This window comes from Chitinophaga alhagiae, assembly GCF_003568665.1.
Classification (GTDB): domain Bacteria; phylum Bacteroidota; class Bacteroidia; order Chitinophagales; family Chitinophagaceae; genus Chitinophaga; species Chitinophaga alhagiae.
Window position 1 is genome coordinate 1 of sequence record NZ_QXMH01000004.1, and the last position, 42,931, is coordinate 42,931.

General features: G+C 55.2%; 32 protein-coding genes. 15 read left to right on the forward strand and 17 right to left on the reverse strand.

The genetic code is table 11. From position 1 onward, the window contains the following. Both D3A97_RS19275 and D3A97_RS19280 read right to left on the reverse strand, forming a co-directional pair. Positions 1 to 1,504, reverse strand: a 1,504-nt coding sequence (locus tag D3A97_RS19275; RefSeq protein WP_232826021.1) for a DUF6443 domain-containing protein, incomplete at its 3' end; no start/stop codon positions are given. Positions 1,505 to 1,766: 262 nt separating this feature from the next. Further along, a complete protein-coding gene (locus D3A97_RS19280; RefSeq protein WP_198674084.1) occupies positions 1,767 to 2,264 on the reverse strand; it encodes a DinB family protein in 498 nt (165 codons plus the stop codon). Positions 2,265 to 2,398: 134 nt separating this feature from the next. On the opposite strand from D3A97_RS19280, the gene D3A97_RS19285 reads away from it, so the two are divergent. Continuing rightward, on the forward strand, positions 2,399 to 3,166 hold the full coding sequence (locus D3A97_RS19285) for a glycoside hydrolase family 16 protein (protein ID WP_119080191.1): 768 nt from the start codon (positions 2,399 to 2,401) through the stop codon (positions 3,164 to 3,166). A 139-nt stretch (positions 3,167 to 3,305) separates the two neighbouring features. Here the strand turns inward: D3A97_RS19285 and D3A97_RS19290 are convergent, their stop codons facing one another. From D3A97_RS19290 to D3A97_RS19300, 3 genes are read right to left on the reverse strand one after another with little or no spacing between them, the layout of a single operon-like run. Further along, a complete protein-coding gene (locus D3A97_RS19290) occupies positions 3,306 to 4,673 on the reverse strand; it encodes a HAMP domain-containing sensor histidine kinase (protein WP_119080192.1) in 1,368 nt (455 codons plus the stop codon). Next, the gene (locus tag D3A97_RS19295; RefSeq protein ID WP_119080193.1) at positions 4,670 to 5,356 is read right to left on the reverse strand and encodes a response regulator; all 687 of its coding nucleotides are present in this window, start codon (positions 5,354 to 5,356) and stop codon (positions 4,670 to 4,672) included. Before D3A97_RS19295 ends, D3A97_RS19290 begins: the two co-directional genes overlap by 4 nt. Before the next feature lie 18 nt (positions 5,357 to 5,374). Then, positions 5,375 to 6,355 carry a cation diffusion facilitator family transporter gene (locus tag D3A97_RS19300; protein ID WP_119080194.1) on the reverse strand — a complete coding sequence of 327 codons (981 nt, stop codon included), beginning with the start codon at positions 6,353 to 6,355 and terminating at the stop codon, positions 5,375 to 5,377. A gap of 70 nt (positions 6,356 to 6,425) precedes the next feature. On the opposite strand from D3A97_RS19300, the gene D3A97_RS19305 reads away from it, so the two are divergent. Beyond that, positions 6,426 to 6,965: a HEAT-like fold family protein gene (locus D3A97_RS19305; RefSeq protein ID WP_119080195.1), complete on the forward strand. Its 540-nt coding sequence runs from the start codon at positions 6,426 to 6,428 to the stop codon at positions 6,963 to 6,965. 123 nt (positions 6,966 to 7,088) lie between these two features. Here the strand turns inward: D3A97_RS19305 and infC are convergent, their stop codons facing one another. Both infC and thrS read right to left on the reverse strand, forming a co-directional pair. Next, positions 7,089 to 7,847, reverse strand: coding sequence for a translation initiation factor IF-3 (gene infC / locus D3A97_RS19310; RefSeq protein WP_119080196.1), 759 nt, complete (start codon positions 7,845 to 7,847; stop codon positions 7,089 to 7,091). Between the two features lie 105 nt (positions 7,848 to 7,952). Then, on the reverse strand, positions 7,953 to 9,896 hold the full coding sequence (gene thrS, locus D3A97_RS19315) for a threonine--tRNA ligase (RefSeq protein WP_119080197.1): 1,944 nt from the start codon (positions 9,894 to 9,896) through the stop codon (positions 7,953 to 7,955). Positions 9,897 to 10,273: 377 nt separating this feature from the next. On the opposite strand from thrS, the gene D3A97_RS19325 reads away from it, so the two are divergent. Continuing rightward, positions 10,274 to 10,963: a uracil-DNA glycosylase family protein gene (locus D3A97_RS19325; RefSeq protein ID WP_119080199.1), complete on the forward strand. Its 690-nt coding sequence runs from the start codon at positions 10,274 to 10,276 to the stop codon at positions 10,961 to 10,963. Here the strand turns inward: D3A97_RS19325 and D3A97_RS19330 are convergent. Then, positions 10,953 to 13,322 carry a TonB-dependent receptor gene (locus D3A97_RS19330; protein WP_119080200.1) on the reverse strand — a complete coding sequence of 790 codons (2,370 nt, stop codon included), beginning with the start codon at positions 13,320 to 13,322 and terminating at the stop codon, positions 10,953 to 10,955. The two genes, D3A97_RS19325 and D3A97_RS19330, sit on opposite strands and share 11 nt — an antisense overlap. Before the next feature lie 115 nt (positions 13,323 to 13,437). Further along, a complete protein-coding gene (locus D3A97_RS19335; RefSeq protein WP_119080201.1) occupies positions 13,438 to 14,028 on the reverse strand; it encodes a DUF3347 domain-containing protein in 591 nt (196 codons plus the stop codon). Between the two features lie 71 nt (positions 14,029 to 14,099). On the opposite strand from D3A97_RS19335, the gene D3A97_RS19340 reads away from it, so the two are divergent. Continuing rightward, on the forward strand, positions 14,100 to 16,076 hold the full coding sequence (locus tag D3A97_RS19340; protein WP_119080202.1) for an ABC-F family ATP-binding cassette domain-containing protein: 1,977 nt from the start codon (positions 14,100 to 14,102) through the stop codon (positions 16,074 to 16,076). Positions 16,077 to 16,187: 111 nt separating this feature from the next. Here D3A97_RS19340 and D3A97_RS19345 read toward each other — a convergent pair whose 3' ends face one another. Continuing rightward, on the reverse strand, positions 16,188 to 16,400 hold the full coding sequence (locus D3A97_RS19345; RefSeq protein WP_157986639.1) for a hypothetical protein: 213 nt from the start codon (positions 16,398 to 16,400) through the stop codon (positions 16,188 to 16,190). Between the two features lie 11 nt (positions 16,401 to 16,411). After that, positions 16,412 to 16,861, reverse strand: coding sequence for a DUF6934 family protein (locus D3A97_RS25440; RefSeq protein WP_119080204.1), 450 nt, complete (start codon positions 16,859 to 16,861; stop codon positions 16,412 to 16,414). Between the two features lie 146 nt (positions 16,862 to 17,007). On the opposite strand from D3A97_RS25440, the gene D3A97_RS19355 reads away from it, so the two are divergent. Together D3A97_RS19355 and D3A97_RS19360 are read left to right on the forward strand one after the other, a co-directional pair. After that, a complete protein-coding gene (locus D3A97_RS19355; protein ID WP_119080205.1) occupies positions 17,008 to 18,036 on the forward strand; it encodes a sensor histidine kinase in 1,029 nt (342 codons plus the stop codon). Beyond that, positions 18,033 to 18,734 carry a LytR/AlgR family response regulator transcription factor gene (locus D3A97_RS19360; RefSeq protein ID WP_119080206.1) on the forward strand — a complete coding sequence of 234 codons (702 nt, stop codon included), beginning with the start codon at positions 18,033 to 18,035 and terminating at the stop codon, positions 18,732 to 18,734. The genes D3A97_RS19355 and D3A97_RS19360 overlap by 4 nt, the downstream gene beginning before the upstream one ends. Here D3A97_RS19360 and trhO read toward each other — a convergent pair. After that, positions 18,731 to 19,747 (reverse strand): oxygen-dependent tRNA uridine(34) hydroxylase TrhO, encoded by a 1,017-nt coding sequence (trhO, locus tag D3A97_RS19365; RefSeq protein WP_119080207.1) that lies wholly within the window; start codon positions 19,745 to 19,747, stop codon positions 18,731 to 18,733. The genes D3A97_RS19360 and trhO overlap by 4 nt on opposite strands. A gap of 653 nt (positions 19,748 to 20,400) precedes the next feature. Here trhO and D3A97_RS19375 point away from each other — a divergent pair. The 5 genes from D3A97_RS19375 (at position 20,401) to D3A97_RS19395 (ending at position 29,141) form a co-directional block, all read left to right on the forward strand. Then, positions 20,401 to 21,000, forward strand: coding sequence for an RNA polymerase sigma-70 factor (locus tag D3A97_RS19375; RefSeq protein WP_119080209.1), 600 nt, complete (start codon positions 20,401 to 20,403; stop codon positions 20,998 to 21,000). A 53-nt stretch (positions 21,001 to 21,053) separates the two neighbouring features. Beyond that, the gene (locus D3A97_RS19380; RefSeq protein ID WP_119080210.1) at positions 21,054 to 22,223 is read left to right on the forward strand and encodes a FecR family protein; all 1,170 of its coding nucleotides are present in this window, start codon (positions 21,054 to 21,056) and stop codon (positions 22,221 to 22,223) included. Positions 22,224 to 22,259: 36 nt separating this feature from the next. Continuing rightward, positions 22,260 to 25,631, forward strand: a complete 3,372-nt coding sequence (locus D3A97_RS19385; RefSeq protein ID WP_119080211.1) for a TonB-dependent receptor — start codon at positions 22,260 to 22,262, stop codon at positions 25,629 to 25,631. A 158-nt stretch (positions 25,632 to 25,789) separates the two neighbouring features. Continuing rightward, the gene (locus tag D3A97_RS19390) at positions 25,790 to 27,547 is read left to right on the forward strand and encodes a RagB/SusD family nutrient uptake outer membrane protein (RefSeq protein WP_119080212.1); all 1,758 of its coding nucleotides are present in this window, start codon (positions 25,790 to 25,792) and stop codon (positions 27,545 to 27,547) included. 127 nt (positions 27,548 to 27,674) lie between these two features. Next, a complete protein-coding gene (locus D3A97_RS19395) occupies positions 27,675 to 29,141 on the forward strand; it encodes a sulfatase (RefSeq protein ID WP_119080213.1) in 1,467 nt (488 codons plus the stop codon). A gap of 774 nt (positions 29,142 to 29,915) precedes the next feature. Here D3A97_RS19395 and D3A97_RS19400 read toward each other — a convergent pair. The 4 genes from D3A97_RS19400 to D3A97_RS19415 form a co-directional block, all read right to left on the reverse strand. Then, the gene (locus D3A97_RS19400) at positions 29,916 to 32,411 is read right to left on the reverse strand and encodes a DUF5686 and carboxypeptidase regulatory-like domain-containing protein (RefSeq protein ID WP_119080214.1); all 2,496 of its coding nucleotides are present in this window, start codon (positions 32,409 to 32,411) and stop codon (positions 29,916 to 29,918) included. A 183-nt stretch (positions 32,412 to 32,594) separates the two neighbouring features. Then, positions 32,595 to 32,954, reverse strand: coding sequence for a hypothetical protein (locus tag D3A97_RS19405; protein ID WP_119080215.1), 360 nt, complete (start codon positions 32,952 to 32,954; stop codon positions 32,595 to 32,597). A 123-nt stretch (positions 32,955 to 33,077) separates the two neighbouring features. Beyond that, positions 33,078 to 34,271, reverse strand: coding sequence for a trans-sulfuration enzyme family protein (locus tag D3A97_RS19410; RefSeq protein ID WP_119080216.1), 1,194 nt, complete (start codon positions 34,269 to 34,271; stop codon positions 33,078 to 33,080). 19 nt (positions 34,272 to 34,290) lie between these two features. Further along, positions 34,291 to 34,710 carry an OsmC family protein gene (locus D3A97_RS19415; protein WP_119080217.1) on the reverse strand — a complete coding sequence of 140 codons (420 nt, stop codon included), beginning with the start codon at positions 34,708 to 34,710 and terminating at the stop codon, positions 34,291 to 34,293. Positions 34,711 to 34,870: 160 nt separating this feature from the next. Here D3A97_RS19415 and metX point away from each other — a divergent pair, with 160 nt between their 5' ends. Beyond that, positions 34,871 to 35,893, forward strand: a complete 1,023-nt coding sequence (gene metX / locus D3A97_RS19420; RefSeq protein ID WP_232826023.1) for a homoserine O-acetyltransferase MetX — start codon at positions 34,871 to 34,873, stop codon at positions 35,891 to 35,893. A 213-nt stretch (positions 35,894 to 36,106) separates the two neighbouring features. Continuing rightward, complete coding sequence (locus tag D3A97_RS19425; RefSeq protein ID WP_232826024.1) at positions 36,107 to 38,950, forward strand: TonB-dependent receptor; 2,844 nt, start codon at positions 36,107 to 36,109, stop codon at positions 38,948 to 38,950. A 105-nt stretch (positions 38,951 to 39,055) separates the two neighbouring features. On the opposite strand, the gene ychF is transcribed toward D3A97_RS19425, so the two are convergent. Next, positions 39,056 to 40,159, reverse strand: coding sequence for a redox-regulated ATPase YchF (ychF, locus tag D3A97_RS19430; RefSeq protein ID WP_119080220.1), 1,104 nt, complete (start codon positions 40,157 to 40,159; stop codon positions 39,056 to 39,058). Positions 40,160 to 40,327: 168 nt separating this feature from the next. Here ychF and D3A97_RS19435 point away from each other — a divergent pair, with 168 nt between their 5' ends. Next, entirely contained in the window at positions 40,328 to 41,560 is a 1,233-nt protein-coding gene (locus tag D3A97_RS19435; RefSeq protein WP_119080221.1) for a nucleoside recognition domain-containing protein, read from the forward strand. Positions 41,561 to 41,570: 10 nt separating this feature from the next. Continuing rightward, the gene (locus D3A97_RS19440; protein ID WP_119080222.1) at positions 41,571 to 42,836 is read left to right on the forward strand and encodes a YeiH family protein; all 1,266 of its coding nucleotides are present in this window, start codon (positions 41,571 to 41,573) and stop codon (positions 42,834 to 42,836) included. Positions 42,837 to 42,931 lie beyond the last annotated feature (95 nt).

Consider the following 42,931-nt stretch of genomic DNA (forward strand, 5'->3'; position numbering starts at 1 on the left):
TGTCTGCCAGCACCTGCAGCACCCGGCCCTTGGCATCGTAGCGGGTAGTGGTCACCAGCCAGCGGTCATTGGCCCCGTTGCCTTCCAGCAGCCGCACCTTGGTGCCCGTGACCAGCCCTTTGGTCTGGCTGCTCAGGGCCAGTACGTCCGTATGCGGCTGAGTCTCCGTATTGTAGGGGATGCCGCTCAGCAGCCCCGGCTGGCCGGGCTTGGCCCCTTCGTAGCTATAGTCGTCATAATACGTGTAGGTCAGTGGTTCCAGCTTGTTTTGGTCAAGGGCCGGCAAGGGGTTGCTGGCATAGATCGTCTCCGTGGTTTGGGTGCCGTTGGGGTCCAGCAAGGTCTCCAGCTCATCGGTCTGGCTGTCAAAGCCAGGGTTAAAAACGATCTCCTGCCCGGCCTGGTAAATGTCCCGCCCGTCGTGGCTGTTGACCACCAGGCTGCTGGGGACTTTGATCTGGTGGACGATGGTTTGGGTGCCGCTGGCCGTGCCCAGGGCGGTAGCCAGGGCGGCCGCTGTCTGGCTGGTCTCGTACAGCGCCGTCATTACCGGCCGGTTCAGCTCATCATAAAACGTGGTCAGCCACTTGCCCGCAGTGCGAAGGTTGCCGTCTTGCGAGAACACCAGCCGGTCTCTTACATCATAGACCATCTCCACCGGTTCGGCACCGGGCACCTGTTTGAGCACCATCCGCCGACGGTGGTCATACACGTACCGGAAGCACAGCTCCCGCCGGTGAACGGTATTGGACAGGCTCCAGCTGGTGCCCGACAGGATATCCACCATCCTGGGCTGCAGCACGTACCGCAGGTTCCCCAGGTCGTCATACACATAATAGGTACACAGCCAGCCGGTATGCCCTTCGCTGCCCGCGGCAGCCGTCAGCTGCACTTTCTTCAGCACCACCCGCCCTTCCTTGTCCTTGAACTCCACCACCTCCTGGGCCATCTCATCCTGCGTAACGGTCTTGTACAACTGCCCGGCACTGTAATTGGTATCCCGGGCAACGGGATAGTCTCCCGCATTGGCGCCGATGTCCCAGATCTTCACCCCGTCTCCGGCCGTGTTCACCAGGTATTGCTGACTGACCCCTTTACCGCTGCCAGCCCAGCTGTTGCCGGGCGCCAGCGTTTTCTCCACGCGGTTCAAAGGGCTCTGTTCGAATTGCGTCTCACTGTAATAAACAGACTCCCCGGGGTATTGCGTGCCCGAAAATCCGGCCTGCTCCGTAAAGGGGCTGAGCCGCAGCTGCCCGGTGCCAGTCACCCCGTAAGGCAAATATTTATACTGTTCCCGCCCGAAGTTGTCATATACCACCGGCGCTACCAGGTCATTGCCCGTGCCCGGCAGAATGTGTTTGCTCACCGTTTGTAACGGCCGCCCCAGCCCGTCAAAGTACTGCGTGGTCTGCCGCACGTCCTGCACGTTCCCGTTGGATACCACCAATGCCGTGTCGGTGATCCCTTTGGAGGGTTCCCACGTGCGGATGTAGTTCACCTTCATTGTGGACGGATAAGCGGCTGGGGCTGTTGCGGGGGTTATAGTAGCGGCGGGAGGCGTATTCGATGCAGCATTGTTTGGCTGCTGCGCGTACAATGGTAAACTTCCGGATATGAGTCCTGAAAAAAGGGCGAGTACAGGAATGATCTTCTGCATAGGGAGCAAGGTATTAGGATTACTGGGAACAAACCGGGTTACAATTCAGGCATCACAACGTTCCAAATATTAAACAAGTATAACGCTTTATTCCCAGTATTCCAATCCGCTACTCCGGGTACTTCATGGCCTCATACCCCAGTAACCTCCGCCACAAGCCTATCTGCCCTATGCCGTAAGATTCCAGGTATATAAAAAAGCCGATGATCACCGAAAAAGGCTCGCTCGGCATTTCCGGAATAGGCGCTGGCGGCGGCGCATTCAGCTGTTCTTCCGTTAAGGCCGTCAGCTTGCTGCGGAGCACGGGGGTTATTTTGTCCCAGTCTTGCCGGTATTCGGCCAGCGGCGGATAGGTAACGCCGTCCTGTATGCCTTTGAAGTGCTGCAGAAAGGTCTCGAACTTCGGTTCCAGCTCCAGGCCGGCGGCTTTTGCCAGCATGCAGCGCAACTGTACCAGGTTGCCGGTCAGCCATGCCACATGATTGGCTTTTGTGCCCAGCCGGTTGTGGGCATCCTTATCTGAAATACCGTCTATTACGTTCGGAAAAAGACTGGTATGCAGGTCGTACAGCCGTATGAGGCTGCTAATTGAATTGTTCTTTTCCATGGTCATTTCTGTTTATAACAAATGTAACCAAAGGCATCAGGTTGCATGGGGTGTGGATACGGCAGGATGCGGGGCATTTGCGACAATTGTAAACCCTACCTGTTTTCCGGATAATTCCCCATCTTTACAAGATCATGAAATACCTCTTCCTCGCCGCAGCCGCGCTGCTTGCCTCGCAAAGCTGCCGCACTCCCAAATCCGCCACCGCTAGCCTCATCTGGGCAGACGAATTTAACACCACCGGCGCCCCCGACCCGCAGAAATGGGATTATGCCACCGGTACCGGCAACAACGGCTGGGGCAACGCTGAAGCGCAGTACTATACCAACAGGCCGGAGAATGTGGAAGTGTCTGGCGGCACGCTTAAAATAAAAGCCCGCAAAGAACAGCATAACGGTAGCGGGTACACGTCTGCCCGCCTGCTCACCAAAGGCAAATTCTCTTTCAGGTACGGTAAAATAGAAGTACGCGCCAAGCTGCCTGCGGGCGGCGGCACCTGGCCTGCTATCTGGATGCTGGGTAACAATATTTCGGAGGTAGGCTGGCCGGCCTGCGGTGAAATAGACATCATGGAACACAAGGGCAACGAGCCTGGCAAGATACACGGCACCCTCCACTACCCCGGCCATTCCGGCGCGCATGGCAGCACCAATACCACCATGATCAGCAATGCTTCCTCGGCGTTCCACATCTACACGGTAGACTGGACGGCCGCCGCGCTCAAATTTTACATTGACGGCAATTTGTTCTACACGTTTAACAACTCGGCAAACGTACCCTTCAACCAGGAATTTTATGTACTGCTGAACCTGGCCATGGGCGGCCACTTTGGCGGCAAGATAGACCCGGCGTTCAATTCGGCGGTTTTTGAGATAGACTATGTGAGAGTGTACAGGAACTAACAACATACTGGCCGGCGAATGCTCAAACCGAAGCAGTAACGGCCGGCAAGGAGAAAAAGCGAAAACCGGCCGCCACCCATGCGGTCAGTTACGCAGCAAAAAGCTAACCGCGGCGGTGCCGGAAGCACAGCGCACACCGTCACTCATGCGGCAGCCTCACCAGCATCACCGTCCCTTCCGTTGCAGGCTCAATGTACAGCTCCCCGGCGTGCAGCTGCACGATCTTTTTGCAGATAGACAGACCCAGGCCATGGCCGCGTGTTTGCTGCGCGTTGCTGCCCCGGTAGAAGGGCTCAAACACCTTGTCTGCCTCCGAGGGCGGAATACCCGCGCCGCTGTTGATAACGCGCACCAGGATGCTGCGGTCATCAAAATCTATGGTGATGCGGGCGGTATGATCTGGTGAGAATTTGCAGGCATTATCCGCCAGGTTGATGAACAGTACTTTCAGCAGGCTTTCGTTGCCGTTGCAGGTTACCAGCGTATCCTGCTCCGGCGCGCGGAGGAACTGGATGTCTATGCGGCCGCTGCCTTTACGTTTTTCGCGCACTTGCTCGGCGGTTTCCCACAGCAGTTCGTCTATGCGCACGGGTGTGAACACGAACTCCTGCCGGTTCAGCTCTGACTGTGCCAGTTGCAGCAGGCCGTTGGTCAGTTCGGACAGTCCTTCCGCGTCTTCCAGTACGGATTGCAGGATGGCCTGGTATTCTTCCCCGCTCCTGCTTTTGGCAAGCGTTACCTGTAGCTGGCTGATAATGGAGGCCAGCGGGGTGCGCAGCTCGTGGGAGGCGTTGCTGACAAAACTTTTCTGCAGGTCAAAAGAATGGCTGAGCCGCTGCAGCATGGTGTTGAAGTTGGCGCCCAGCTGGGCTATTTCATCTTTCCCCTTTACGGCTACCCGGGAGTTTTGCAGGTTGTTGGCATTGATCTGGTCTGCCTGCTCCACCAGCCGGTCTATAGGCTGCACCATTTTGCGCGCAAAAAAGTAGCCGATGCCTACCAGCAATATGACGGCCACGGCCAATTCCACCAACAGAATGCGGCGCAGGTTCTGCAGGTTCTGGAAACCGTATTTGTCGAAAGACGATACCAGCACTATCACAGACACGTTGTCTTCCTGGTAATGAACACCCACCGTTTCGCCGTTGGCGTCGTTATGATGGTATTGCCCGTGCTCCCGGATGTAGTTGAGCAGGTAACGCGGCGTGCGCACGGCCGTGTCCAGCATATTGGTATAAAGCAACTGGTAGCCGGTGCTGTATACCAGTATGCTTTCCTGGTAAAGGTCCTGGAAGGTGGTTTTATCCAGCTTGCGCAGCAGCCCTATCTGCACCTGGTCGTTCTCGATGATAACGGCGCCAATGGAGCGGGCGCGGTATTCGAGCCTGTCAAGGTATTCCGCGCGGCGGCTTTGGGCGGAGAAGTAATACGCCAGCACGGCAAAGGCTATCAGCAGAAAGGCGGCGGACAGCGTATAATAAAGGGCTATTTTGTATTTGATCTTCATTCTTCGGCCAGGTAGTATCCCATTCCCGTTTTGGTATGCAGCAGTTTCCGGTCAAAGTCCTTGTCTATCTTTTTCCGGAGAAAGTTGATGTACACTTCTATGACGTTGGTGCCGGTATCGAAATCTATGTTCCACACCCTTTCCGCAATGGTCACTTTGGAAATGACCTTGCCTTTGTGCAGGGCCAGCAGTTCCAGCAGCTGGAACTCCTTGGCGGTAAGCGGTATTTTTTTCCCGCCCCGCCATACTTCCTTGCGTTCCCGGTCTATTTCAAGATCGGCTATCACCAGCTTGAAGCGCTGGTCAGGCACTATATCCGCCCCTGCCCTTTTGAGGAACACGCGGATACGGGCCAGCAGCTCGCGGAAGTCGAAAGGTTTCACCAGGTAATCGTCCGCGCCCAGTTCAAAGGCCTGCATCTTGTCATCCATACCGCCCAGGGCCGTGAGCATGATCACGGGTACCTTGCTGTTGCGGCGGCGTATCACTTCGCAGATCTCGTAGCCGTTGTTATGCGGCAGGTTGAGGTCCAGTATCACCAGGTCAAAGTCCTGCCCGGCAGCCAGGCTCTTGCCCATGCGGCCATCATACGCCACTTCCACTTCAAAGCCGTTCTCTTCCAGGCCTTTTTTGACGGCGTTGGCTACTTTTACCTCGTCTTCTACGATCAGTATCCTTTGCATATTGCTAATCTAGGAAATTCATTCCGTATGCTTGCGGTTGGGCAGCACATTCTCCCTGCTCCAGGTGATCTTGCTGGTAAAGGGGTGGCTGCGCACCGGGCAATGCTCCACCTGGCAGTGCTGGCAGCTGGCGGGGATGCAGGGGTCTATATGAATGAAGAACTCCACCTCGTGCGCGCCCAGCTCCCGGTTCACCAGTTCTTCCATTTCCTTCACGGCATCGTGCGCCTCTTCCAGGGAAAGGTAATACGGCAGCGTAACGTGGCAGTCTATGTGATAGTTGTTGCCGTACTGCTGCACGCGCATATTATGCACATCTATCCATACGGGGCGGCGGTGCCGGTTGAGGATGCCGATCACCTGGTCTACCACTTTCATATCCGTTTCGTCCATCAGCCCTGAAATGGACTGCCGCATCAGCTGGTAGCCTTTCCGGAGTATCAGCAGGGCAACGATCATGGAGGCTACGGGGTCTATCCAGGTTTGGCCGGTAAAGTAAAGGATAACAAGGGCGATGATGAGCGCGGCGGAGCTGTACACGTCTGTGAGGATATGCTCCCCGTTGCCGGTAAGGGTGATAGACGGCAGGCGTTTGCCGGAGCGCGTCAGGAAAAGGCCCAGGAGGAGGTTCACAAAGGCCGTGGCGCCGATCACCCAGATGCCGGCGTCAATTTTATGCAGTTCGGGTTTGAGGATAAAGAACTGCACGGCCTTGAACAGGATGAGCACGCCGGCAATGAAGATCATGGCGCCTTCAAAGCCGATGGAAAAAAACTCCACCTTGCCGTGGCCGTAAGGATGGTTCTCGTCTTTCGGTTTGCCGGCCAGGTAAATGCTGTAACAGGCAAAGCCGCCGGCCACCACGTTGATGATAGACTCCAGCGCGTCAGACAGGATGGCCACGGAACCGGTAAGGAAGTATGCCATGAATTTGGCTACTGTCAATACCAGGCTAACGCCCAGCGAAAGCAGGATGATGCGCAGTTCTTTTCTGATCAAAACGGCAGGTTTTGTTGGATAGGACAAAGAAAAAGGAAATTTGTTAACTTGTCTCCCTGTATTTTTGCATATGCACCTCCGCCAGGAAATCCTGAAAGAACATTCCCGGGCCCAAACGCTCCGCATTGCCCAATGGGTGGGCAACAGCCCCGAACGCGCCGCCGCGCTCACTGATCTTTTTCTGCACGATGAATACCGCGTGGTACAGCGCGCCGCCTGGATACTAAGCCATGTGGCCGCCAGCCACCCCGCCCTGCTGCAACCTCACCTGCCGCAGATGGTGGCGCGCATGGGAGACCCGGGCATACCGGTGGCGGTTAAACGAAACGTGGTGAGGATGCTGCAGTTCATGCCTGTTCCGGAGGCCTTGCAGGGGCCGGTGATGGATTATTGTTTCCGTTTTTTGGAAGACCCCGCGGAAACCATTGCCGTACGGGCTTTCTCGATGACGGTGCTGGCCAACCTGGCGCAGCAGTACCCGGACATCCGGCACGAGATCATTTTGCTGATAGAAGAGCAGCTGCGGGAAGGGGCTTCGCCCGGGTTTAAAAGCCGCGCCAAGAAAACGCTGGCGCAACTGGAAAAGCTGGGGCGGAAGCGGAATGTTTGACAATAATATCTCGGCGTTCAAACAAGACCTCCGGAGAGCAGCCATACAGGCCGCTCATCAATAAAAAAAAGGCCCGGAGCATCCTCCGGGCCGTATAAAATCTATTTCTATAACACTTAAAAACTAGCTGTTGCCTGCCGGCTTGTCTTCCGCCGGTTTATCTGCCGGAGCCTGGGCCTGGGCCGGGGGCCTGTTGGCATACTTGATCTCGATGGGCCTTCTGGCAGGCGCCGGTGCCGGTGCGGCCGGTTGGTCACCGCCTTCGCGGGGCTCACGAGGCTCCTTGGGCGCTTTTTCCCCACCCGGTTTCTTTTTGGCGGATTTGGGCGCAAATATAGCGATCATGCGTTTGCCTTCCATCAGCGGCATCCCTTCCAGGGCGCCTACTTCTGCCAGGCGTTCCGCAAACTTCAGCAGTATCAGCTCTCCGCGCTCCTTGAACATGATGGCGCGGCCTTTGAACTGCACGTATGTTTTCACCTTGTTGCCTTCCTTCAGGAATTTTTCGGCATGTTTGGCTTTGAAGTCAAAATCGTGATCATCGGTGTTAGGCGTGAAGCGGATCTCCTTCACCTCGCTCTTGTGAGCGTTGGCCTTCATTTCCTTCTCTTTCTTCTTCTTCTCGTAAAGGAACTTGTTGTAATCGATGATGCGGCAAACAGGGGGGGCCGCATTGGGGGATATTTCTACCAGGTCAAGCCCTTGGTCTTCCGCCATGCGCAATGCTTCGTCCGTTCTGTAAACGCCCGGCTCCACATTATCGCCCACCAACCTGATTTCGGGAACACGGATCATCCTGTTGGTACGATGTTCCTGTTGTTGTTCTCTTCTGAAATTTGGGTTTCTACCCCGGTTAAAGTTTGGTCTTGGTCCTTGTTGCATTAAAATGTTGAATTGTTAGATAATAATGATGATACTGCCGGTGGACTTTTCAAAACCAACAATAGCATACTACTGGTTAAAATTTGTTTGATGAAAACAGGCTGATCATTCAAAAGGTTTGCGGTTCACTACTTCGTCCTCCACCACTTTGATGAACGCCGCCGTTTCCATGGTACCGAGGTCTCCTTTGGCCTGCCGGCGTACCGCCACTTTGCCCTCTGCCGCCTCTTTTTCTCCTACCACCAGCATGTACGGTATCTTTGCCAGTTCTGCCTCCCGGATCTTTTTACCGATCTTTTCGTTTCTATCATCAATTTCAGCGCGAATTTCCGCTTTTTTTAGCAATTCTGCCACTTTTTCTGAATATGGCAGGAACTTGTCACTGATGGGTAATATTTTCACCTGCGTAGGCGTGAGCCAAAGGGGGAATTTGCCCGCGCAGTGCTCTATCAGTACGGCTATGAACCGTTCCAGGGAGCCAAAGGGCGCCCGGTGGATCATTACCGGCCGGTGCGGCTTGTTGTCCGCCCCGATATATTCCAGTTCAAAACGCTCCGGCAGGTTGTAGTCCACCTGGATGGTACCCAGCTGCCACTTGCGGCCCAGGGCGTCTTTTACCATAAAATCAAGTTTCGGGCCGTAAAATGCGGCTTCGCCGTATTCTACCACGGTGCGCAGCCCTTTTTCGGCGGCAGATTCAATGATGGCCTGCTCCGCCAGGTTCCAGTTCTCGTCTGAACCGATGTATTTGCTCCGGTCTTCCTGGTCACGCAGGGAGATCTGGGCGGTGTAATCCGTAAAGTTAAGGCTGTTGAACACGTACAGCACCAGGTCTATCACCTTGCAGAACTCCTCCTTCACCTGGTCCGGCCGGCAGAACAGATGGGCGTCGTCTTGCGTAAAGCCGCGCACCCGGGTCAGCCCGTGCAGCTCGCCGTGCTGCTCATAGCGGTATACGGTGCCGAACTCGGCAAAACGTACCGGCAGGTCTTTGTAAGACTTGGGAGAAGCCTTGTATATCTCGCAGTGGTGGGGGCAGTTCATGGGTTTCAGCAGGAACTCCTCTCCCTCTTCTGGTGTATGGATGGGCTGAAAGCTGTCTTTCCCGTATTTCTCGTAGTGCCCGGAGGTGATGTACAGGTTTTTGTTGCCTATGTGCGGCGTAACCACCGGCAGGTAGCCGCTTTCCACCTGGGCTTTCTGCAAAAAGTTCTGCAGGCGCTCCCGCAGCATGGCGCCTTTGGGCAGCCACAGCGGCAGGCCCAGCCCTACCTTTTCGGAGAAGGCGAACAGTTCCAGTTCCTTGCCCAGCTTGCGGTGATCGCGCTTCTTGGCTTCTTCCAGCAGGGTCAGGTACTCGTCCAGCTCCTTCTGGGAGGGGAAAGTGATACCGTAGATGCGGGTCAGCATTTTGTTGTTCTCGTTCCCCAGCCAGTACGCGCCGGCAATATTGGTGAGCTTCACGGCCTTGATGAAGCTGGTGTTCGGGATGTGCGGGCCACGGCACAGGTCTGTGAAGTTGCCCTGGGTGTAAAAAGTGATGGAGCCGTCTTCCAGCTTCTGCAGGAGGTCCAGCTTATAAGGGTCGTTCTTTTCCGTAAAATACTGGATGGCATCGGCTTTGGACACGTCCTTGCGCACGTAGGCATTGTTCTGCCTGGCCAGTTCGTTCATTTTGGCTTCCAGCTGCCGCAGCTCTTCGTCCGAGATGGCGCGGCCGTCCAGGTCCACGTCATAGAAAAAGCCGCCGTTTTCCAGCGGGGGGCCGTAGCCGAACTTCACTCCCGGGTACAGGCTCTCCAGCGCCTCCGCCATGAGGTGGGCGGAAGAGTGCCACATGGTTGCCTTGCCGTCAGCGTCCGTCCAGGTGAGCAGTTGCAGGGTGCCGTCTTTCGTGATGGGGCGTGTAGCGTCTACCACCTGTCCGTTAATTTTGGCCGCCAAAACCTTGCGGGCCAGTCCTTCGCTGATGGATTTCGCAATGTCCAGTGCTGATACGCCTTGTTCGTACTGTCTTACCGCGCCGTCCGGGAATGTAATGTTGATCATAAATCCTTTTCTCAAATAAAATGCATGCGAAATTACGAAATCAATTATGAATTGCAGCACCAGCCTTATACAAATTATTGCGAATTACGATGAATCGACTGTAATGCAAACGCAGCGCGTATGCTGGCGCGTCAAAACCCCGTCCCGCGCCGCCGGTCAGGGCGGAAAACAAACCGGCCCCGCCTGCCTTCAGCGGCTGGCAGCGGAGGCTCTTTTCTCCCGGCTGGGCCGGCCCGCGCTACGGCTATTCCATTAACGGAAGCGTACAGCCCCATGTACTGGGCCAACCCGCGCTACGGCTATTCCGCCGGCGGAAGCGTACAGCCCTGTATAACAGCCTTCCGCCACGTCCACGCAGATTCCCCTATTTTTGCGCCATGAAAACAATGGCGGACAAGATCATCCACTTCAACACCCATCTTGCCTTCAAAGGCACGCTGCCACCCGGCATCCGGATCATGAACCCCTTCCGGGAGCAGCCGGGCGTGGTAGACATCATGACCACGTTCTACCGCAAGTTCTACAACGATACCCGCACCCGGAAACTCATACTGGGCATCAATCCCGGCCGTTTCGGCGCCGGTGTTACGGGCATTCCCTTCACAGATTCCATCCGCCTGGCCGACCCTTGCGGCATTGTGATCCCCGGCATCAGGACCTACGAGCCGTCTTCCGTGTTCGTATACGATGTAATTGCCGCCTATGGCGGGCCAAAGGCCTTTTACAAGGATTTCTTCATTGGCGCCATGTCTCCCCTCGGTTTTACCACCCTCAAGCCCGGCGGCAAGGAGGTCAACTACAATTACTATGACAGCAAGGCACTGACAGACGCGGTGATGGACTTTATGCTGGACTGCCTGCGCAAGCAGTTGGCCCTCGGGCTGGATACCCGCGTGGCCTACGTGCTCGGCACCGGCAAAAATGCCGCGTTCATCAGCAAGCTGAATGAGCAGTACGGCTTCTTTGAGCGTATTGAGCCGCTGGAACACCCTCGGTTCGTGATGCAATACCGGCTCAAGCAGAAAGAGGCGTACATCAGCAAATACCTGGAAGCCTTTAAAATTTAAAATTCCAGGTAACAGCAGGAATGATGGGGAAAAGAGACACCTGTTTGGCCTTTATTTCCAGGTCTCCGTTCAGCACCGCGCCGGTCTGGTCAAAGTAGATAAAATACGGGTTCAGGCGGCTGTAGGTGTTGTAAATGGAAAACGCCCAGCTGCCGGTGAACTTCTGGCCCGGTTTCTTTTTGCGGGGCGTATAGATGGCCGAAAGGTCCAGCCGGTGGTAAGGTTTCATGCGGTAGCCGTTCAGCTCACCGTACTCCTGCATCAGCACGCCCTCCACAAAGTAGAATTTCTCCGGCAGCGTGGTGGTATTGCCAGAGCCGAAAATGAACACCCCGGAAAAGCTCCAGCGGGGGCTCAGGTCGTACATGGCCACCACGGCCAGATCGTGCCGCCGGTCATATTTGGCCGGGAAGCGCTTACCGCCGTTCAGGTCCGGGAACTGCCGCCACGTCCACGCCAGCGTATACCCCACCCAGCCTGTGAATTTCCCCTTTATTTTACGGAGAAACAGCTCCAGCCCGTAAGCATAGCCCCTCCCGAACACAAATTCCTCTTCCGGGTCATTCAGTGAAGGGGTGTAGCCGGAACGGTACTCGATCTGGTTCTGCAGGTCCTTGTAATAGGCTTCTGCCGAGGCTTCCCAGGCATTCTCCTTAAAGTTGCGGTAATAACCCACCGCGTACTGCCAGGAGAATTGCGGTTTTACGTTGAGCGTGCTGGGCACCCAGATGTCTGTAGGCAGGGTACTGCCCGCATTGGTCACCAGGTGGATGAACTGGTTGTTCCGGGTAACGGAGGCTTTGACCGAGTGCTCGTTGTTCCAGGCGTAGCGGACTATGATACGCGGCTCAAAGCCTCCGTAGCTGCGTACTTCCTGGCCACGGCCATACGTAACGCTGTCTGTTTTGTTGCCGTCCCCGTCACGGATGTAACGGGTGTAGGGGCCTATCTGCCGGAAGCCGCTGTAGCGGAGGCCCAGGTTGACTTTCAGCTGCGGGCTGATCTCCCAGTCGTCTTGTATGTACAATGCCGCCTCATGGGCGTATTTGCGGAAACCGTTATCCGGCCGGAAGGTAGTGGTATCCTGGCTGCCGCTGACAGACGAGGGGGTGAACCGGTGATAGATGTAGTTGCCGCCAAACTTCAGGTGATGTTTGAAATTGATAAAATAATCGAAGTCCAGCTTGCCGTTATAGTCCCGGATACCGGAGTTGAGGTGGATGCGGAAGGTTTGCTGCACGGCGCTGAACTGGAACTTGTAGTCGTTGTAGATCAACGAGGTGTTGGCAAAGAGCTTTTTGCTGAACACGTGGTTCCAGCGCAGGGTGGCGGTATTGTTGCCCCAGGGGATATGGGTCTCAAAGCTCCTGCCGCTGTTGCGGTAGCGGAACACGTCCCGGCCCAGGTAACCGCTCAGGAACAGGCGGTCTTTATCCGAAAAGCGGTAGTTCACCTTGGCGTTGATATCGTGAAAGTGATAGCCGGAGCCGTAGAAGGCGCTTGTTTTTTTCACAAAGGGTTTGGCCAGCAGGTCTGCGTACGTTCTTCTGCCGGAGATGATAAAGCTGGCCTTGTCTTTCACCAGGGGGCCTTGTATGCTGAGGCGGGAAGCGATGGCGCCGATGCCTCCTTCCACCTGGAACACCTGGTTGTTGCCGTCTTTCATCACCACGTCCAGCACAGAGGAAAGCCGCCCGCCATAATTGGCCGGCATGCCGCCTTTGGTGAGGGTAATATCGCGGATGGCGTCTGCGTTGAAAATGGAAAAGAAACCGAAAAGATGACCGGTGTTGTATACCGGCGCTTCGTCCAGCAGTATGAGGTTCTGGTCAGGCGCGCCGCCCCGCACGTAAAAGCCCGCATTGCCCTCGCCCGCCGCCTGTACGCCCGGCATGAGCTGAATGGCCTTGAGGGGGTCTACCTCTCCCATCAGGGCCGGCAGTTTCTTCATTTGTTCAGCAGCCAGTTCCACTTTCCCCATTTCCGTATTCTTCACGTTCTCGTCTTTCCGTTTTTCGGTGACCACGATCTCGCGGGCCTGGAAAGACCTGGGCACCAGGGAGGCGCTGAGGCTCAGCGGGGCCTTGCCTACTTCAATGGTCTTTTCCTGCGCCTCGTAGCCGATAAATGAAAAAACGAGGGTGTATGTTCCGGGGGCCAGCGTAATGGCGTAAAAACCGTAGGTGTTGGACTGCACGCCGCTGCTGGTGCCCTTGATGCCGATGCTGGCGCCCATAAGCGATTCCCCGGACGTGCTGTCACGCACATAACCGCTAACGGCAAAGCGCTGCTGCGCAAGAAGCGGCTGTGAGAAAAAACAGGCTGACAATAACAGAAAGATATGGTAACCGACCTTCATCCCGAACTGATTTGCGAATGATCGACGCCGGGTATGGGGAAAAACAGGAAGGACGGCAACGCGGATCGCTCCACCTTGAAGGTTGCCCGGGAATGCCGCCATCCCGGCCGTGCCGCTAGAACTTGAGCGTATCCGTTACAGACCCGCAGTGCAGCATTTCATCACCAAAATAAGGGTTCAGTATCTCCGCCTTGTCACTCAGCCAGTACGCGCCCCTGTCATTAAAGGCCATGGGGCAATACTGCCTGAAAACGGTAGTGTTTTTGAGCCCTGTTACCTGCAGCAGATCGTACAGCTGGTCAGATACCATCTGGAAAGAAAGCCGGCGGCCTTCCAGCCCCGTTTTTTCCAGCAGCATGCCTTCCAGTTCGGCGGAAATGCCGCCTACCTGCCCCTGCAGCAGGCTGGTACGGGAAGAATCCAGCCCCATGCGGGCTACCGGCAGGCTGTCCAGGTGGTATTGCAGCGCCGCGCCGGCCATGTCCGCCCCCAGGGTGTCTGCTTTTACCAGGGCCGCCGAAAGCTGGTAATACGCGGTCATGGTCACGTTCATGGAATCGTAGAACTCCTGCGGGAAAACACCGCCAATGGCCGTTAACGGCTGGTCTTCCGGCGCTTTCTCCTCCCCGCTGCTGGTGGCTGCCTGGTTGCAGGCCGCAAAAACCACCGTGAGGGCCATTATTCCTAAAAATCCGCGTATTCCCATGCGTGTTCTTTTGCAACAAATATAGCACCAAAAAATATACTATCTTTGCGGGTTTAATAGCAATTTGACGTATGCTCATCGCCCTGCAGGACATTACATTTGAATTTGGCGCAAGAACCATCATTGAAGATTCTTCCTTGCATATCATCCCCGGAGACCGCATCGGGCTTATTGGCCTGAACGGTACCGGCAAGTCTACCCTGCTCCGCATCATCAACGGAGAATATACCATCTCAAAAGGCAGCATCAACAAGATACGCAACCTCAGCATCGGGTTCTTCAACCAGGACCTCCTGAGCTTCGAAACGGACGAGCCCATTCTCAACGTGGGCATGACGGCTTTTGAACAGGCCCTGAAAGTGGAGAAGGAACTGGAAGAACTGACCGCCAGGCTGGAACACTCGCAAGACGATGCCCTGCTGCATGAATACGCGGACAAATTGCATGAATTTGATACGCTGGACGGTTATAACATCCGCCACAAAACCGCTACCGTACTGGAAGGCCTCGGCTTCAGCACGGCAGACCTGGAACGCCCCTACAACGAATTTTCCGGCGGCTGGCGCATGCGCGTGCTGCTGGCCAAACTCATCCTGCAGCAGCCTGACGTGCTGATGCTGGACGAACCGACCAACCACCTTGACCTTCCGTCCATTGAATGGCTGGAAAAATACCTCTCCGGTTACAGCGGCGCGGTGATCATTGTGTCTCACGACCGCTTTTTCCTGGACAAGATGGTGAACAAGATCGTGGAAGTGTACCAGCAGCAGTTGCACCATTATGCCGGCAACTACAACGACTACGAAGAGGAAAAAGCCCTTCGCCGGGAGTTGCAGCAGCGCGCCTACGAAAACCAGCAAGACTACATCCGCCAGCAGGAACGGTTCATTGAGCGGTTCAAGGCCAAAGCCTCCAAAGCCGCACAGGCCCAGAGCATTGCCAAGCGGCTGGACAAGCTGGAGCGCGTGGAACAGGTAGACGGCGGGCCGTCAAAGATCAGGATGAACTTTTCCGTAGACAAAACACCCGGCAAGATCCTCTGCACACTGGATGATGTCAGCAAGTCTTTCGGCAACCTGCACATTCTCAAACATGCCAAGGCGGAGATCAACCGCGGCGATAAAATAGGCCTCATCGGCGCCAACGGCAAGGGCAAGTCTACCCTGCTGCGCGTTATTGCCGGCACGGAGCCCATCCAGGGCAGCCGCATCCCCGGCCACAACGTGGTGACCAGCTTTTACGCCCAGCACCAGCTGGAATCCCTCCACCTCGACAATGAGATACTGGAAGAGCTGAAAAGCTGCGGCAGCGGCAAAACCGAAATGGAACTGCGCTCGCTGCTGGGTTGCTTCCTGTTCCAGGGAGACGATGTGTTTAAAAAGGTCCGCATCCTGTCCGGCGGCGAAAAAGCCCGCGTGGCGCTGGCCAAGGTGATCATCAGCCAGGCCAACTTCCTGATGCTGGACGAACCTACCAACCACCTGGACATGAACTCCGTGGAAATGCTCATTGACGCCCTGGGCAAATACGAAGGCAGCCTGGTGCTCGTCTCACACGACCGTTACTTTGTCAGCAAAACCGCCAACAAGATCTGGGAGATCGTAGACGGGGAGATCAAGGAGTTCAAAGGCACCTATGCCGAATGGGAGGAATGGAAAAAACGCCAGGCCCTCGCCGCCCAGCCCACCAGGCCGGACAAAAAAGAAAAAGCATCCCCCGCTCCCGCCGCCAACGCCGCGCCGCAACCCGCTAAAGCCCCCGCCACGCCCGCCGCGCCCAAAGGAGCAATAGACAAAGACCTGCAGCGCGAACTGCAAAAACAGCAAAAGCAATTCCAGCGGCTGGAACAACAGATCGCCGCCCTCAAAGCCAAAACGCAACAACTGGAAGCAGACCTCGCCAACCCGGACGTTTATAGCGACAAACAAAAATTCGTCTCCGCCGAAACCGCGTACAAAACCGCTACCGCGGAACTGGAAAAAGCCAACAAAGAGTACGAGTCCGTATTTGAAAAAGTAATGGAACTGGAGGAAAAGATGCAGGGGTAAAAAAACCGCGGCATAGCGGCACTTTACCCCGGCACCTGCCAAAACCTGGATGCAACCTGCCAGTCATTTCTCCTCCCGGCCCGTAGAAAAAAACGGCCGCTTCCCCGCCCGTCAATTCTTTTCCTGACTGCCCGTTGCCGTGCATTCCTGCACTTCAGCCACCCGGAGCGGCCGCCTGTTCAAAAATTCAGGCGGTAACGGATGCTTTTCGAGAAAATCCCGGGCTTCCTTGCGTGCCTGCAATAAAAATGGGCAATTTTCCGTGCGCAATTCCGCGATATCGGCATCGTTCATAACATGCCGGCGCTTTTTTCTTAAATACATAATGATCGGTTTTATATAAGTTTTCTTTTAACTGCAAACCCATCGTAATTCACGTTCTTCTCAGCCGGCACCCATATACCGTGGATGTAGGCAAACACGTCAAACAACGGGGCTATCAGGTCCCAATGCCCGAATATCCCCATCTGGTATAACCTTGTTCTGGCCCTCGTGCTGCCCTTCGCGTATACCATCATGTCCGGGAACCTGCTGGTCACGTCTATCACTGTTGCCGCTACAGTAGCCAGCAGCTTTGCCTTGTCTCCATTATTACTGATACTCAATGTATCAATATGCTCACCGCTGCACTGATTCCCGAAAGCCAGGTTTAAATAGGTACCCCACCCCATGTTCTCTAAATTGTACCGCACAATTTTAGGGATAACGCCCCTCGGGCCAACACTGTCAAATGTGTACGTCAATGATGAAACACTGACGGAATACGGATATCTTTCCAAATACATAAGCTAACAAACAATTGAACACAAATAAACGTCTTCCTTTTCGGTATTTTTCACACCTGTGATTTTTTATTTTGCATTTCGTCCCGCATTCCCCGCCCTTCGTGTAATCTGAATGTGCCGCAAAATGCTTACATTTAAATTGCCGTATGAACGTTCTCCGAAAGATCATCCACTGGCGCCTTCACCACGTGCTGTTCTGGCTGGCATTTTTTGTGGTATGGCTCACATTGCGGATAGATGATTACCCGGATGTGCGGCCCACCGTCCTCGCCGGCCTGTTGAAAGTACTGTCTCTCGCCGCCGCCGTCTATTTTACCAACTACGCGCTCATCCCCCGTTACCTGTACACCAAACGGTACTTCGCTTTCCTGCTGGCGTTCACCGCCCTCGTGTTCATCACCGGCTTTATTGTGATCAAACTGCTGGACCTCATCCTGCAACCTTATGCTTCCAGCATCACCCACTGGCCCAATCAAACGCTCAACAGCCAGCTGTACGACGTGTACATCCCCCTCTTTTTTATGGTAGGCGCCGCGGCCGGCATCAAATTCTACATAGACCAGCTCCGCACCCTCAACCGCCTGCAGAACGCCCTGCGCGCCAGTGCGGAACAGGAGCTGCAATACCTGCGCTCCCAGATCAACCCGCATTCTCTCTTCAATTCTCTGAATACCATCTACTTCCTCATAGACAAGGAAAACCGCGAAGCGCGCGAAACACTGATGAAGTTCTCGGAACTGCTGCGGTACCAGCTGTATGAATGCAATACGGAAAAGATCAGTATTGAAAAGGAAGTGCTGTACCTCCGCAACTACGTGGCCATTCAGCGCCTGCGGCATGGGGAACAATACCAGATACAGTTTGACAGCGCGCCTGACGTGAAAGACTTCAGCATTGCCCCGCTCCTGCTGGTCCCCTTTATAGAGAACGCTTTTAAACATGTATCTTCCCACCTCTCCCCCAATTTCATCCATATCCGCATGCACATGAACGAAGGCCGGTTCCTGCTTTCGGTGCAAAACACCCGCGAGAACAAACCCGCCGGTACAAACGGCGGCATCGGGCTGGTGAATGTAAAAAGAAGGCTGGAACTGCTGTATCCCGGTAAACACCTGTTGCAGATACAAAATGGTGGAGAACTATATTCCGTTACACTCAACCTGCACGTAACATGACCATCCGCTGCCTCATAGTAGACGATGAACCACTGGCCCGCAAAGGCCTCCGGGAATACATAGCAGACATTCCCTTCCTGGAACTGGCGGGCGAATGCGATTCTCCCGTAAAAGCCCTGGCCACCCTGCAAACGCAGCCTGTAGACCTGCTGCTGCTGGACATACAAATGCCCCGCATGACGGGCCTGGAGCTGCTCCGCTCCCTGCCCCGGCCGCCGCTGGTCATATTCACTACCGCCCATCCTGACTACGCCGTGGAAAGTTTTGAGCTGAACGTGCTGGATTACCTGCTCAAACCGGTCTCTTTCGAAAGGTTCATGAAAGCCGTCATGAAAGCCCGCGCCTACCTGGACGCGCAGCAGAAGAAAGATGCCAACTACTTTTTTATTAAATGCGATAACCGGCTGGAAAAGATCAATTATGAAGACATACTTTTTGTGGAAGCGCTGCAGAATTATGTGGCCATCCACACGCCTGCCCGCAAGTTCACCACCTACCTCACCTTCAAAGGCGTGGAAGAATACCTGCCCCCGGAAAGGTTCGTGAAAGTACACAAGTCCTTTATTGTGGCCCTTGACAAGATCACCAGCATTGACGGGAACGAGCTGGTGATAGGGCAGCATCATGTTCCCGTGAGCAGGAACCTGAAAGATGAAGTGATGGAAAAGATATTGAACAAGCGGTACCTGAAACGTTAGGGCGTCCGCTTCCGCCGTTTGTTAAACAACATCAGCCCCTTGTCCACCCCTTTCCGCAGCTCCGCCTGTTTTTCCTCCGGCAGCGCCAGCACATCGGTACAGGCCTCGCTGCAGCACCCGTTGTATTTGGCCGCGCATTTTTCGCACTGGATGAAAAGAAGATGACAGCCTTCGTTGGCGCAATTGGTATGCGTATCGCAAGGCGCGCCGCATTGGTGGCACTGGCTGATGATGTCTTCACTGATGCGTTCGCCGAGGCGCTCGTCAAACACAAAGTTCTTGCCGCGGAATTTGTTGGGCAACCCCTGTTCCCGGGCCTTGTTGGTGTATTCTATAATACCGCCTTCCAGGTGGAACACGTTCCTGAAACCCTGGTGCAGCATGTAGGCAGATGCTTTTTCGCAACGGATGCCGCCTGTGCAGTACATGATGATGTTCTTCTCCTTATGCCCCTGCATCATTTGCACCGCCATGGGCAATTGCTCCCTGAACGTGGCGGAAGGTACCTCCAGCGCCTTGTCAAAGTGCCCCACTTCATACTCATAATGGTTGCGCATGTCTATGATCACCGTATCGGGGTCTTCCGTCAGTTTGTTGAATGCTGCCGCATCTACGTAGCGGCCGCGTTTTTCCATGTCAAACGCGGGGTCTGTAATGCCGTCTGCCACTATCTTGTCACGCACCTTGATCTTCAATACCCAGAAAGATTTGCCGTTGTCATCTACCGCAATATTGAGCCGGATGCCGTTCAGGAACGGAATGGTATACAACTGTTGCTTAAATGCCTCAAAGTGATGTTCGGGAACGCTGATCTGCGCATTGATACCTTCGTGCGCCACGTAAATGCGGCCAAAAACGCCCAGGGCGGAGAGAGAAATATACAGGCTGTCCCTGAATGCCTGCGGGTCTGCAATTTTGGCGTACTGGTAGAATGAAACCGTTACGCGTTGGAATGTTTCCGCTGCCAGCCGCTGCTTCAGCTCTGTGGCAGACAATCTGTTATGTAATACCATGTTTGAATTTTAAGGACGAACGCCGGTCGAACAAAATTCTGTTTATACTGCCTGCCAAATAGCCGTTTGGCAGAACGCCGCAAAGGTACGAAAAATCTTTTCCACATGGGCTACCCTTGTTTGCATGGCTGTTAATATATTGAAAACCACAACAGATTATTCAATTCATTCATTTATAATGATTTTTCATGCATGTATGCGTTAAAAAGTATGGCACGATATTCGAAAAAGGGAGGGTATTGCAAGAGAAGGACCCCGTGAGGACAGTACATTATTTAACCCTAAACAGAACCTATATGAATATTTACGCTTACTATTTTTTCGCAGTTGTATTAGGCCTTTGGGCGTACAGGCTCGCAGTGTATTTCTTTGGCGGGGAAAACAAGAACCCCAAAAGCTCGTCCGCCAGAAGCTACCGCAGAAGAATGGAACGTTCCTGACCAAAGATATCAAGGCAAGCAAACGGGGCTAATCAAAAAGCATGCACAATGCTTTTGGGTCAGCCCCGGATTTTTTGTTGCATATATAATTCTCTTTTTCTACCTTAGACCCAAGGTAACTACTCCACGATTATGTTTACGCCGCAAAAAAGGCGTTTATCAACCAATAAGGGCCTGCAAACCTAAACTATCAAGATTCACAGGACCAGTACGATGAAAACTGAACATTCTTACGATAGCTATACGGATAGTGAGCTGATCAGCCATGTAATACTAGACAATGAGCATGCGTTCAACGAGCTGTTTGCCCGTTACCGCAACCGGCTGCTGGCGTACCTGATGAAAGTATGCAAGAGCCCGGAAACAGCGGAGGAAATTGTGCTGGACATTTTCGTGAAAATATGGAACGGCCGCGCCAGCATGCGCCAGGTAGAGAACCTGGAAGCCTTTCTCTTCACAGTAGCCCGCAACAAGGCGCTTGATTTCCTGCGGCAGGTGAAAAAGAGCCGGCGTAAACAGGAAGCCCTCTGGCAGCACATGCAGGAGCATGCGGCAGACGCGGCGGATAAAGCGCTTCTCCTGGAAAACCTGGAGGCCAGCATCCGCCATGCGGCGGCAGGGCTTTCTCCCCAGCGCAAAATGGTGTTCCTCCTCAGCCGGGACCATCACCTTACCTATGAACAGATCGCTGAAAAACTGCAGCTCTCTTCCAATACCGTACGCAACCATCTTTCCGCGGCCCTGCAGGTGATCCGCTCCCATATTTCCCCCGGCCTGGATGTGATCGTGCTCTGCATGCTGCTCACCCGGTAAAAAAAATTTCCCCGCCCATTAGTACACCCTTCTTTTTTTAACGTCTCTCTGTTATGGAACAAAACGCATCACAGCGCCAGGACTATCTTTTTCAACGGTATTTGCAGGATACCATTACTGAAGAAGAGTATGCCGAGCTTTGGGAGCTGCTGCAGCACCGGGAACAGGAAGATGTTCTCACCGGCCGCCTGCAGGAGCTTTGGGAAGCAGCGCGCCATGCGCCGCCTTTACTCAGCCACGGGCAATGGGCGGAAAAGTTCCGGAAGGCCAAAGCCGCCAGGCCCGCCGCCGCCTGGCGCCGTTTATTGCCGCGCGTAGCCGCGGCGGTATTGGTACTCTGCGTGGCCACGGGCGCATATTTTGCCCTGCGGCAAAAGCCGGCCCAGGCCCCGGCCCTGGCTGCACAGCAGCCGCATAAAAAAGACCTGCCGCCGGGTGGCAACAAAGCCATTCTGACGCTGGGAGACGGTACTGAACTGGTGCTGGACAGCGCGGCCAACGGCCAGGTAGGCACGCAGGGCAATATCAGCATCGTAAAGCTGGACAGCGGCCGGCTGGCCTACCGCGCATCGGGCGGCCATACCGGGGAAGTGGTGTATAACACGCTCACCACGCCGCGGGGCGGCCAGTTCCAGCTGCTGCTGCCAGACGGTAGCCGCGCATGGCTCAACGCCGGCTCTTCCATCCGCTTCCCTAACGTATTTACAGGCAGGGAACGCAAGGTAGATGTAGTGGGCGAAGTATACTTCGAAGTAGCGGCAGACGCACAAAAGCCTTTTATTGTACAGGCCGCCGGCACACGCATAGACGTGCTCGGCACCAGCTTCAACGTACAAGCGTATGAAAACGGAAGCATGGCCACTACCCTGCTCACCGGCAGCGTAAGGGTCACCAGGAACGGCGCTTCCCTTACCCTCAAACCTTCCCAGCAGGCGCTGGCCACCGGCAGCGGAGAACTGCAGCTGGTGCGTAATGCCGACCTGGACCAGGTGATGGCCTGGAAAAACGGCGTGTTCTGGCTCAATGGCACGGACATGGCCTCGCTGGCCAGGCAGCTCTCCCTGTGGTATGATGTAGAAATTGTTATTAGGGGAAATATTTCACAACGTTTTACTGGTACTATTCCACGCAATGTAAAAGCGTCCAGGGTGTTTGACGTGCTGCAGGAAACAGGCAGCCTGCACTACACCATTGAAGACGGCCGCATTATTGTTTCACCGTAGATGATCCCTCATTCGTTACCAATTAAAGTATGATGTATGTTTGAAAATTCATTTTTCAAAAGCGCCGCCATGCTGCTAAGGTCCGCTGTGCTTAGCCTGCTGGCCGTATGCCTGCTGTCCGGCACCGTTTCTTACGGGCAAAAGGTCAGCATTTCACAGAAAAACATGCCGCTGGCGGAAGTGCTGAAAAAGATCAGGGAACAAACCGGGTACAACTTCGTTTTCCCCAGCAACGCGCTGGAAAAAGCAGTACCGGTTACCCTCGATGTAAAGAACGGGGACCTGGAGCAGGTGCTCCAAACGGTCTTCGCGGCGCAACCGCTTACCTATTCCATTACAGACAAGATCATCATTGTAAAACCCCGCAAAGCGCCGGCGGCAACCACTGCGCCGGCAGCGCAGCCCACCCAGGTAACCGGCCTGGTAACTGATGAAGACGGCACCCCGCTGGCCGGCGTTACCGTGCGCATCCAGGGCAGTCCGCAGGGTACTACCACCGCGCCCAACGGCACCTTTTCCCTGCGTGCGGAGCCCAACGCGGTGCTGGAATTTTCCTTCATCGGGTTTGAAACGCAGCAGGTAACGCTGCAGGGCAAAACGCATGTGGAGATAAAACTGAAAGAAAAAGCAGCCGGCCTCAATGAGCTGGTGGTAGTGGGGTACGGCACCGCCAAAAAGAAAGACCTTACCGGCTCCATCACCAGCGTTGACGCTGAAAAATACAATACACAGGCCGCCACCAACCTTACGGAATACTTCAGCGGCACAATAGCCGGCCTCAGCTCCAACCAGGGCACCTCGGCCCAGGGCGGCGGCTCGCTGGAGATCAGGGGTGTCAACTCCATGCAAGGCCAAACCTCTCCGCTCATTGTGCTGGACGGGGTGATCTATAACGGCAACCTGCGGGACATCAGCCCATCGGACGTAGCCACCATAGACGTGCTGAAAGATGCCAGCGCCGCGGCCGTATACGGTTCCCGCGCCGCCAATGGCGTTATCATCGTTACCACCAAAAAAGGCGCCACCGGCCTGCCGGTGATCAACTTCTCCGCCACGGTAGGTTATGCGGAAGCGGCCAACGATTACAAGCCGCTGGGCCCACAGGGCTATCTTCAGTTCCGTAAAGACCTGTTCGACATTGTAAAGCCGCAGCACCCTTATTATTACGCCAGCCCCTTCAACCTGCCAGACAGCGTGTCTCTTGACCAGTGGCGCGGCTTCAGCAACAACCCCAACGCTAACGATACCATGGAATGGCTGGGCCGCCTCAACCTCAACGCCACGGAAATACAGAACTACCTGGCCGGAAGAACTACCAACTGGTACGATGAGGTGATGCAGAAAGGCCTGCGCGAGAATTATGACATCAGCGTTTCTGGCGGCGCGCCCAAGATCAACTACTATTTTTCTACCGGCTATACCCGCAACAAAGGCATTATCAGGGGCGATGAAGTGAAGATCTTCCGCACCCGCCTCAACCTGGACGCGCGCGTGGCGGACTTTATCAGGATCGGCCTCAACTCCCAGTTCTCCGGGGCAGACAACAGCGCCGTTCCGGTGAACAACGACAACCTGGACGATTTCAGTCCCTACGGCAGCATGTACAACGCAGACGGCACCCTCAAGTTCAACCCGCAGGATGACGCCCTCTTCCGCAACCCCTTCCTGGACAACCGGTACAAAGACCAGTTCAATAAGACCAACGCCCTGTTTGCCACGCTCTACAGCGAAATAACGCTGCCCTTCGGGTTCAGCTACCGCATTTCGTTCCAGAACAGGCTGGCCAACACGCGCGATTACCAGTTCTGGCCTTCCAATACGCCCACCGGCGGCATCAGCCATACCAATGGCTATGGCACAAGGGAAGACGAGAATACCTATGAATGGATGGTAGACAACATTCTCCGCTGGAACAAAACATTCGGACGCCATTCCTTTAATGTTACGCTGCTGGCCAACGCTGAAAAACTGCAACGGTGGAACTCCCGGCAAACCAACGAGAACTTCCAGCCTAACAGCAACCTCTCCTGGCACGGCCTGCAGTTCGGGAGCAATCCCACCCTCACCAATAATGACATGGTACAGACCGGTGATGCGCTGATGGCCCGCCTCAATTATTCTCTCAAAGACAAATACCTGCTTACCGCATCGTGGCGCAGAGACGGTTTTTCCGCCTTCGGGCAGATGCACCCCCGTGCCGACTTCCCTGCTGTGGCGCTGGGCTGGCGTATTTCAGACGAGCCGTTCTTTAAGGCAAAATGGGTAGACCAGCTGAAACTGCGCGCCAGCTGGGGTGTAAACGGGAACCGTGCTGTAGGTACGTACGCCGCCCTCTCCAATCTTGACCGCAATGTGTATTCAGACGGCAGCCTGGTGCTCACCGGTGTTACCAACGCTTCTATGGCCAATCCCAACCTCAAATGGGAACAAACCGAATCCTGGAACGCCGGGGTTGACCTCACAGCGTTCAGCAACAGGGTGAACGTTACGCTCGATGTGTACCGCTCCTTCACCAACGACCTGCTGCTCAACCGCTCGCTGCCCATCATCACCGGTTATGCCAGCATGAACACCAACCTGGGCCAGCTCTCCAACAAAGGGCTGGAGCTGAACCTCAGCACGCACAACGTTGACAACAAACGCCTCTCCTGGCGCTCCACCTTCACCCTCACCGCCAACCGCAACAAGATAGAAAAGCTCTGGGGCGATTATGAGACCCGCATCATCAACGGTAAAGAAGTAACCCGCGAAGTACCGGACTATGCCAACGGCTGGTTCCCCGGCCAGTCTATAGACCGCATCTGGGCGTATGACATTGCGGGCATCTGGCAGCAGTCTGAGATCAACGCGGCCAAAAAGTACGGCCTGGCGCCGGGAGACTTCCGCGCCCGCGATGTGAACGGAGACAGCGCCTACCGCCAGTTTGACGACAAGGTATTTCTCGGCTACACCACCCCGCGTTACCAGCTCGGCTTCCGGAACGATTTTACCATTCTCAAAAACATAGAGGTAATGGTGTTCTTCCGCGCAGACCTGGGCCAGTACGGCGCAAGAGGTGACTTTAACCGCTCCGGCTCCAATGTGTATGACCGGAGCAACGCCTGGGACCTGCCCTACTGGAGCAAAACCAATCCCTCCAGCCGTTACCCGCGCCTGAACGTGAACACCATTGCGTACGAAGGGGGCATTGTGATGTACGAGTCTGCCGCCTTCCTGCGGTTGCAAGACCTGTCTGTGGCCTACAACTTCCCGAAGGCTTTGCTGGCGCCGGTGAAGCTGTCTGCCCTGAAAGTATTTGCCAGCGCGCGCAACCTGCTCACCGTCACCAAATGGACAGGCTGGGACCCGGAGTCACGCAACAACGCCATGCCGCGCATCTTCTCCGTGGGTTTAAATACAACGCTGTAAAGCATGCTTAACATTAAATGTGGAAAAATGAAACCGAGCATGATACATTTTATCACACAGGGCCATGTTAGTGCGAGATTTATCTCGGGCATGTTTAAATCTTATTTGCCTCGATGCATCTTCGATGTCATCTGGCCCGTAAAAATAAATATTAACAGATGAAACTCTTCAAACATATACTACTGCCGGTTATTTGCAGCGTGCTGCTGCTCTCGTGCTCCAAAGACTGGCTGAAGCCAAAGCCGCTGTCTTTCTTTGCGCCGGAAAACCTGCTCATAGATAAAAAGGGCTACGAGGCCTTTATGATCACGCTCCGCAAAAACCTGCGCAACTCCTTTTACGGAGAGCTGCATACCGTGGTATCTGAAGGCGTGTTCTCCGAACTGGGCGCCGCCGGGCCGCTGAACAACAACGGCATCCGCAACATGGACCTGCAGGTAACGCCCAGCGCGGACGGCAACTACTCTGTGCTGGACAACTATGAATGGAGCTACCGCCCCATCCGTGTAGCCAACACCGTTATTACACGCATAGACGCCATTACCTGGGCCAGCGAACAAGACCGTAACACCATACTGGCGGAGGCCTATTTTCACCGCTCCTACTGGTATTACCTGCTGGTGCATGAGTATGGCGATGTGCCTTTTATTGGCCAGGAGCTGACCACGCCCCGGCTGGATTTCAAAACGCACGCCCGCACCACCATTCTGCAAAAGCTCACGGAAAACATGGAGTTTGCCGTGCAGTGGCTGCCGGAAACCACCGTGCCCGGCGCGCCTTCCAAAGCCGCCGGCCTTCACCTGCTCACCAAGATCTACCTGGCCACCGGCAATTTTGAAAAGGCCGTTACCACCGCCACCGCCATCATAGACGGAAAACATAAACTGGTGCAGGCCCGTTTCGGCATAGACGCATCCAAGCCGTACCGCAACTACATCTGGGACCTGCACCGCCCGCCCAATATTCACACCGCCGCCAACACGGAGACCATACTGGGCACTATAGACCGCTTTGAGCTGCCGCAAGACGCCCGCACCAGCGGCACCTTTACCATGCGCAACTACACGCCCACCTGGTGGACGCGCGTGCTGGACAGCCGGGGCGCCAACGGCACGGTAGACAATGGCCTCCAGTATGACAGCCTGGGCCGCGGCAACGCCAACCTCCGCCCGTCCAACTACTACCAGTACGAGCTGTGGACAGACCCGAACGACCTCCGCCGCCTGGACGGGAACTGGATATTCAAGGAAGAGCTGAAATACAACAATCCCCGTTCCGTAGACGTAGGCAAACCCATAGACCCCAACCGGCTGCGGGCAAAGGCAGACACCTTCCAGCATTATTTTTCTTTCCCCTATTACATTGCCTACGTGCCGCAGGGCGGCGCCGGGCAGGTGCCCAACGGCGGCAACGGGGACTGGTACATTTACCGCCTGGCGGAAACCTACCTGCTGCGCGCGGAAGCCTATTACTGGCTCAAAAACTACGGCGCCGCCGCGGAAGACATCAACGCCATCCGCAGGCGGGTAAAAGCCCAGGAGATCACCGCGGCAGACGTTACCATCGAGTACATCCTGGACGAGCGCGCCAGGGAGCTGTATGCCGAAGAGTTCCGCAAATCCGAATTGACCAGGATTTCCTATATTATGGCCACAAACAACCTCAACGGGTACACGCTGGCAAACTTCAGCACCAAAAATTACTGGTATGACAGGGTGATGGCCAAAAACAACTTCTACCAAAGCCACCTGAAATGGGGCGAGAACGAATGCCGCATCAGCCCGCACCATGTATTGTGGCCGGTGCCGGCGGAAGTGATCAACACCAATACGCTCGGCGTCATCAACCAGAACATGGGTTACCCCGGCGCTGAAAAGAACCAGCCGCCGCTGACGGAGATCACGGAGAACGATTGAACATGCTGCGGGTAAAAATGCGGTAACAATGGCCCAATACACCATTGCGGCATCAACACCGGCGCAGCGAATGATCATATAAGCCCGCTGGCGCGTCAGCGGGCCCAACACAACAACAACAACACACATGCACCACCTCAGACTAACAGCCCTGCTGCTGCTCTCGCTCTGCCTCACCGCTGCGGCGCAGCAAAAGCCGAACGTACTGTTCATCTGCATAGACGACCTGCGGCCCGATTTCGGGTGTTATGGCAACAAGGAAGTACATTCTCCCAATATAGACGCATTTGCCGCCGGGGCGGTGGTGTTCAACCGGCAGTACGTGGCCGTGCCTACCTGCGGCGCGTCCAGGGCCGCCCTGCTCACCGGCCGCTACCCGCGCACAAAAGTGGCGCTCAGCAACGACGCCGCTGAAAAAACGATCACCGGCAAGCCCCGCGGCGAAAAGCCGGAAACCTTCATTGAGAACCTGCGCCGCAATGGCTACTATACCGTAGGCATCGGCAAGATCAGCCACTCCGCGGACGGGTATGTTTATCCCTACACCGCGCCCCGCGGCAACGAGCTGGAGCTGCCCAACAGCTGGGATGAAATGCTGATGGACGCCGGTAAATGGGAAACCGGCTGGAACGCCTTTTTTGCCTATGCGGACGGCTCCAACCGCCAGAGCAGGAAGGGCGAAGTAAAACCATATGAAGCAGGCCCCGGCGGGGATGATGCTTACCCTGACGGGCTTACGGCCGCGCTGGCCGTCAAAAAGCTGAAGGAGCTGGCCGGTAAAAAACAACCCTTCTTTCTCGGTGTAGGATTTTTCAAACCGCACCTTCCCTTCAACGCGCCGGAAAAATACTGGAAGCTGTATGACGAGTCCCGCATTTCGCTTACCCCTTCTCCCGGCATCCCCGCTAATGTAAGCACCGCCAGCCTGCACCCCAGCGCAGAGTTCAAGTCTTACAAGGCGGGAGACGAAAAACCTTCCCTGGAAGGCCCGGTATCTGACGCCTACGCCCGCAAGCTGCGCCATGCCTATTACGCCGCCATCAGCTACATAGACGCACAGGTAGGCAAGCTGCTGGCCGCGCTCAGGCAGAATGGGCTTGACAAAAACACCATTGTGGTGATCTGGGGAGACCATGGCTGGCATTTGGGAGATGACCTGGTATGGGGCAAACACACCATCTTTGAATGGTCTCTCCGCAGCGCCCTACTGGTAAAAACACCGGGCATGCAAGGCGGCTTTACCTGCGAGCGGGTAGTGAGCGCAACAGACATCTACCCCACTCTCATGGAGCTGTGCCGCGTGAACACACCGGTAGCAACAGACGGCGCCAGCTTTGCACGGCTGCTCACGGCTCCCAACGCGGCGCCTGACTGGCGGGACGTGGCCTACAGCTACTTCAGGCAGGGCATTACCGTACGCACGCCGCGCTACCGCCTCACCAAATATTTCCGTACGGAAGCGCCCACCGTAGAGTTATACGACCACCAGGCAGACCCGTACGAAAACCGGAACATAGCGGCGGAACAACCGGCGCTGGTGGCCGAGTTGATGAAGGAATGGGAAAAAGGGAACACCGGTGTGTTCGGGCAATAAAACCCGCAGAATAGCTGCATCCGGCACTCATCAAAAACGCAGGCCGCAGAATAGCTGCATTCGCCACCCACCAAAACGCAGGCTGCAAAATAGCTGCATCCGGCACTCACCAAAAACGCAGGCTGCAGAATAGCTGCATTCGCCACTCACCAAAACGCAGGCTGCAGAATAGCTGCATCCGGTACTCATCAAAAACGCAGGCCGCAGAATAGCTGCATTCGCCACCCACCAAAACGAAGGCTGCAGAATAGCTGCATCCGGCACTCACCAAAAACGCAGACCGCATAACAATGTAAAGCCCCGGCACAAAGACGCCGGGACTTTACATTGTTTACATTTGTATTATTATTTCAATATACCACCCCGCGGCTGGCAACTTGCCACCATTTGCCGAAAGTATCGTCAAAACCCCTTTTCAGCCCCTTTTCAACCCGTTCTCCCACCTTCACGACCCATTGACCCCAACCGTCACAAACGCCCAAAATGAGGCACATAAAGCAAGAAAACACAAAAAACCCGTTCACCCTGCTGACATCCTCCTGCCATCCTTCGGTGATTGTTCGGTGTTGTTCGGTGCCAGTACGGGTTTGAGGGTGTTTAACCGAAGGTTGACCGAAGGATCACCGAACAGTAGCCGTACGTTGACGTTTTGGGCACAGCGCACAAGTAAATACACAATATTGTAAATAAACTATCAACTTTTTATCAATCCCCCACCTGGATAACCATCAATGCTGAACGCACCCTCATCCGCTGCAAGCAGCGCATCTCCCGTCACTCAAACTTGAAGGCACGCCCCAATATCCCCCCAAAACCCACGCGTACGCCTACACGCGTATCCGCCTGGCTCTGGTAACCGGCCACCACATCCACCCGTATCACTTTGAAAATGTTTTCCAGGCCGGCAAATACTTCCACATAGTTATTGGCGCGGTTCACGTAGAACGCATTGGAACCTGCCACCAGGTTCCATTTGAGGCGGTTGAACAAGGGTATCTTGTTGGTCAGCAGGCCGTTGAAGTGGTGCTCCACATTGGCCGTAGCGTAAAAGCCCGCGGACGTGCTGTACTGGTAATATGGCGCCAGCTGGAAACTGTTCACGTACTTGATGTTGTAAAACGTCTGGTTGCCGTTGAAATGCTGCAGGTCAGGGATGCTGACGGACCGGTTGTTGAAGAAACCGCCGGCGGAAAGGTTGTACTGCAAGGCGCCCAGCAGCTTGAAATTCATATCGTCCCGCACGCTGAATTTCCATTTGTCAAAATCACCGTCTATAAAACCCTTGGTGTATTGCAGCGTGAAGGTGGGGTATTTGGAACCGATGGCCTGTTTGTAACGCGGGTATTCTATGAAGCGCTGGCCGGGCTGGTAACGCAGGGTGCCTGATACGGTCAGCACCTGCTCCCGTTCAAAGGGAATGGCGGCCAGCTCCTGCGGGTGGTTGGGCGTAAAGGTTTTGCGGCTGTCTTTGAACACCACAAAGTCTGTAGTGTTCTCTACCGGTAGGCGGTTCTCGTAATTCACTTCGGCGCTCAGGTACATGGCGTTCTGGAAGTTGCGGGAAAACTGCGCCCGGGTGAACCAGGCTTCGTACAGCTTCATATAGTTCTCTTTCAGCAACAAGGTGTACAGCGAGTTCATGATGGGGCCAATGGGGTTTTCCCGGTTGAACTGCAGCACTCTTTTGCCGCCTTCCAGCGTCCACACGTTGCGGGAGCCGAAGCCGTCTTCGCTGTTGCCGAAGAGGCGCAGGCCCGTGTAGGCGTTGAGGTGGGTGTTGCTGAAACCGTAGCGCACATTGTTGGTCCAGGTGAGCACGCGGCGGCGCGGCAGGCTGAAGCTGACGCTGGGCTCAATGGCCAGGGACACGCCTTCTACCGTATTGTAGCTGAGGCCGCTGAGCAGGGAGCGCATGTTGAAACGATGGACTTGTATGGCGGTGTCCCGCCTGAAGTACCAGGTATGGCCCCAGCTGTTCAGCAGCACGTCCTGCACAGACACTTGCTGCGGCTTTTTACGCAGGGAATCCAGGTGGTAACGGGAGCGGGCGGAATCCCGCCGCACCTGGGCAATGCTGTCTTTCACCTTGAAGTCACGCGCCTCGTCCGCCTCCAGCGGTACAGGGCGTATGCTGTCCCAATATTGCAACCCGCGCTGCGCCGCGTCTTTTTCATACTTCATGATCACCTTGTTGAAAAAGCCTTTCGGGAACACGGGGTGGAGGTTGTAGTTGGAATATACCTGCACGGAATTGCCCACCACGTCAAACCCGAACATCTTCAGGGCCAGGTATACCACCTGGTCTTTGGTGCGCCATACTTCCGGCGTAACGGGTACGTGGGTTTGCCGTATCACCAGCGTGTCCAGCAACTCCAGCTGGTACTCTTTGGTGAGCATCAGGTCTGTGCTGTGAATGCGCCAGTCGTCTTCCGTAATAAAAATATACCCGGCAAACAGCGGTTCGTATTTACGGCGGGGCATCACTTTTATTTTGTTCACCAGCTTGTTATCGTCCATAAAAGACCCTTCCAGCCGGTACCGGTAATAAAAGATGGCGTTTTCGGAAATGGGGGAAATAAAACCGCGGGGGCCCAATTGGGAGGTAATGGCTTCCACGTTATTATCATAAAAACTGATGGTGGCGGGAATGCTGAAACCCAGGCCGCCGCCGCTCTGGCGGCTGGAGATCACGTCCAGCTTGGTGTTGGGGGCTTCGTAAGACACACGGGTAACGGATTCTGACAGCCCGAAGATGCCCTTGCCCGTAGAGTCTACCCCTACATCTTCCGTATCTATTTTCTTGCCAAATACCTTTTTGGGCATCTTCCGCATTTTGGCCTGCAGTTTCATGTACGTGTCTACCGTGTATTTTTTGACCTGCTGCTGGTAAAAAGAACGTTTTTTGATAGCCTGGCGGATGATGGCATAGGCAGGGTCTTCCCCACCGGACCTGATGACCACTTCCCTGATCTGCATGCTGACCGGCTGCAGCACAAAGTCTGCCTGTACCTCCGCCCCTGCGGCCTGTACCGGCTTTTCCTCCTTTGTATAGCCCATGTACTGGCAAACAATGGTATAGCTGCCGGCGGCTACTTCCAGGTGGTACACACCGTCTGCGTTGGTGGTTACGCCGTTGGTGGTGCCCTTGATCATGACGGTGGCAAACGGCAGGCGCTCGCCCTTCTGGTTGGAAACGGTGCCCCTGATGAGGGTGGCGCGGGTTTGAACAGCAACAAACAAAAGCAGGGAAAGGAGTAGATATCTCATCATATATCAAAAATAACGGATGCCCCTACACGGTATGCGCGCCTGCCGGTGTTTTAAAGCAACTTTAACAAGTGCGGCGCTCCCTGCGGCCGCCATCTTTTGGCAGGCGCCGGCAAGCCATGATCTTCTTTCAAACGGCCTGTTTATCCGTTGCAGCGATTCCGGGAAATAACCGTTCAGTTTATTTCAGGCGCGCCGGGCGGGTTTCCGGTACCGCAACACAGCCGCTGAAAGGGCGCTGAGCGCCCCTACTATGCCGCCCAGCACCGCGGTGATCACTATCAGGAGGCCGGGTGACGGCGATTGAAGAATGAGGTTGGCCATGCGGGTAGCCAGGATGTGGCCGTTGCGTATGTCCATCACGGTGGCCAGCGCGCCCCACAGCAGGAAAACGGCCAGGAAGCCGCTGAGAAAGGCTTTGCCGGGCGGCTGCGGGTATAACAGGGCTATTACGAACGCGGCCAGGGCCACGCTCCACCAGTCCAGGAAAATGCCCAGGATGTAACCCAGCACGGCCGTCAGTAATAGGGAGAGGATAAAACGCATAGAACAGACAATATAATTTAAACAGTACACAATTTAAAGAATCCTGGAAATATGGGGCAGGTGATGTTAGGGGTGGCAAAACAATACCGGGCGCAACATCAGCGCGCTGCGCCCGGTATTCATTTATTTACTGGCGTCTAACGCCTGCTCAATATCCTGCAGAATGTCTCCCGCATGTTCCAGGCCCACGGAAATGCGGATGAGCCCGGGCGTGATGCCCACGTTGAGCCGCTCCTGCTCGCTGAGCTTGGCATGCGTGGTGGATGCGGGGTGAGAGGCAATGCTGCGGCTGTCTCCCAGGTTGGCGGTAAGGCTCAGCAGCTCCAGCTTGTCCAGGAAGCGGCGCCCTCTTTCCAGCCCGCCTTTCAGCTCAAAGCATACAATGCCGCCGCCGCCCGTCATTTGTTGTTGGGCAATGGCGTACTGCGGGTGGCTGGGCAGGTAGGGGTATTTCACCCATTCCAGGCTGGCGTTGCCTTCCAGCGCGGTGGCCAGCGCCAGGGCGCTGCCGGAGTGGCGCGCCATGCGCACGTGCAGGGTTTCCAGCGCGCGGCTCAGTACCCAGGCGTTGAAGGGAGACAGGGCCGGCCCGGTGCTGCGGCAAAAGGCGCGCACCTCGTCCACCAGTTCCCTGCGGCCCAGCACAATACCGCCCAGCACGCGCCCCTGCCCGTCTATCCACTTGGTGGCGGAATGCGTTACAAGGTCTGCGCCCAGGGCAATCGGCTTTTGCAGCGCGGGGGTGGCAAAGCAGTTGTCTACGTTCACGATCACGTTATGCCGCTTCGCTATTTTCACCAGCGCCTCCAGGTCTATCAGGTCAAGGCCCGGGTTGGAGGGCGTTTCCACGAAGATCATTTTTGTATTGGGCCGGATGAGCGCTTCCACGCTTTCCGGTTGGGTCAGGTCGAAGTACGTATGCTCAATGCCCCACTTCGGTAAAAATTTGGTGATCACGGTGTGGGTGGAGCCGAATACCGAGGCGGAAGACAGCAGGTGGTCTCCCGTTTTCAGGAAGGCCATGAAGCTGCCGAATACGGCGCTCATGCCGGACGCGGTGGCAAAACCCGACTCCGCCCCTTCCAAGGCGCACATGCGGTCTGTAAATTCCTGTACGGTAGGGTTGCTGAAACGGGAGTAGATGTAAGCGTCCGTTTCATCCGCAAAGGCGGCGCGCATAGACTCCGCGTCTTCATAACAGAAGCTGGAGGTCAGGTACAGCGGGCCGCTGTGTTCCATATGTGCCGTGCGTTCGGATTGTATCCTGATGGCTTGTGTTTCAGGATGCCAGGTTGGTTTGTTCCTTCTTTTCTTCATGCGCTTGCTTTGAATCTGCCTATTGATTGAGCTTTATTTCCCAGGTGAGGCCGGTTTTGCCCTGGCGCAGCGTTTCCGCCACGGAGCAGTATTTGTTCATGGACAGCTCCACCGCGCGGGCCGCCTTGTCCGCATCTATGTTGCCGGTGAGGTGGAACACGATGTGCGCTTTTTCCCAGAGAGACGGTTCTTTGCCCTTTTCCCTTTCCGCTTCTATCTCAATGCGGAGGTCTTTGATCTCCTGGCGCTGCTTTTTCAGGATCATCACCACGTCAATGGCGGAGCAGCCGCCCAGGCCCATGATGAGCATCTGCATGGGGCGTACCCCGTTGTTCTTCCCCCCGTTCTCTACGGACGAGTCCATCAAAACCTTGTGGCCCTGCTCGTCCACCGCCTCCATGTTGAAACCGTCGTCTATTCTCTGTAAAGCGATCTTCATATGCGTTTGCTGATTTATTGGCAAATTTACTGGTAAACCGGTAAAATAATAAATAACCGGTACTATTATATGACAAGCCGCATTCATACGCCATAATTAGTTACATGTAATTTGTAATTCGTATCTGACTTTTGTAGGTTTGCGCAAATTTTGTTAGCAGGTGCCATTGCAAACCTTCCATAGCCATCAACCATTTACGCTCGAGTCCGGCGCGGTGCTGCCGGGGCTGGAAATTGCCTACCATACTTACGGAACGCTTGACCGGCATGCCAATAACGTGGTGTGGGTATGCCATGCCCTTACCGCCAATGCTGACGTGGCGGACTGGTGGCAGGGCCTGATAGGCGAAGGGCGGGTCATAGATCCTGCAAAACATTTTATTGTCTGCGCCAACATACTCGGCTCCTGCTATGGCAGCTCCGGGCCGCTTTCTGTGAACCCGGCCACGGGCGCGCCCTGGTACCGCACCTTTCCGCAGGTCACCATCCGGGACATTGTGCGCGCGCACATGCTGCTCCGCAAACACCTGGGCATAGAACAGGTACAGCTGCTGGTAGGCGGCTCCATGGGCGGCTACCAGGTAATGGAATGGGCGCTGATGGAACCGGAGCGCATAGGCAGGCTCTTCCTCCTTTGCACCGGCGCGGCGGAAAGCCCCTGGGGCATTGCCGTGCATACCGCGCAGCGGCTGGCCATTGAGGCAGACGGCAGCTGGGAAGAAGCGCAGCCCCAGGCAGGCGCCAAGGGCCTCAAGGCGGCCAGGGCCATTGGCATGCTCACCTACCGCAACTACCACACCTTTGTGCGCACCCAAACAGACCCCGACAAGGAAAAAACGGACCACTTCAAGGCATCGTCCTATATTCTCTATCAGGGAGACAAGCTGGTGAAACGTTTCAACGCCCAAAGCTACTGGCTGCTCACCAAAGCCATGGACAGCCATAATATAGCCCGGGGCCGGCACGAAGAAGTGATGACCACCCTGCGCCAGATCACCCAGAAAACCCTGCTGATCGGCATCACCAGCGATATTTTATGTCCGCCGGAAGAACAAGTGCTGCTGGCCACCCACATGCTCAACACCATTTACCACGAAATAGACTCCCCTTACGGCCACGACGGGTTCCTGATAGAGTTCGAAAAAATAGGCCGCATACTGGCCGGGTTCCTGGAAGAGGAATAGTTATATCAGATTTATTCAGCACTTTAATTGACTATTAATCAATACATTAATAGATTTTTTTTCGTTTATCCAAAAAACCCTTAACTTCTGGGTATAATTTAAAAACGGTTACAACCGCCGCGCGCGCCTCACGTGAATTTTGCTTACATTTAATTAAAGCATTATCTAAACACCTTTTCGGATCAGCCAAATCTCCTCATTAAATTCTACTGTATGAAATGCACTTTACGTATGCAGTGCCTGCTGTTTGTAATGTTGCTGGCAACATGGCAAACCGGCCGGGCCCAAACCCAACACACGCTTACCGGCACTGTTGTTAACTCCTCCACCGGCCAGGGCATGCCTGGTGTAACCGTTTCCGTAAAAGGGGCCGCCACCGGGGCCGTTACCAACGCCAGCGGCGAGTTCAGGTTCAACACCACCCGCTCCCTCCCGCTCACGCTGGTATTCTCCTATGTAGGCTTCAAATCCCAGGAGGTGGCGGTGACCGATGCCGGGCAGGCCGTGAACGTACAATTGGCCTCCACCGAAATACTCGGGCAGGAAGTAGTGGTATCCGCCAGCCGCGTTACCCAAAGCATCCTGGAATCTCCGGTGTCTATTGAAAAGCTGAGCACGCGCGCCATCCGCGAGGCCCCGGCTCCCAGCTTCTATGATGGCATCACCAACCTGAAAGGCGTGGAAAGCAGCGTGCAGAGCTATACCTTCCGCTCCATCACCACCCGCGGCTTCAATGCCAACGGCAACACGCGCTTTAACCAGTTTATTGACGGGATGGACAACCAGGCCCCCGGCCTCAACTTTTCCGTAGGCAACATTGTGGGCATTTCCGAGCTGGACGTGGAAAGCGTAGAGCTGCTGCCCGGTGCGGCATCCGCCCTGTACGGCGCGGGCGGCATCAACGGCACGCTGCTCATGAACAGCAAAAGCCCCTTTGACTACCAGGGCCTCAGCGTGCAGCTGAAAGCCGCCATCAACCACGTAGGCCCCTCCCCGCGCGGGTCTGTAGGTTTTATACCGGATATTTCCGCACGGTACGCCAAGGCCTTCGGCAAATTCGCCTTCAAGGTGAACGTGGGTTATATGCAGGTGGAAGACTGGCAGGCCGTAGACTCCACCAACTTTGACCGGCTGGGCCTCAAGACCAAACCCGGCTACAGCCACCGGGACGATCCCAATTACGATGGCATCAACGTATATGGAGACGAGATCAGCCAGAACATGCAGTCTGTAGCCAACGCCGTACTGGCGCAGGGCCGCGCCGGGTACATTGCCCAATACATGGCCGGCTCCGGCGGCGTGCCGCCGTCTGAAACGCAGATCGCCAACTTCCTCTCCACCAACGCCACAACGCGCCCCTTCTTCCTCGGCATGGCCGGCGGTGTTATTCCCAACTCCAACGTATCCCGCACCGGCTACAACGAGGTGAACCTGGTAGACTACGGCGCCAAAAGCCTGCGTACCAGCACCGCCCTGCACTACCGCTTCCATTCAGACCTGGAGCTGATAGCCCAGGCCAACTGGGGCATGGGCACCAGCGTGTATACAGGCACAGACCGTTACTCCCTGAGCAATTTCAACCTGGGGCAATATAAACTGGAGCTGCGCGGCAAAAACTACTTCCTGCGCGGCTATACCACGCAGGAGCGCTCCGGCGAGGCGTACAACGCCACGGCCCTGGCCTCTTTCATCAATGAAGGCTGGAAGCCCAGCCAAACCTGGTTCCCCCAGTATGTGGGCAACTTTGTAGGCGCCAAATCACTCGGCGCCAGCGATGAGGCCGCCCATGCCGCCGCCCGCGCCGCGGCGGACCAGGGGCGTTTTGCCCCCGGCAGCCCGGAGTTTGCCGCCGCCAAGGATTCCATTTCCAAAAAATACATCGGCGTGGGCCCCGGCAAAAACGGGGCTAAGTTTGACGACAAGACCAACCTTTACCATTACGAAGGCATGTACAATTTCTCAGACCTCATCAAAATATTTGAATTGCAGGTAGGCGCCTCTTACCGCCGCTACGCCCTCAACTCCGGCGGCACCATTTTCGACGATGCCAACCGCGAGATCAAGATAGACGAGTACGGCTCCTTCCTGCAGGTAGGTAAAAAGTTCGCCAATGACCGCATCAAGCTCACCGGCTCTGTGCGTTTTGACAAGAACGAGAACTTTGAAGGCCGCTTCACACCCCGCTTCACCGGCGTGTTTACCGTGGCCAAAGACAATAACATCCGCCTTTCTTACCAGACCGGTTTCCGCAACCCCACCACCCAGAACCAGTACATAGACCTGCTGGTGCGCGCCCAAACCCGCCAGATAGGCGGCATCCCCGAGCTGATCAACAAATACCAGCTCAACACCAACGAGGGGTATACGCAGGAAAGCGTACAGCGCTTCCAGCAAACGGGCAACGTGGCGGACCTGCAGAAACACACCTTCACGGAGTTCAGGCCGGAAAGCGTGCAGGCGTACGAAGTGGGCTACCGCGGCCTCATCAAGGGCAGGCTGCTCATAGACGCCTATTATTACTACAACGCGTATAAAGACTTCATCAACACCATTGTACTGCTGCAAACGGCAGACGGTACGCCCGCCGGCCTGGCCAGCGCCAATATTTTTGCCACCGTGGTGAACAACCCGGAAAAAGTAGTGACCCAGGGCTGGGCGTTGGGGCTTGACTACGTGGTGAACACCTGGAACGTAAGCGGCAACGTGTCTTACAACGACATGACGAAGAAACCCGCCAGCCTGTACAACGATTTCAACACGCCCAAGGTGCGTTTCAACCTGGGCCTGGGCAACCGCAACGTGTACAAGAACATCGGCTTTAACCTGAACTTCCGCTGGCAGGACGAGTACACCTGGAACTCTACCTTTGGCGTGAACGAAGTGCCCGCCTACAGCACGCTTGACGGGATGATCAGCTACCGCATCCCCACCGCCAAAACCACCATCAAGCTGGGCGGCTCCAACCTGCTGAACAAATATTACGAGACCTCTTTCGGCAACCCGAGAATTGGCGCCGTGTACTACCTCAGCCTCACGTTTGACGAGCTGTTCAGATAACCTCCGGTTCCTGTTTATTTGCCATAATAGCGAAGGCCCCCCGGTTATCCGGGAGGCCTTCTGATTTTGTTGTAACCCTCATGATCGCTCATGGGTATCTTTGGTCTATACGTTGAAGCGGAAATGCATCACATCCCCGTCGTTCACAACGTACTCTTTGCCTTCAATGCGTAAACGGCCGTTATCGCGGGCGGCGGCCTCTGAGCCGTACTTCACGAAATCTTCGTAAGAGATCACTTCCGCCTTGATAAAGCCTTTTTCAAAATCCGTATGGATCACGCTGGCCGCCTGCGGCGCTTTCCAGCCATGGTGAATGGTCCAGGCGCGCACTTCCTGCACGCCGGCCGTAAAGTAGGTAATGAGGTCCAGCAGCTTGTAGGTAGAACGGATCAGGCGGTTCAGGCCCGGCTCCGTAAGGCCGTATTCGGTAAAGAACAGTTCCTTGTCTGCCGGGTCTTCCATTTCCGTGATCTGCGCTTCAATAGAGTTGTTCATCACGATCACTTCCGCTCTTTCAGCCTTTACGGCCTCTTTCAGCGCTTCGGAAAATTTGTTGCCGGTGAGCAGGGAGGCCTCATCTACGTTGGCCACATACAGTACCGGCTTTTCGGTGAGCAGGAAGAGGTCTGCAATGGCGTTGCGTTCTTCCTTGCCCAGGCCCAGCTCCCGGATGTTCTTGCCTTTTTCCAGGTGCTCCTTGCAGCGTTTCAGTACCTCAAACTCGGCTTTGGCCTTGGGGTCACCGCCGGTTTTGGCCATCTTTTCCGTGCGCGCTATCTTCTTTTCCACGCTCTCCAGGTCTTTCAGCTGCAGCTCGGTATCAATGATCTCCTTGTCTGATACCGGGTTAATGGCCCCTTCGTCACGGAGAATATTTTCGTCTTCAAAACAGCGGATCACATGCACAATAGCGTCTACCTCACGGATGTTGGCCAGGAACTTGTTGCCCAGGCCCTCTCCCTTGCTGGCGCCTTTCACCAGCCCGGCAATGTCTACGAACTCAATGGTGGTAGGCACCGTGCGGTTAGGCTTCACCAGCTCTTCCAGCTTGGAGATGCGCTCGTCAGGAACGTCTACCAGGCCCACATTCGGCTCAATAGTGCAAAAGCGGTAGTTGCTCGCCTGCGCCTTGGCACTGTTGGAAACTGCGTTGAACAATGTTGATTTTCCTACGTTCGGTAATCCTACAATTCCTGCTTGTAAAGCCATTTCTTCAAAAATTTGCGCGAAGATAACACATTCCCGCTTATGATTTGCCAGTTACAGGTTACGAATTATTTCTTTTTGTTATTTAATTATTTATTTATTTCGTCAGTAATTCCTTATTTTCCGCCGTTATTCCCTATTTTGTTCCGCAATAATTTGTAACTGACTGCTATGGCATTAAATTATGTTTGGATCGCCTTTTTCGTGATAGGGTTTATAGTGGCGCTCTACCGGTTCATTTTTGAGGGAGATACGAAGATCTTCGGGGAAATGATCACGGGCACCTTCGAGAACGGGAAAACGGCGGCCGAAATAGCCATCGGGCTTACAGGGGTGATGACCTTCTGGCTCGGCATCATGAAGGTAGGTGAAAAAGCGGGCGTAATAGAAAAGCTGGCGCAATGGGTGAACCCGCTGTTTTCCAGGCTCTTCCCCGGCATTCCCAAAAAAGACCCCGCCATGGGCTCCATTGTGATGAACTTTTCCGCCAACGCCCTGGGGCTGGACAATGCCGCCACCCCCATTGGCCTCAAGGCCATGAAAGAACTGCAGGATATCAACCCGGATAAAGATACCGCCAGCAACTCGCAGATCATGTTCCTGGTGCTGAACACCGCCGGCATCACCCTCATCCCCACCTCCGTAATGGCCGTGCGCTTGTCCATGGGGGCGGCCAACCCGGCGGATATTTTTATACCCACCATGCTGGGCACTTTTATCTCTTTCATATCCGGCATTGTAGCCGTGGCCATGGTACAGCGCATCAACCTGTTCCGCCTGCCCGTGCTGGTATTTGTGGGCGGCTTCCTGCTGCTCATGTTCGGCATCTACACCTGGATGCACAATATGCCCTCTGACCAGATAGCCGCATACACGGCCACCGTGGGCGGCATCATGATATTTGCCGTGCTGCTGGCTTTCATACTGATGGGCGTCAAAAAAAAGATCAACGTATACGAGACCTTTATAGATGGCGCCAAGGAAGGCTTCACCACCGCCGTGATGATCATCCCCTACCTGGTGGGCATACTGGTGGCCATTGGCGTGTTCAGGGTAACCGGCTGCCTGGATTTTATCACCAACGGCATTGCCATGGCCGTGGCCGCGCTGGGCCTGAATACGGACTTTGTACCCGCCCTGCCGGTAGGGATCATGAAAACCTTCAGCGGCGGCGGCGCCAGGGGGCTAATGGTGGAAGTGATGCAGACCTACGGCGCGGACTCCTTCCAGGGGCGCATGGCCTGCATCCTGCAAGGCTCCACGGAAACTACTTTTTATGTGCTGGCCGTTTACTTCGGCTCCGTGAATATCAAAAAAACAAGACATGCCCTTGCCTGTGGCCTGGTGGCCGATGTAGTGGGCGTAGTAGCGGCCATTCTGATAGGATATTTCTTTTTTCACTAACCATTAACTGATGCAAGAACGAAAACCATTACATGAAGACTGGGTTGCCGTGATACTGGCCTTTGCCAGCATTGTGCTGATCCTTGTGGGGCTGCACCCCGCCATGCCCAAATTTTCCTGGAGCAGCGGCGGCGAGCTGATGGAGCAGCTCGGCAACGGCTCCAACCTTTCCCGCATGGGCGGCCTCTTCCTTTGGATGCTGGGCAGCCTGGTAGCCGCTTTTCTGCTGGGCGGTAAAAAACTGAGCGGCGGCCTGGCCACGGGCCTGCTGGCCATTATGATCATTTCCATGTTTGCGCAGGTGATCACCGGCAACACCTGGGTGCGCGACCTGGGTATTGAAATTGTGCTTTTCAGCCTGCTGCTGGGCCTTTTTATCAGCAACGTAACCGGCCTGCCGGAATGGATCAAACCCGTGCTGCAAACGGAGCTGTTCATCAAAACCGGCCTGGTGCTGCTGGGCGCCGGCATTATTTTCCAGGAAATACTGAAAGGCGGCGGCCTGGGGGTTTTACAATCCGTGGTAGTGGTGTTCACCGTATGGTACACCACCTTCTGGTTATGCAAGAAGTTCGGGCTGGACGATGAGTTCCGGATGATGATCTCCAGCGCGGTGAGCATCTGCGGCGTATCTGCCGCCATTGCTACTTCCGGCGCCATTGAGGGAGACAACAAGAAACTCAGCCATGTGATCTCCCTGGTGCTGATCGTAGCCATCCCCATGATGATATTCATGCCCTACATTGCCAAATGGATGGGCATGACCCCCGAAGTGGCGGGCGCCTGGCTGGGCGGCACCATAGATACCTCCGGCGCCGTGGTGGCCGCGGGCACCATGCTCGGCGAAGAAGCGCTGAAATACGCCACGCTCGTGAAGTTCTCGCAGAACGTGCTGCTGGGCGTAGCCGCTTTCTTCATTTCCATCTGGTGGACGTATTCCAAAAAAGAGACCAACCAGCCCAAACCGGGCCTGCGCACCATCTGGGACCGCTTTCCCAAATTTGTGCTGGGTTTTGTGCTGGTATCGCTCGTATTCTCCTTCATACTGCCGCCAGACACGGTAAAGGCCGTGAAAGGCAACATCAAGGACCTGCAAACCTGTTTCTTTGCCCTGGCTTTTGCCTGCATAGGCCTGGAAACCAGGTTCACCGATATTTTCAAAATGGAGAATGGCCGCCCGGCCATGGCCTTCATTATTGCGCAGCTGTTCAACATACTGGTAACGCTGGCCATGGCTTACCTGATATTTGGCGGCGTGCTGTTCGGCAAACCGTAAATACAGGGCAGCCAATAACAAAGAAGCGGCCCCGCACAGGCGGGGGGCGGGGGTGTTGGGGGGACGGGGTGGTAACCGGCCCAACGATAGGCCGT

Excerpts from the sequence above, each read along its gene's own strand:
- D3A97_RS19280 (WP_198674084.1), bottom strand. The coding sequence starts at position 2,264 with ATGGAAAAGAACAATTCAATTAGCAGCCTCATACGGCTGTACGACCTG.
- D3A97_RS19285 (WP_119080191.1), top strand. The coding sequence starts at position 2,399 with ATGAAATACCTCTTCCTCGCCGCAGCCGCGCTGCTTGCCTCGCAAAGC.
- D3A97_RS19290 (WP_119080192.1), bottom strand. The coding sequence starts at position 4,673 with ATGAAGATCAAATACAAAATAGCCCTTTATTATACGCTGTCCGCCGCC.
- D3A97_RS19295 (WP_119080193.1), bottom strand. The coding sequence starts at position 5,356 with ATGCAAAGGATACTGATCGTAGAAGACGAGGTAAAAGTAGCCAACGCC.
- D3A97_RS19305 (WP_119080195.1), top strand. The coding sequence starts at position 6,426 with ATGCACCTCCGCCAGGAAATCCTGAAAGAACATTCCCGGGCCCAAACG.
- infC (WP_119080196.1), bottom strand. The coding sequence starts at position 7,847 with ATGCAACAAGGACCAAGACCAAACTTTAACCGGGGTAGAAACCCAAAT.
- thrS (WP_119080197.1), bottom strand. The coding sequence starts at position 9,896 with ATGATCAACATTACATTCCCGGACGGCGCGGTAAGACAGTACGAACAA.
- D3A97_RS19325 (WP_119080199.1), top strand. The coding sequence starts at position 10,274 with ATGAAAACAATGGCGGACAAGATCATCCACTTCAACACCCATCTTGCC.
- D3A97_RS19330 (WP_119080200.1), bottom strand. The coding sequence starts at position 13,322 with ATGAAGGTCGGTTACCATATCTTTCTGTTATTGTCAGCCTGTTTTTTC.
- D3A97_RS19335 (WP_119080201.1), bottom strand. The coding sequence starts at position 14,028 with ATGGGAATACGCGGATTTTTAGGAATAATGGCCCTCACGGTGGTTTTT.
- D3A97_RS19340 (WP_119080202.1), top strand. The coding sequence starts at position 14,100 with ATGCTCATCGCCCTGCAGGACATTACATTTGAATTTGGCGCAAGAACC.
- D3A97_RS19345 (WP_157986639.1), bottom strand. The coding sequence starts at position 16,400 with ATGTATTTAAGAAAAAAGCGCCGGCATGTTATGAACGATGCCGATATC.
- D3A97_RS25440 (WP_119080204.1), bottom strand. The coding sequence starts at position 16,861 with ATGTATTTGGAAAGATATCCGTATTCCGTCAGTGTTTCATCATTGACG.
- D3A97_RS19355 (WP_119080205.1), top strand. The coding sequence starts at position 17,008 with ATGAACGTTCTCCGAAAGATCATCCACTGGCGCCTTCACCACGTGCTG.
- D3A97_RS19360 (WP_119080206.1), top strand. The coding sequence starts at position 18,033 with ATGACCATCCGCTGCCTCATAGTAGACGATGAACCACTGGCCCGCAAA.
- trhO (WP_119080207.1), bottom strand. The coding sequence starts at position 19,747 with ATGGTATTACATAACAGATTGTCTGCCACAGAGCTGAAGCAGCGGCTG.
- D3A97_RS19375 (WP_119080209.1), top strand. The coding sequence starts at position 20,401 with ATGAAAACTGAACATTCTTACGATAGCTATACGGATAGTGAGCTGATC.
- D3A97_RS19380 (WP_119080210.1), top strand. The coding sequence starts at position 21,054 with ATGGAACAAAACGCATCACAGCGCCAGGACTATCTTTTTCAACGGTAT.
- D3A97_RS19385 (WP_119080211.1), top strand. The coding sequence starts at position 22,260 with ATGTTTGAAAATTCATTTTTCAAAAGCGCCGCCATGCTGCTAAGGTCC.
- D3A97_RS19390 (WP_119080212.1), top strand. The coding sequence starts at position 25,790 with ATGAAACTCTTCAAACATATACTACTGCCGGTTATTTGCAGCGTGCTG.
- D3A97_RS19395 (WP_119080213.1), top strand. The coding sequence starts at position 27,675 with ATGCACCACCTCAGACTAACAGCCCTGCTGCTGCTCTCGCTCTGCCTC.
- D3A97_RS19400 (WP_119080214.1), bottom strand. The coding sequence starts at position 32,411 with ATGATGAGATATCTACTCCTTTCCCTGCTTTTGTTTGTTGCTGTTCAA.
- D3A97_RS19405 (WP_119080215.1), bottom strand. The coding sequence starts at position 32,954 with ATGCGTTTTATCCTCTCCCTATTACTGACGGCCGTGCTGGGTTACATC.
- D3A97_RS19410 (WP_119080216.1), bottom strand. The coding sequence starts at position 34,271 with ATGAAGAAAAGAAGGAACAAACCAACCTGGCATCCTGAAACACAAGCC.
- D3A97_RS19415 (WP_119080217.1), bottom strand. The coding sequence starts at position 34,710 with ATGAAGATCGCTTTACAGAGAATAGACGACGGTTTCAACATGGAGGCG.
- D3A97_RS19425 (WP_232826024.1), top strand. The coding sequence starts at position 36,107 with ATGAAATGCACTTTACGTATGCAGTGCCTGCTGTTTGTAATGTTGCTG.
- ychF (WP_119080220.1), bottom strand. The coding sequence starts at position 40,159 with ATGGCTTTACAAGCAGGAATTGTAGGATTACCGAACGTAGGAAAATCA.
- D3A97_RS19435 (WP_119080221.1), top strand. The coding sequence starts at position 40,328 with ATGGCATTAAATTATGTTTGGATCGCCTTTTTCGTGATAGGGTTTATA.
- D3A97_RS19440 (WP_119080222.1), top strand. The coding sequence starts at position 41,571 with ATGCAAGAACGAAAACCATTACATGAAGACTGGGTTGCCGTGATACTG.